Below are 56,828 nucleotides of genomic sequence, written 5' to 3' on the forward strand. Positions count from 1 at the left end.
TGCATCGGCGCGCGGGGGCGAAGGGGTCGATGCGGAGCATCGTTCCCTTTGCACCCGTGCGGCGAGGTGCCGTGCCGAGTGCCGCGCAGTAGGCGCGGAGCCGTCAGACACCCCCTAGGCGCCCGCAGGATGCTTGCTACCGGCCGAGCGGGCGCCGTATGCGTGCCCTGCGACGGAAATCCGCACGACATCCGGCGCAGGGCACTGAACGCCCGTGGCTCAATCGGACAGAGCACCGGCCTACGAAGCCGGGGGTGCAGGTTCGAATCCTGCCGGGCGTGCTGTGTCCGAGGCAGAAGCGGGCGATGCACCGGGACGTGGCCCCGGAGGAAGCGGGTTCGAGCCCCGCCGGACACCCTCAGTACGCCGGCCTCACGCACAGTCGCCGGACGCAACACCACGCAGTACCGAGATCGCCGACCTGGGACCGCCGGGTCGGGCACACTGGAAGGGAGGAGGTCCCAGATGAGCGGTGTGATCGTCCTGAACGCCTCGTACGAGCAGCTGCACGTCGTGTCGATCCCGCACGCCATCCGGATGCTCGTCCGCGAGGTCGCCGTCGTCGAGGAAGCCCACGACGGCGCCAGCATCGGACCGTTCCCCCTCCCCCGCGTACTACGTCTCGTCCGGTACGTCGTGATGAACTGGCGGTATGCGTCCGGCCGGCTGCAGTACACGCGCGCAGGCGTGCTGAAACGCGACAAGTACCTCTGCGCGTACTGCGGCAAGCCCGGCGCGAGCACTATGGATCACGTGATCCCACGATCACGTGGCGGTCGCGGCGAGTGGCTGAACGCCGTCGCCGCGCACTCCGGGTGCAACGAGAAGAAGGGCTCGCGAACACCGGAAGAGGCCGGCATGCCACTGCTGTGGCAGCCGTGGATCCCTTCCCGTGCCGAGTTAGCGCTCTGACGCGACACCCACCCGGTGTCGCGGCGGAGCGCGATGCCAGGTGGGCGCCGGCGACCCACCCTCGGTTCTGACCCGAGGCCCCGCAGGTTCGACTCCTGCCCTGGCAGCTGCACGTACACGACAAAGGGGAGGGAACAGTGGAGCTTCCGATCGAGCTGAGTGGGGCGAAGAGCTCCACACTGATGTGGGCTCAGGAGTACGACGTCGACGCGAAGGCACTGCAGCAGCTGCGCAACATCGCGGCGCTGCCGTGGGTTCACGGCGTTCGCGTGATGCCGGACGTGCACCTCGGCAAGGGCGCGACCGTCGGGTCCGTGATCGCGATGTACCAGGCCGTCTCGCCGGCTGCCGTCGGCGTCGACATCGGGTGTGGGATGGAAGGTGTCCTGACCTCGCTGACGGCTGCGGATCTGCCGGACGACCTGTCGCGCATCCGTTCGCGGATCGAGGCCGCCGTACCGGTCGGATTCCGTTCGCACGGGGACCCGGTCGGCGTAGGTCGGCTCGGGCTGGACCCGCGGCCGTGGGATCGGCTGTGGGGTGGGTTCACGAGTCTGCACGACGGGGTGCAGGACCGCGAGCGCAAGGCCAAGCAGCAGATGGGATCGCTTGGCGGCGGCAACCACTTCATCGAGGTGTGCCTCGACGACGAGGACCGCGTGTGGCTGATGCTGCACTCCGGCAGCCGGAACATCGGCAAGGAGCTGGCGGAGCGGCACATGCGGATCGCCCGGGAGCTGCCGCACAACGCGGACCTTCCGGACCGTGACCTTGCGGTGTTCCTGTCCGGTACGCCGGAGATGGACGCGTACCGCCGGGACCTCACCTGGGCGCAGGAGTACGCCGCGCGGAACCGTGCGGTCATGCTCGCACTGGTGATGCAGGCGGTCCGGGAGTCGTTCGAGGTCGAGGTGCGGTTCGAACAGCCGATCTCGTGCCACCACAACTACGTGGCCGAGGAGCACCTCGACGGGCTCGATCTGCTCGTCACCCGCAAGGGCGCGATCCGGGCGGGGTTCGGGGACCTCGGGCTGATCCCGGGATCGATGGGCACCGGTTCGTACGTCGTTCGCGGTCTCGGCTCGCAGCGCTCGTTCTACTCGGCCTCACACGGGGCAGGCCGCCGGATGAGCCGTAACGAGGCGAAGCGCCGCTACACGGTCGACGACCTGGTCGCGCAGACCGCGGGCGTCGAGTCCCGCAAGGACGCCGGGGTGATCGACGAGATCCCTGCCGCCTACAAGGACATCGACTCCGTCATTGCCGCCCAGTCCGACCTGGTCGAGGTCGTCGCCCACCTCAAGCAGGTCATCTGCGTCAAGGGCTGAAACGGGTTCCTGCCGTCCGAGGGTGGACGGCAGGAACCTCAGGTGAGATCCGCCTGTGGGTAGGGGCAGCGGTTTGCTGAACCGTCGGTCGGCTGGCATGTCGGCTCGTGAGTTCGAATCTCACTCTCACCGCTGGGCGGCCGGGAACGACCGGCCGCCCTGCCAAAACCAGCAACTAACAAGAAGTGAGAGGAGGACCGGCTATGGCCGACCTCAGGAAGAAGCGGGTGCCCGGCGGTAGGACCGGTGCTCCGGTGAAGCAGGGTCATGCGTTGCGGCGGGTGCAGCTCGCCTGCGGGCATGTGCAGCGGGACCGGATCGCCCACGCGGGCGATCACGTGTGGTGTGAGGCCGACTGCTCCGACTGGATCCGGGTCATCTCGGTCGAAGAGTAAGCGTCGAAGAGTAAGCAGCCGAAGAGTAGTCACCCGGTTACGCCGCCCGCCGTCGTCAGGGGAGACGGCGGGCGGCTCGCCGAGGTCGCCAGAAACTCATAGGAGCTAATCGCAACTTTCTCCACCAACTCACCATCGTGCGGTTGTACAGGTTGTCACCGCCGGCCGGGGGGCCGCGCGCGAGTGGGTGGGGAAACGCATGATGAGATGGTTACTGGTGCTCGGGCTCGTTACCGCGGGGCTCGCAGGCACCACCGGTGTCGCGACGGCTCAGACCGGGCCGGGGATCGCGATCGCCGCGGATCTTCCCGAGCCTGAGGCAGCGCAGTTCGTGCCAGGGGCAACGAACGTGGTCCCTGCGACCGCTGTGGCTGCGAAGAGCGCCCAAGCGATCACCACGGCAACAGGTGGCACCTACACCTGCCCAGGTTTCAGCACGGTCGACGACGCCACACCGCTCTCGTCCGTGATGCAGGACACCTACACGTGGGGCGGGTTCAAGCCGTACAAGGTTGGTGACGGCAAGGGAAACATCAACTGGAAGCTGAACCCGTACAGCAATCCCAGCTGGTACATGTGGTTCCACTCACTCCGTTGGATCGGCCAAGGAATCACTGCCGCGAGCCAGGGCGACACCGCGGCGCTCGAGCACGTGACGGCGATCGTTCACGACTGGGTCCGCGACAATCCGTACTCCTGGAAGGGTGACGTCGGCGCCTGGGAGTCGACGATGCACCGCACCAACGTGATCATTTGCACCCGGCAAGCAGTCCTCGCCGGATTGAACGTCAACACCCTGCCGACGCAGTACGCCTGGCTCGACGCGGCACTGCGGGACCACGCCACGTTCCTGGTCAACAACTGGAGCGGCGCCTGGAACCACGGCACCGACGAGAGCATCGCGCTGTTCGGCGTCGGCTGCACGCTCGACCGCACCGACTACATGACGCTCGCGCAGCAGCGTCTCAACGCCGGCATCACGACCTCGATCGATGCCCAGGGCTCGACCAACGAACAGTCGACGGCGTACGCGCAGTTCAACTACTCCCTCTGGGGCCGTGCCGTCGACGTACTGCGGGCGTGCGGCGCCGACCCCGGTACGACGATCACCGCGCGCCGGGCGCTGCTGGCCAACTGGCTCGCGCTGGCAACGAACTCGCTCGGCAACCTGCACCAGATCGGCGACTCCGAGGTCGTCCGTACGGCGCCCGTCCCCGGCACCCCGCTCGAGTACGCCGGAACGCAGGGCGCGACCGGTGTCGCCCCGACGGACCGTGTCGGCATGTTCTCCGCGGGCTACGTCTTCGGCCGCTCCGGATGGAGCAACTTCGCGGGCCAGTCGTCGTACAGCATCAGGTACGGGCCAACGCGGCAACTGCACGGGCACAGTGACCACACGTCGCTGACCTACACCGCCCGCGGCCGGGACATCCTGATCGACGGTGGGCATGCCGGCTACCAGAACGACGTCTGGCGGACCTGGGCGAAGAGCCCGTTCGCCAGCAGCGCGATGACGACGCCGCTCTCGGCCGACGCGTTGCCCGCGACCAAGCTGACCCGGTCCCAGGTGAAGCCGGGCGCCGACTTCTTCGAGTTCTCCGACGTACCGGGGGCCGGCATCAGCCGTGTCCGCGCAGTACTCGTGCTGAACAACCCCGACCTGATCGTCACGCTCGACCGCGCGTCGTCGAAGACCGCGCAGCAGTTCCAGACGCTGTGGCATCTGCCCGCGGACCAGAAGGCGACCGTGTACTCACGGACCACCGCCCTGGCGTCGAAGGCGGGCGAGAACACCCGGACGATCCTGTTCCAGGTCCCGTACCGGCAGGCGCTGCCGCCCGGCGCGATCCTCCTCAAGCAGGCACAGACGAACCCGATCCAGGGCTGGACCTACCCGAACATCAACACCCGACTCTCGGCGCCGACACTGATGTTCGCGCGCTCCGGCACCACGGCGTCGATCCTGTCGTTCATCGCTCCCGTCAAGGCCACCGGCGCCGTCACTTACGCGACCCGCTGGTCGGGTACGACGTTCGTGGTCGACCTGAGCGTTGCCGGCGTACGCACGTCGATCGGCATCACCGCGGGCGGCTCCCTGGTCCGGCTGACCTGACGCCGTGCGGTTCAGAAGGCTTGAAGGACCTTCCCCGGGTTGAGGAGGTTGTCGGGGTCGAAGGCTTGTTTGATGCGGCGGTGGAGCTCGAGGCCGACCGGACCGAGTTCGGTCTCGAGCCAGCCGGCCTTGAGCGTGCCGATGCCGTGTTCACCGGTGATCGTTCCGCCGAGGCGGAGGCCCAGTTCCATCACCGCGCCGAACGCCTCCAGGCCTCGCTCCTCGGCCGCCGGGTCGTTGCGGTCAAAGACCACTGTCGGGTGCATATTGCCGTCGCCTACGTGCCCCGGGCAACAGATCAGCACCTGGTACTTCGCACCGATCTCGGCGATCCCGCGCAGCAACGCGACGAGCTGCGAACGCGGTACCGACACGTCGTCGATCAGCGTGGTCCCGAGCGGCTCCAGCGCGGAGTTCACCAGGCGGCGCGCCTCGAGCAGCATCCGGGATTCCTCAACGTCCGAGGCCTCCGCGACCTCGATCGCGCCGTGCTCTGTGCAGATCGCCGCGATGCGTGCCACGTCCTCGGCCGCGCGAGGCCCGCGATCGGACTGCGCGAGCAGCATCGAGCCGACGTCGCCCGGCAGACCCATATCGCGGTAGTCCTGGATCGCCCGCAGCGTCGGTTGGTCGAGGAACTCCAGCAAGGACGGCCGCAGCCCCGAGGCCATCACCGCCGCCGCGGCTGCGATCCCGTCCTCGATCGAGCGGAACGTCGCCGCCGCGGTCAGCGCGGCCTCTGGCGCCGGACGCAACGCGAGCGTCGCCTCGGTGACCACACCCAACGTGCCTTCGGATCCCACGATCAATCGGGTCAGGTCGTAGCCGGCAACGCCCTTCGCCGCACGCCGCCCGGTACGGACGATCTCACCCGACGCCAGCACCACCTCGACGGCGCGCACGAAGTCCGACGTCACGCCGTACTTCACGCAACACAACCCGCCGGCGTTGGTCGCGATGTTGCCGCCGATCGTCGACATCTCCCACGACGACGGGTCGGGCGGATAGAAGAGATCCTTCTCCAGCACTGCCCGCGAGAGGTCCGCGTTCACGACGCCCGGCTGGACCACGGCCACCTGGTCCTCGACCGAGATCTCGAGGATGCGGTTCATCCGCGCGGTCGACAGCAACAAGCAGCCGTCGATGGCGTTCGCCGCGCCTGACAGCCCGGTCCGCGCCCCTTGAGTTACCACCGGTACGCCGAAACTCCCGGCGGCCCGCAGGACCTCGGCGACCTCGGAGGTCGAGGTCGGTCGCGCCAGCACCCGCGGCACGCCGGCCGGCGAGAACGTCGCGTGGTCGTGCCGGTGGCTGTCCAGCACATCGGGATCGTCGACAACCGCCGCGTCCCCCAACGCGGACCGGAGCCGGGCTACGAGCGCATCAGTCATGCCTCATCCTGTTCGGCCAGCAGCCGTAGGATCAACTCCGCCCGTCGGACACGCTCCCGTCCGAGGGCTTCCGCAGTACTAGCGAGGTGTGCTCCGACCGGGTAGATGTTCGGGGCGTTGCGCAGACCCATCTTCAGGTAGACAGGTGCCGCGACGCGGACGATCTCCGGTACGTCGTAGAAGCGGACGTGCCCGCCCTGGTCGTCGGGGACCTCGATGTACATGTCGATCGGCACCGTCGTCACCGAGCGGATCTCCGCGAGCACCGGCACCGGCAGGTCCGTCGATACGTTCAGGCTGGTCGCACCCAGACGTTCGTACAGCTGGGCGGTCGGCGCGTTCGGCAACGGCATCAGCACCGAGGTCTTCAGCACCAGATCCGCAGGCAGCTCGCCCTCGACCTTCAGCCGGCCCATGATCTCCAGCACGCCGATGTCCCCGACCAGCAAGCTCCTGACGCCGAGCTCCACCGCACGGAACGCGTCGCACAGCGAAGCCGCGACCTGATCATTGCCCCGAGCAACACCACCGACAGCGGCCGAAACCTTCGCCTGACCGCCGATGTCCCACGAACCGCGGGGCCCCAGGAACAGGCAGACTTCGACACCGGAGGAAGCGCCCAGCGAGAGCATCTCCTCGATCTCGCCGTCGGTCAGCATCATCACGCCGCTGCCCTGCGACACCCGGTCGATCGTGATCCCGCGCGACTTGGCCTCCTCGAGCACCGCGGTCATCACCCGCGGCCCCTCACACGAAGGGATCTCGACCTTGTACGGCGACCCGTCCGGGAACGTCCGGGTCGAGGTGTCCCCCGGCGCGAAACCGCGGTCGGCGAGCAGGGCACGTGCTTCGCGAAGGTTCATCACTCGCTCCAGGATCCGAGGCTCCCGCCCGACGTCAGGTCGCGCGCCGTACCGGTGATCTCCAGGTCGAAACGCTCAGCCGCCTCGTCGAGCAATGCCGGCGTCACCATCAACTCGTGCGGGGACAGCGTGTCCCTGATCCGGGCCAGCCGCAGCTCGGACCAATGCCGTCGCCCGCACATCGTCACAGCCGCGAGTACGGCGGCCTCGTCGTCCTCCATCACCATCGGCAACCGGGAGCGCCGCGCACCGCCGGCGCCCGAGGTCAACGCGTTCACGTAACTCGCCCGCAGGTCGATCTGCTCCAGCAACCGCGCCGGGATGACATCGGCGAGCCCGAGGCCAGACGCGTTCCCATGCGATGCGGGCGTCAACGAGTGCACGCTGATCGCCGCAATCGACGGCGATTCGAACTCTGGGATCCCGTGCACCCAGCAACGACCGATGACGTTGGTGTCCATCCCGGCGCCGGACTTGTCCTTGCCTAGCTCATCGATCACCAGGACGTCGAGCTCGTCGAACGGCAACCGGCCGAGCATGCTGGAAGCCCTTTGCAGCAAGGCGTTCTCGGCAGCTCCGGCGATTCCGTCGGCCTCGACGAATTCGACCGACGCGGTCTGGTCGAGCGAGTTCTCCAGGATCGCGAGACCGCCGAGGATCTTGCCCTGCGCAACGACCATCCGGGCCGCCGCCTCGATGTTGCCGCCGAGCGACGGGATGCCGCCGGCGTGCAGCGACGCGGCGCCGCGATGGTTGCCGAGGCCGATCGCGAGGATCTTCGCGATCCCGCTCTCGATCTGTCCGTGGAAGTCGGTGTGCGGTTTGACCCGGTTCACCAGGAGTACGCCGTCGGCCTTGGCGGCGATCGCGTCGTGGTGGATCTCGGTGCCGTCGTCCAGCGTGCCGACGACCACGGTCTCCATCGTCGCCTCGATCGGGCAGCCGACGGACTCCGGCGTGATGCCGAGCCCTTCGAGCATCTCCCGCTGCCCGTCCGCGGTGGCGCCGCCGTGCGACCCCATCGCCGGGATCACGAACGGTGCCGCGCCGACGTCCTTCAGCCAGTCGACAGCGGCCTTGACCACCGGCACGAGGTCGCGGATCCCACGGCTGCCGGCGGTGACCGCGATCCGGGCGTCGGGCAGGATCCGTTCGCGAAGCGGTTCGAGCGCAGCGCGCGCGTCGGCGTACGGATCGGCAGAGGTCTGCACGTCCGTCAGGATCCGCCTGATCGGCGTCACCTGTGGGAGCGTGCCGGACGGCCGGAGTCCTCGAACCGCCTCGAAGGGTCCCCAGCTCATCAGTGACTCTGTCGCGCGACGGCCGAGCCGGTCCGGCCGACCAGGAAGTCCAGGTCGCAGCCCTGGTTGGCTTGGGTTACGTGGTCGACGTACAGGCGCGCCCAGCCGCGGTCTGTCTGCGGGGCAGGTGGCTGCCAGTCGGCGCGGCGCTTCTCGAGCTCCTCGTCCGACACGTCAAGGTGCAACCGCCGGGCCGCGACGTCGAGCTCGATCCAGTCGCCCGTCCGTACGAGCGCCAGCGGTCCACCGACGGCCGCCTCAGGGGTGACATGCAGTACGACGGTGCCGTACGCCGTACCGCTCATCCGCGCGTCCGAGATGCGCACCATGTCGTCGACGCCGATCTCCGCGAGCTTGCGCGGGATCGTCATGTTGCCGACCTCGGGCATCCCGGGATACCCGCGCGGACCCGAGTTCTGCAGGACCAGCACGGTGTCCTCGTCGACGTCGAGATCGGGATCCTCGACCGCCTTGTCGTACTCCTCGATGCTGCTGAACACGAGCGCCTTGCCGCGGTGCTGCATGAACCGCTCGGAGGCCGCGGACTGCTTGATCACCGCGCCATCGGGCGCCAGGTTCCCCTTCAGTACGGCGGTCCCCGCGCCGCTGCCGAGCGGATCGCCAACCGGACGGATGACGGCAGCAGCCGGCGCGCCCTCCTGCCCGCTCCAGTCGGTCCGCTGGGCCTGCGCGACGTTCTCGCCCATGGTCTTGCCGGTCACGGTGATCGCGTCGGCCTTGAGCAGCGGCAGGATCTCCTTCATCACCGCGGGCAGACCGCCGGCGTAGTAGAAGTCCTCCATGAGGTACTTGCCCGACGGCTGCAGGTCGACCAGCCACGGTACGCCGCGCGCCCACTCGTCCATGTCGTCGAGTGTCAGCTCGACACCGACCCGGCCCGCGATCGCGAGCAGGTGGATGACAGCGTTGGTCGAACCACCGATCGCCGCGTTCGCCCGGACCGCGTTCGCGAACGCGTCGCGGGTCAGGATGTCGCTCGGCTTGAGGTCTTCCTCGACCATCTTGACGATCCGCTGACCGGCCTGCTGCGCGATCGAGTACCGCCGCGAGTCGACCGCCGGGATGGCTGCCGACCCGGTCAGCTGCAGACCGAGCGCCTCTGCCATGCAGGCCATGGTCGACGCCGTACCCATCGTCATGCAGTGCCCGTTGCTGCGGGACATGCCGGACTCGGCCGCCGCGTAGTCCTCCTCGGACATCCGGCCGGCGTTGCGGTCCTGCGTGAACCGCCACACCGCCGTACCCGAGCCGATGTCGCAGCCGCGGAACTTGCCGTTCAGCATCGGACCGCCGGTCACCACGACCGTCGGCAGGTCGACGCTCGCGGCGCCCATGATCGATCCCGGCGTGGTCTTGTCGCAGCCGGTCAGCAGCACGGCGCCGTCGATCGGGTTGCCGCGCAGCGACTCCTCGACGTCCATGCTGAGTAGGTTCCGAAACAACATCGCGGTCGGGCGGAGCATCGTCTCGCCGAGTGACATCACCGGGAACTCGAGCGGGAACCCGCCGGCCTGCCAGACCCCGCGCTTGACCGACTCGGCCAGCCGGCGCAGGTGCGCGTTGCACGGCGTGAGCTCGGACCAGGTGTTGCAGATGCCGATCACCGGGCGGCCGTCGAACACCTCGTCGGTGAAGCCCTGGGCTCGCATCCACGACCGGTGGATGAACCCGTTGCGGTCCTTCTCCCCGAACCAGTGGTCGAAACTCCGGCGCCCGATCGGCGCATCCGGGCGTCCCGGTTCGCCGAGCGTGCCGGTCTTCTCCGGGGTGGGTTCGTCAGTCATCGCGACACCTCGTCTGTGGTCACGGTTCCGTTCACCCGGCGGCTGATGCCGGCCGGGTTCGAGTCCTTGAGTACGTCGGGAAGCACCGCGTCGGGAGCGTCCTGGTATGCGACCGGGCGCTGGAACCGGCGGGCCGCCGTCACGCCGACGCTGGTGTGGATCGAGCCGACGGTGGACGGGAAGGGGCCGCCGTGGTGCTGCGCCCAGCTCACCGCGACGCCGGTCGGCCAGCCGTTCCACAAGACGCGACCTGCCCGGGCCGTCAGCAGCGGGAGGAGCTCTCGTGCTTGGTCGGCGTCCGACTCCTCCGCGTGAAGAGTCGCGGTCAGATTCCCTTCGAATGCCTCGATGGCTGCCTTCAGCTGGTCGGCCCCGTCGTACTCGACGACGATGGAGACCGGACCGAAGCACTCCTCGAGGATCTCGTCGCGGCGGGCGAGTAGCTCGGTGACCGTGGTCTGCAGAAGGGTCGCGGCGCCGCTCGACCAGACGCGGAGGCCGTCGACCTTTTCGAGGCGGTCGAGACCGGAGCTGAAGCCGTCCCTGATCCGGTCGTTGAGCATCGGCGCCTCGGCGACTCCGCCGACTGCCTCGACGAGTTGCTCTTGCAGGCCGTGGCCGGTCGGCAGGAAGAGCAGTCCGGGCTTGGTGCAGAACTGTCCGACACCGAGGGTGAACGAGCCGATGTACCCGGCGGCAATGTCCTTGCCCCGAGCATCGATCGCAGCCTGCGTGACGAAGACCGGGTTGAGGCTGCCGAGCTCGCCGTAGAACGGGATCGGCTCCGGCCGGGTGACGGCAATCTCGTGCAGCGCCTTGCCGGCCGGGACCGAGCCGGTGAAGCCGGCCGCGGTGATGCGCGGGTCCTTCAGTGCGGTGACACCGACGTCGAAGCCCGCGATGAGGCCGAACGTTCCGTCCGGTACTCCGGCAGTCTTCAGCGCCTCGATCATCACCTCGGCGGTCCGCGCGGACAGCTCCGGGTGTCCGGGATGTGCCTTGACGATCACCGGGCAACCGGCCGCGAGCGCGGAGGCGGTGTCGCCGCCGCAGACGCTGAACGCGAACGGGAAGTTGCTGGCGGCAAACACCAGGACCGGCCCGAGCGGCACGAGGACGCGACGGAGATCCGGCCGCGGTACCGGCTTGGCCTGCGCATCGGCGGTGTCGATGATGACTTCCAGTAGCGAACCTTCTTCGAGCACGTCCGCGAACATCCGCAGCTGGCCGGTACTCCGGGCGACCTCGCCGGCCAGCCGGGCCTGAGGCAACGAAGTCTCGCGCATCGCGATCGGCACCAACTCGTCGGACGCCGTATCCAGCGCGTCCGCGACGGCGCGGATCCACCCGGCCCGCACGCCCGGCTCGGACACACCGAACGCGGGCGCAGCAGCTGCCGCGGCGGCGAGCGCCTGCTCGAGCTCAGCCGGCGTGGTGTCGTGCGTCATCGGATTCCCTCCAGGTTGTCGGTCGCGAGGAACGTGAACGGTTCCCTGCCTACCGCCACGGTATTCGTGAGGGTGCCGACCTCGTCGATCGTGATCGTGATGACGTCACCCTCGGCGAGCGCGAAGTCCAGCTCGGGAACGATCCCGGTGCCGGTCGCGAGGATCACACCGTCGGGGAAGTCGTTCGGCAGGAACAGTACGTCGATCAGGTCCTGCAACTCCCGCACCAGCTTCGCCGTCGAGGTGGTGTCCGAGAACACCTCCGCGCCGTCCCGTTCGATCACCAGCCGGATGGCGAGGTTCTTCGGATCGGAGACCTCCCACGCCGGACGGATTCCTGACGCCAGCGCGCAGCCGCCCGCGAACAGCTTCGCCTGCGGCACGTACAGCGGATTGACGCCCTCGATCGAGCGCGAGCTCATGTCGTTGCAGACCGTGAACCCGACGATCTGACCGTGGCTGTTGGCAACTACCGCGAGCTCCGGCTCGGGGACGTCGTGACCGGAGTCGGTCCGGATGCCAACCGGCTCGCCGTCCACGACGACGCGCCAGGCCGGCGCCTTCTGGAACAGCTCGGGCCGGTCGGCGCTGTAGACCTTGTCGTACACCGACTGCTCGGTGCTCTCCTCCATCCGGGCCCCGCGCGACCGCTCGTAGGTCACGCCCGCACACCACACCTCACCCCGCCCGTCGAGCGGGGGCAGGAACTTCAGCCCTTCCACTGGCTCGCCCTCCCCGAGCTTGCCGACCGCGGCTTGCAGATCCTCGAGCGAGAGTTGCAGCAACTCCGCGAAGGTGTTGATGCCGGGAAGCGACGCCACGGTGTCACCGGTGCGCACACCGGGGATCGGGCGACCGTCCACCGGGGACAGATATCGGACCAAGTGCATTGACAGGCCTTTCACATCGAGGTGCCGAGCAGACCACGGGTGATCTGGAAACCGACATTGCCGGAGGCAACAGCTTTGGGAACGAGCCGGCGGCTCGCGACGGCGGCGATGGTGTCGAGCCCGATCCGCGCCTGCTCGGCCGCGTCACCGGTGGCGACCGCGTCCAGGTCGTCGCCGTACGTCGCGACCGTCTCCGGATCGTTGCTGAACTCAACGACCGGCACGAACCGCTGCGCCGACAAGGTGCCGCCGGCAACGTGCGCGAGGATCTGCTGGACGCCTGTCGCACCGAACCCGGTCGCGGTCTCCATCCAGTCCGTCCCCGGCATTCGCATCACGTGCCACCCCGGCGCGGCGAACCGCTGCCCGTGCGCGACGGTCGGCCCGACCGGCTCCGCGGACCCGAACGCCGCAGTACGGAACCCGTCATGTGCCAACAGTGCGCCACGCGATGACAGTACGACGGAGCCACCCGAGCCCACGATCTCGCGGCCGATCAGCGCGAGCGCCTCGGCCGTCGCGTCCGAGAACGGACCTCGTGCTTCGAGCCCGACGGTGAGCGCGCCGAGGTCTCCGCGTTCATCGACCGGCGCGGCCAGCTGGAAGCTGCTGAACCAGTCCTTGACCTTGCCACCGACCGCGTCGAGACCGCCGTCGGCCTGGATGCTCGCCCAGCCGAAGCGGGACGGATCCGCGCCGGCCTCGACGAGACGCGAGCGGAAGTAGTCGTTGTGGGTCTTCTCGCAGCCGTGCTCGAGCAGCAGCGCCATTCGGGTGTTCGGGTGCAACAGGTACCCGAGCATGATCCGCGCGAACGTCTCCTCGGACGCGCCACCACTGCTGCCACAGCCCTCGGTGTGCGGCAGCGCGACCATGCGCGTGACCGCGTCACCGGCCCATTTATCCAACTCCGCCTGGGCCGCGATGCGTAGCGCGATCTGACCGGAGCACAGGCTCGTCGGCAGGATCAGGCCGACCGCCTCGGGCACCAACCGGTCGTCGACCCGCAGAAGCGCCGTGGGTGTCCGGCTGTCCGAGGTGAGGCCGTGGTGCGGCAGGCCGTCGAGCGGAGCGTCCCGGTCCTCGGCCGGGAGGTCGGTGAGCTTGCGGCTCATCCGGCCGTCGGTGGTGATCGAGATTCCCTCGACCGGGCCGACCTGCTTCCAGTTCCGCCAGATCGACACCTGGCTGTGGCCGGCGCGTTCGCCCGCGCTCTTCTCTCCCGACGCGACCCGGATCGTGAGGTCGAACGTCTCCGCGGTCAGGTCCGCCATCGGCGTACCGGTCAGATATTTGCCCGCGTCAACGTCCATCTCGGCGTGCAGGCGCTCGTACCGGGCGGTGGTCGTGACGAATTTGAGCGTGGGCACGAACGGGAAGTTGGTGATCGAGCCGTTGCCGGTGGTGAAGAAGATCAGGTTGCAGCCGCTGCCGATCTGGCCGGCGACCGATTCCAGGTCGTTGCCCGGGCTGTCCATGAAGATGTAGCCGCTGCCCGGCAGCGGTTCGCCGTACTCGATGACGTGGTCGAGCCGGACCTCGCGCGGAAGCTTGCGCGCGGCACCGATCGACTTCAGCACGATGTTGTACAGCCCGCGGTACACGTTGCCGCCGGACGGGTTGCCCTCGGCGGTGTGGCCGTGCCAGCCGACACGTTCCTTGAACGACTTGATCGTGGCGAGGAACTTCTTCGCGGTCGCGAGATCGCGGACATTGTTAAGCACGTACGGCTCGGCGCCGATCAGCTCGTCGGTCTCCGCGAGCACCGCCGTACCGCCGTGCCGGATCAGCTCGGCGCTGACCTGACCTGCCAGTGGGTTCGCCGAGATGCCGGAGAACGCGTCGGACCCGCCGCACTGCAGCGCGATCTTGAGATCCGCCAGCGGGACCTCCTGGCGCTGCTGCGCGTCGACGATCGGCAGCCACGGCTCGATCAGCGCACCCGCGACCGTCAGGTCGTGCTCGAAGCCGGCCTTCCGGGTGAAGTACGCGTGCGGCACCTTGATCGACGGGTAGCCGTTCTCGGCCATGAAGTTCTTGATCGCCTCACCCGAGACGACGTCACCCTCGGTGTCGACGATCAGCACTGCGCCGACGTTCGGATTCAGCGTGAAGCCGGCCAGCGTGGCGAGCAGGAAATGCAGGTTGTTCGGTACTTCGTCCTCGCCGCCCTCGGTGTGTGCCACCGGTACCACGCCATCGCCGGCCGCCGCGCCGTCGAAGCGCCGCGCGAGCTCCGTGACGAACCCGCTACTGCGCGAACTGGTTGCCATCAGCACGACGTGGTTGCGCGTGCCGGCCGGGCCCTGCTCACGCGGGTATCCGAGGAACGTGCCCGGCTGCTCGACGCTCGTCACCTGGGTGCCGAAGTTCAGCGCGGACTCGTCCAGCTCGTACGGGTCGAGCGGCTCGTTGGTCGCACTCGGCACCTCAGGCAGGCCCTCGACGCCGCGGGCGCTCACAGCGGCGAGGCTGGTCGGCGTACACACGTAGTCACCGGGGACGAGGTCGCGAGACGCCCGGGCGAAGGCGGTGTTCCACGAGGTCAGCGCATCGCCGGTGCTCGTCGGGGCGACCACGAAGCGGTGCCCTTCGAGCACGGTGTGCGGCAGCGTGACCGTCGTACCGTCCAACTCGACCTCGGTGCCGGCCTCCAGCCGCCGGGAGGCGATCGCGACGTTGTCCCCGGGCTCGGGCAGAACGCCGATCTCTTCGAACCTCACCATCGTTCGCGCCTTCCCATAGCTTGCTCCGGGCGGAATCGTGCATGATGCATGATTACCAGTGTTACCCTGCCGAAACCTGCCCGGTGGGGTCAAGGGCGCGACCAGATTCCGGAGACAGCTGATGGCGGAGGCGTTGGGGCCGATGGAGCCGGTATCGCCGGTGGACCGGCGAGTGCTGCGGCGGCAGATGCTCGCCGACGACGTGTACGAAGCCATCAAGACGATGCTGATGGACCACGTCATCCGGCCCGGAGCCCGGATCTCGATCGACGGCCTGGCGCGGGAGTTCCAGGTGTCGTCGACGCCCGTCCGGGAGGCGCTGGCGCGGCTGGAGTCGGAGGGGCTGGCGGTCAAGGAGCCGCTCAAGGGCTATCGCGCCACGCCGCTGTTGACGCTGGAGGGGTTCGACGATCTGTACCGCTTCAGGCTGCTGCTCGAGCCGTGGGCGGCGCGGCGGGCCGCCGAGCTGATCTCTTCCTCGGGGCGCGAGCTGTTGCGGGCCGAGTTGGCGAACGCGGTCGAGCCGACGTCGGTCGACTACGCCGGGTACAAGTCGCTCACCGCGCACGACAACCGGTTCCACTCGCTGATCGCGTCGCTGTCGGGGAGCGAGCAGGTCCGCCTGGCCTTCGAACGCACCCACTGCCACCTGCACATCTTCCGGCTCCACTACGACCGCGACATCGGCCCGGAGGTGCTGACCGAACATCGCATGCTGGTCGAGGCGATCACGTCCGGCAACCCGGCGGCCGCGGAAGCCGCGATGACCCAACACATCGAAAACTCAATGACGCTACGCCTCCGCCGCATCTACGAATGACCCGACGCCCGTTCCCACTGGCGGTGCCGCCGGAGCTCGCGGCGTACATCCTGGATTTCCACTGGGACCTCAAGCTGCTGCACGCCCTCGACCTGCCGGTGGTGGAGTTCTCCGTCGCCGCCTTGGCACATCACCTCGAGCTGCCGTTCTGGGCGTACGGCGGACGTCCGTTTCAAGTGACGCCTCGGGAGGTGGCGGCGGATCCGGTGACGTATCGGGACCAGTACGAACGCACCCTGGCGGACGATCTGCGTCATCCGCTGGACGTCGTACGACGCCCCGACGAGCGGATCACGATCCTGGACGGTGTGCACCGTTTGCTGCGAGCCGAGCTCGAGGGGCGAGCTGTTGTTGAGGTGCGCATATTGCCCTGGCCGGACCTTGATCGGATCGCGGTGCGGGGGCGGACCACCCCCGCACGCGACACACCTACTTCGTGATGACCAGCGCGTCGCCGACCGGGCGTTCGCCGGCCGCATCCGACGGCGTGTTCAACACCTTGCCATCGGCAACCATCGTCGTGGACCCACCACCGTCGAGGTTGATCGCTTCGGTCAGGTGGAACGACTTGGCGACCGCGGCGGCTTCGGAGATCGACAGGCCGAGGCTGTTGACGTTGCGACCGTCGGCGGTGATCAGCACCGTGCGGCCGCGGTCGTCCACGCCGGCGATCGTGCGCGGGTTCCGCTTGTGGACCCAGCCGTAGTAGAAGCTCGCCGTGTCCTGCACCATCCCGTCCGCGGCCGCGGTCGCATGGATCTGCCCGTCGCGGACCAGCTCCGGTCCGCCGTTGACGATCGTCGTACGGCGGGACAGCGGGACCGGCCGACCGTGCTGGTCGAGCAAGGTCGAGCGGACCGTCAAAGGCTTGCCAACTCGAGCGGCAGCCAGCAGCGGCGCCAGGAGATTGCCGATCGCCTGTACGGTTCGCCCACCCTCAGGGATCGCCCCGCCGCGCGTCGTCGGACGGACCGCGGTCACGATCCCGCGCCGGTCGAGCACCACCTCGGCGCCGGGTCCGCTGGGCGTGGCGACGCCGTACGACTCGTCGAAGGCGATCAGTTCATCCGCGTCGGTGCAGGTCGTGTCGTGCATCGGCTTCGCGGTCGGCAGGTCATCCGCAGTACCGCCGCAGTTGCGGATCAGCCCGGGCACGCGATTCAGGCCGTCGAGCGGAAGCGGCTTGCCGACGCCGCGGACCTCCCCACGCCAGGTGAAGCGTTCGACGGAGGTGCCGTGCGGGCCGAGCACGAGGGCCGGGCGGCCGTTGGTCGGCTCGCTGACCAGGCGTCCGTCGTATACACCGACGCCGGCCGGATCGCCGGGCGCTCCGGACTTCGGATCGAGGACGAAGAAGCCGGCGTTGATCGCGGCCGTCGCACCGGTCAGGGTCGCGAGCGTGCTGGTCGTCTCGCGCTGCTCGATGTCCGGGCCGTACGTCGCGTCGAACTTGCCGTGGAACGTCTTCGGGTCGATCGTCAGGACCTGGACGTGCCAGGGACCGGTCGAGCCGGCGATGTCGTCGGGCTCGCCGTCCCAGCCGGTGTAGATGCTCGATCCGCTGAGCCCGGCTGCGATCACCTTGGTCCGCAGGGCGTCGGCGTCGGCCTTGTTCGCGAACAGTCCGAGTCGGACGCGGTATCCGAGGCTGCCCCCGCCCGCGTCGGCGAGTCGCGGCGTCGGCACATCCTCGACGCGTGGCTCGAGGCCCGCGGCGCGGAGCTTGTCAGCGGCCTTGTTCGCGGCGGCCTGGTCGGAGATCGCGGCCGCGGGCGCGTCCGGGTCGGGCGAGGAGGAGGGGATCGCGATCTCGACGGTCCAGCCGGCGTTGGTGTCGGTCTTGCCGCGGACGATAGTCGTCAGCGTGACGCCCGGCTGGAGCGTGCGGGTGTCGCGGGTCTCGGTCAGGTTGTCCGGTCCGAGCGGCAGATGCTGCGTCGGCGGGGTGGCAACAGCGGTCGCGCCACCGAGGGTCAGGGAAAGGCAAAGGGCGGACAGGCCCAGACGTCGCAGGGTCATAGGACGTTCCTACGTTCCCCCCTCCCCTGTCGCAACCTGACCCGAGCGTCGCGTTCCTGAACAACAAACATCACCCCAGCGGGCCACCGCAGTACGAGAACCCTGTCGACAGCTAGCCTCAGCTAGATGCGTGTCGATCGGCTGGATCACCTTGTTCTGACAGTTGCGGATGTCGACGTGACCGTCGACTTCTACCAACGGGTGTTGGGGATGGAGCCGGTGAGCTTCAAGGGCGGCCGACGCGCGCTCGCCTTTGGGAGCAGCAAGATCAACCTGCATCAGGCACGGCACGAGTTTGAGCCGAAAGCCGAGCACCCCGGCCCCGGCACCGCCGACCTGTGCTTCATCGTCGACGAGCCGATCGCGCAGATCCAAGCCGAGCTGGCTGCGCAAGGCGTCGAGATCGAGGAAGGCCCGGTCGAGCGTACTGGCGCGACCGGGCCGATCCTCAGCGTGTACTTGCGCGACCCCGATCGAAACCTGATCGAGCTCAGCAACTACCTCTAGGCAGGTGCGTCGCCGTGGTCCGGGATTTCCAGTTGTACGCCGCCCTGGAGCGCGGATTGGTGGGCGACGATGCCGGGGAGGGTGTAGCGGGCGGAGACCCAGGCGTTGATCGGCGGGAGCGTCTTGTCGGCGACCGCGCGGACGAAGTCGTCGGCGAGGAAGTGGTGCGAACCTTCGTGGCCGTTGTGCAGGCCGTCGAACTCCTTCGGCAGGCGGGAGCGGTCGTGCACCGGGGAGAGACCGGAGCGGAACGCGTCGCGCAGCGCGGGGTCTACGTTCGCCAGGTCGGCGTCGTCGCCGGTCGGCTTCGTCTCCATCAGGTGGCTGACGTCCTCGACGCCTTGCTTGTTCTGCCACAGCGTCGTGGTGGCGAGCTGCTCGAAGCTGCCCTCGGTGCCGAACACGCGCAGTCGCGACTCGCGGATGTGCGACGGGTACCCGACGCGGCGCATCTCGTTGGTCCGCATGATGCCGCCGTCGGCGAGCTTGAAGAGCGCGGTCGCGTTCGAGAAGTCGTTGTTGAACTGGCTGACGTCCTTGTCGAAGACACCGTCGCCGCGGTCGTCCTTGACGCCGATCGCCGACACGTGCGTGGCGTGCTGACCGGTCACCGAGAGAACGTTGCCGACGGCATGCGTCGGGTAGAGCAGCGGCGGGAACGACGCGGTCTTCTTCCAGTCGTCGCCGCCGGAGTACTGGTACGCCGCGTAGAACCCGAGGTCCATGTCGTGGACGTAGTCACCCTCGGAGTAGAACACCCGCCCGAAGGCACCCTCGGCGAGCTTCTGCCGGCAGTACACCGAGGACGGGTAGTAGAAGCTGGTCTCGCCCATCACGTACGTCAGGCCGGTCTCCTTGACCAGCTCGATGATGCGCGCGATCTGGTCCGCCTCGATCGCCATCGGGACCGTCGAGTACACGTGCTTGCCGGCCTCGAGCGCCTTGATCGCCATCTCCCCGTGCAGCCAGCGCTGCGTGAAGATCGCGACCGCGTCCAGGTCCGACTCGAGCATCTCCTCGAACGACGCGTGCGTGACTGCGATGCCCTGCTGGGCGGCCATCTCCGCGGTCCGCTCCGGGATCACGTCGGTCAGCCGCACCTCGGACACATCCGGGTGCGCGGACCACAGCCGCAAGAACGAAGGAGCAAACTGTCCGGCGCCAACCACACCGATGCTGATTCCCATGCACGCTAGGCAATCACACATTTATGTTCTACGGAAGAACAAATTCACACGTTGGAACGTGTGCCCCAGCCCACACCCCTCCGGCGGCGCGCTGTGCGCGCGGTGATGGCCCCTGGTCCCCCGCGGGCCGATCCGACTTTGGGCGCCCACCAACCATCTTCGTCGCGGCGGAACGGTTGACGGGTGCTCAAGGTGCTGCTCGGACGCGCGAGGTGTGGGCGGTCAGCGGGTGTGGGGTGGGGTGAGTAGGTGGGGGTTGTCTGTGGTGATGCCGTCGACGCCGAGCGCTACGGCTGTGGCGAGGGTTTCGGGGTCGGGGACCGGCCACGCGGTGGCGGACAGGCCGGCGGCGTGGAGTTCGCTGACGCCGGAGGGGGTGAGGCCGGTGATGCCGCAGAGGGACCAGGTGGCGTGGGCAGCTCGGGTGCGGGTGATTACGTCGGGGATGTCCGGAGTACGGCCGAAGATGTGACCGGTGGTCACGTCCGGGAAGGCCTCCCGGATCGCCAGCAGGATCTCGGGATGGAACGACGTGACCAGCGTCCGGGCGGCGAGTGCTGGGTCCGACTTCAGACATTGGGCGAGCAGCGGTACGGCGGCCTCGGCCTTGATCTCCGCCTGGATCCGGACGTCGACGGCAGCGACCGTCTCGGCCCAGGTCGGGACCAGCTCGCCGAGGCCGGCATCCAGTGACCGGAGCTGCGCAAGCGTCAACGAGGCGACCTCGCCCGACCCGGAGGTGGTCCGCTCGACGGTGGCGTCGTGCATGATCACGAGCTCCCCGTCGGCACTCACCCGCAGGTCGAGCTCGATCTCGTCGCAGCCGTCCGCGACCGCCCGGCGGAACGAACGCAGCGTGTTCTCCGGCTCCGTCCCCAGCGCACCGCGATGCCCGGTGATGATCACGACAGCAGCTCCTCGTCCGACCCGGGGATGATCACAGCACCTTCTCCTCGTAGAGCCGTTTGACCTCGGTGCCGATCGCGTCGAGCCGCTTCGCGACCGAGCCGAACACCTTCTTCGGTTGGGCGTTGTCCGCATAGATCTGCTGCAGGCCGGTGTAGATCTGCACATTCGCGTTCCGCCCGTACAGCCGGATCGCGTCCTGCTGCCGCGCGTTCTCCAGCTGCGCGATCGCCACCCCGTAGTTCGGCTGCTCGGCGATCAGCTTCTTCAGCTCGGCATCGTCACGCGCCTTGTTCACCACCGGCAGGTAGCCGGTCTGCGTCGTCCACCACGCCGAGTTCTCCGGATGCGCCAGGAACTGCAGGAACGTCGCCGCGGCCTGCTTGCGCTCGTCCGAGATGTTCCGCAACATCCCGATCCCGCCGCCGCCGGTCGCGAGCCCGGTCGCGACCTCGGACGGGATGAACCCGGCCCCGACCTTGAACTTCGCCTTGCTGCTGATGGTCTTCATGCCACCGGTCGATTCCTGGATCACCGCGACCAGCCCGTTGGCGAAGTCCGTACTCGGGCTGCTCGCCATGTACGCCGCCCCGAGATCGTGCACCATCGACCGCTGCCACTCACCGGCCGCGACCGCGCCGGCCTCGTCGATCGTCACGTCCAGCCCGCGCGAGTACGCGCCGCCGAACTGCCACACGTTCCCCTGGAACTGCCAGTCCCCGTCGATCTTCGCGAACGCGATCGTCCGCAGCGACCGCCCGCCGGACTGCACCTTCGCCAGCGACGGCACCCACGACCGCAGCTCGCTCCACGTCCGCGGCGCCCGATCCGGCAGCCCGGCCTTCTCGAACGCGTCGCGGTTGTAGTACAGGATCGGCGTACTCCGGGCGAACGGAACCGCCCAGCTCTGCCCCTTCACGACGTACTCCCCGAACAGCTTCTCCTGGTAGATCCCGGGCCCGAAGCCGTCGTTGAAGTAGCCGTTCAGCGGCTCGAGCGCCTCGTTCAGGAAGAACCGTTCCCAGGTGACGTCGGACAGTACGGCGAGATCCGGCGCCTGCTTCGCGACCAGCGCGGCGGCGACCTTCTGCGCAACGTCGTCGTAGCTGCCCTGGAACTGCGTCTCGACGTACACGTCGTCCTGCGAATCGTTGAACTTGGCAACGAGCTTGTCGACTGCCTTGCCGTTGACCCCGCCGTACGGCGACCAGAAGACCACCCGCGTGCGATTCGCGTATTGCTTCGGGACCGCCCCAGCCGGCTGCGAGTAGACCGCATCCACCGACCGGTACCCACAGCCCGCCAGCGTCGCGCCGGCCGCGAGCCCGAGGAACGTCCTGCGCTTGAGCATCGTCATCCCTTCAGAGCTCCCTGCGTGATACCGCCGACGATGTAGCGCTGGGCGATCAGGAAGATCAGCAGCATCGGCGCGAGCACCAGCAGCGTGCCGGCCATGATCGTCCCCCAGGCCGCGAGACCCTCCTCGTCCTTGAGGATCAGCAGGCCGACCGGCAGCGTCCGCATCGAGGCGGTGTTGGTGACGATCAACGGCCAGACGAAGTTGTTCCACTCCTCGACCGCGGTGATCACCACGACCGTGACCAGCATCGGCTGCGACATCGGCAGTACGACGCGCCACAGTGTGCGCAGGTGTCCCGCGCCGTCGACCGCGGCCGCGTCGGTCACCTCGGTCGGCAGCGTGAGGAAGTGCTGGCGCATCAGGAACGTCGCGAAGGCGGATCCGATACCGGGGATGATCAGCCCGGCGTACGTGTTGATCCAGCCGAGTGTTGCCACGGTCAAGTAGTTCGGCAGCAGCGTCACGTGGCCCGGCACCATCATTGCCCCGAGCACCAAGAAGAACAGCACCTTCTTGAACGGGAATCGCAGGTACGCGAAGGCGTACGCCGTCAGTACGGCGTTGATCACCTTCAGCGCCGTACCGCCGACCGTGATGATCGTGGAGTTCAGGAAGAACCGGTCGAACGGCGCGGCCTTCCAGGCCAGGCTGAGGTTCTCCCAGGTCAGATGCGGCCACCACGCCGGCGGCCACTGGTAGATCTCACTCGGCTGCTTGAACGCCGTGGACAGCAACCAGTACAGCGGTCCGAGGAACACGGCCGCCACACCGATCAGTACGACGTACTGGATCGCGCGGATCTTCATCGGTAATGCACCCGCCTCTCCATCACCTTGGCCTGCACCGTGGTGACGACCAGCAGGATGACGAACATGATGATCGACAGCGTCGCCGCGCGGCCCGCGTTGAACGCCTGGAAACCCTCGTTGTAGATCGACCAGCTCAGCGTGGTGGTGGCATCACCAGGGCCACCACCGGTCATCACCGCGATCACGTCGAAGGCCTGGAACGTCCCGATCACCGTGGTGATCAGCAGGAAGAAGGTGATCGGGGCAAGCAACGGCAACTTGATCGCCCGGAACCGGGTCCAGGTCGACGCGCCGTCGATCGCGGCCGCCTCGTCGAGCTCCTTGGGCAGGCCTTGCAGGCCGGCCAGGTAGATCAGCGCGGCGAAGCCGACGTTCTTCCACAGGTAGACGATGACGAGCCCGGGCAGCGCCCAGTCGGAGTTGTTCATCCAGTCCGGCGGCTCCGCGCCGAACGGCTCGATCAGCGCCCGCATCAGGCCGTAGCCGGGGTCGAAGATGAACGCCCAGATCGTGGCGACCGCCGCACCGGACAGGATGTGCGGCGCGAACGCGATCGTCCGGACCGCGCCCCGGCCCTTGAGCGGCAGGTTGAACAGGAACGCCAGCGCCAGCCCGATGATCAGGCTGCCGACCACGATCAGGCCCGTGAACACGACCGTGATCCACAGCGTCTTGTGGAACGCCGGGTCGGTCAGCGTACGGCCGTAGTTGGCGAGGCCGATGAACTTCGGCCGGGCGGCGATCATGTTCCAGTCGGTCAAGCTGAGGAACGCGTTGTAGACGATCGGCCAGTACGCGAAGACCGCGATCACCAGCAGGTTCGGCGCGACGAGCAGGGCGAACAGCCCGTACTCGCGACGGCGCCGGCGTTTCAGCTGATCGTTGCCGGTGGCAAGTGTTCGTTCGTCCGGATGTGTCCGCGCCGGCAGCTCTACTACCGTCACACCGACCTCCTAGGGGTGAGGATGTCGAGAAGTCCGGCCGCGAGGGAGGGCGCGGCCGCCAGGATGCCTTGCGGGAAAGCCGTTCCGGGTCCCCGGACCACGGTGGCGCCGGCCTCGCGCGCGATCAGCGCGCCGGCGGCAACGTCCCAGGGCTGGATGAGGTGCTCGTAGTACGCGTCCGACGTACCGTCCGCGATCGAGCACAGGTCGAGGGCGGCGGATCCGCCACGGCGGATGTCGCGTACGGCGGGGAGGAGTTGGCGGAGGTGCTGAGCCTGCTCGGCGCGGCGGTCGGGGAGGTAGGAGAAGCCTGTGCCCACCAAGGCCGTCTCCAGGCCGACCTCCCGCAGCGGCCCCAACCGCCGACCGCCATACCAAACCGTTTGGTATGGAGCATCGTCGCGGGCATACCAAACGGTTTGGTATGGCGGGGTGTCGCGGCGATGAGCGCCGCCATTGCGGGTGGCGGACCAGGTGCTGCCGGTGCGGGGTTGGTGGACTGCGCCGGCGACGCTGCCCTGTTCATCTTCGACGGCGATCGAGACGCACCAGTCGGGACGGCCGTACAGGTAGTTGACCGTGCCGTCGAGAGGATCGATCACCCAGGTCAGGCCGGTGGTCGACGGGCGGTACGCGCCTTCCTCACCGAGCAGCCCGTCGCCGGGCCGGGCGGAGGTCAGACCGTCGGTGATGAGCTTCTCGGAGGCGCGGTCGGCCGCGCTGACCGGGTCACTGACCGAGGTTTTGGTTTCGACAGCGGCGGCGTCGATCGAGAGACTCTGCTGACGGACCAGCAGTTCCTCGCCTGCTGCCACGGCCAACCGAACGGCCAGTTCACACAGGTCAACAGGTGTCGAGGAGGCGGGCATGCCGGTGAAATTATCACCGCTTGGTGGTTACGTATAGAGAATCACTGTGATTTTCTCGCGAAAATCACATCCAGGAGCAGGATCACCGCGATCCCGCCGACGAGTAGGCCGAGGCGGTGCAGGCCGGCGTCGGTGGCCGGGCCGGCGAAGACGAGGGCGATCGCGGCGGCCGCGAGGTTCGCGCCGACGTACTGCGAGGTGCGGAAAAGGCCGGCCGCGGCACCGGCGACCTCGGGCGGGGCGGCGCGGTAGACGGCCAACTGGTTGCCGAGCCCGTTGAACCCGTTCGGTACGCCGAGGACCGCGCTGATCACGACGAGCACGGCGATCGGCGTACCCGTGTGAACTCCGAAGGCGAGCGCGGCGCCCCCGACCAGGAGGCCGGCCGAACCGATCAGGAGCAGCAGCCGGTCGCCGTGGCGGCGAGCGAGTCTGGTCGCGATCGCGACGGTGATCGCGCCGAGGGTCGCGATCGGCAGGACGACCAGTCCGACCTGCGTCGGGTCGAGCCCACGGCCTTGCTCGAGCCAACCGGGCAGACCGTAGAAGATCGCGTAGAAGGCGACATACGTGAGCATCGTGCGGAGGTAGCCGAGGGACAGCGGCGCGCTGCGGGCAAGCAGGCGTACGTCGACGAACGGGGTCGTGGAGCGACGTTCCCAGAGGATGAAGAGCGCAACGAGCGGGACCGCTGCGCCGAGCAACCACCAGTTCGGGTTGGTCGTCAGCGAGAGCAGGACCAGCATCAGCGCGGTCATCGCGAGCGTGAACAGGACCAGCCCGGCGAGGTCGATCTCCCGCCAGAGCTTCCGGTCGTCGTCCGCCGGCCGGGGCGGATCCTTGGGCACAAGCCGGAGTACGGCGATGCCCGCGACGGCGGCGACCGGGAGGTTGACGAGGAAGATCGCCTGCCAATCGAACGTGCCGACGAGGAGACCGCCGACGCTCGGGCCCAACGCCGCGGACGTTTGCGCGAAGACGGACAACAGGCCGAGCGCACCGACGGCTGAAGCCTTCCGGCGGTCGGCGATCCGGCGGATCATCGCGACGCCCGAGGGGAACTGCGCGCCGGTCCCGATTCCGAGCAGGACCCGCGCGACGATCAACCACCCGAGGCTCGGGGAGAGCGGAGCCAACGCCGACACGACCGCCACGAGCGCAAGTCCGGCGAGGAACACTCGACGGGCACCGACGAGATCAGCCAGCCGCCCGGCCGTCGGCGCCGAGACCGCGGTCGCGAGGTACAGCCCCGAGACCAGCCACTGCGTCTCGGTGCCCGCGTGGAAGTCCGCGCCGATCGCAACCAGCGCGACCGCGATCATCGAGGAGTTCAGCGGCTGCAACAACGTGCCGAGACCGACCGAGGCGGCATACCGCGCCGGCAGCTCCCCTGTCCGAACCGCCTCCCGTTCCTCCACGGCCTTGGTCACTCCACGACCTCCGAGAGCTGGTCCATGAGGCGGGCGGCCAGGTGGAGAAGTTCTTGTTCAGTGGGGGTGAGGGTTGCGTCCATGGCCTTCGCCAGGAAGGTGTCCCGGCGACGGCGGTCCTCGCGAACGAGCGTGGCTCCGGTGGGCGTGATCTCCAGAAGGACCTGACGCCGGTCGGCCGGATTATCAGCACGGCTGATGAACCCGCTCGCCACCAGGTCGGTCGTGGCACGCATCATCGTCTGCGGGGTGACCCGCTCGGCGGCGGCCAGGTCGGCGTTCGTCATCGCGCCTTCGCGTTCCAGCCAACCCAGCACGTTGAATTGCGAATAGCTGAGCTCACCCTCGGGACGCTCCTGCCGCAGCCGGCGCACCAGCCGGAACAGGCTGGTCCGGATCTCGTGGGCAGCGACATCCGTTGAACTCATACCATCAGCATAGCTGATGGTCTCAATCGTCGTCGTCCTCCCGCAGTCGCACCCCGGTGACCCCGTCGAGGTCGTCCAGTGCGAGCACCAGGTGCTGCAACGGCGCCCGCCCGTTGAACCGCATCGACGCCAGTACCTGCGGCCGCGACCCGTCCCGACGGTGCACCTCGGTCCCGAGCACAGACGCCTCGAACCCCATCGAGGTGGCAGTCGAGAGGATCGACCGCAGTACGCCGGAACCGTCGTCGTACCGCACCGTGACGATGCGGCGACGGTCCGGCGAGGGCAGGACCCGGGCCAACCGGGCGAACGGTCCGACCGCAACCAGATGCAGCACGGTCGCGGCGACCGCGAGCACCGGCATCCCGGCGCCGCAGGCCATCCCGATCGCCGCCGTCATCCAGATCGTGGCCGCGGTCGTGAGCCCGCGAACCACGTCGCGGCGCATGAAGATCACCCCGGCGCCGAGGAAGCCGACGCCGGACACGACCTGGGCCGCGATCCGGGACGGGTCCAGGTTGACCTCGGTCCCGAGAACCGCGCTGAAGCCGAAGCCGGAGACCAGGGTGAACAGCGCCGCGCCGGTGCCGACCAGCGTGTGCGTCCGCATGCCCGCGCTCTTCTGCCGGATCTGCCGTTCGATGCCGATGATCATCGACAGCACGAACGCGATCAGCAGCAGAAGGAGTTCGATCCCGGTACTCGATGTTGCCAGTTTCATGGTCTGTACCCTGTGCCCCGACTACGCGGACACCAGTCCTACCGGATCCTTTCCGGACAGGAAGGCTGCCACCGCCTCCGCGGCGATCGAGCCCGCCCGGTGGGCGGTCTGCCGGGTCGCGCCGGCCAGGTGGGGGGTCATCACGATGTTCGGCGCCGTCAGCAGCCGCGACCCGGCGGGCACGGGCTCGGCCGGAAACACGTCGAACGCCGCCGCCCCGAGCTGGCCCGACTCCAGCGCGTCCACCGTTGCGTCGTAGTCGAGCAGACCACCGCGCGCAGTGTTGACCAGTACGGCGCCGCGCGGCATCGAGGCGAGCTGCTCCGCACCGATCATCCCGCGGGTCTGATCGGTCAACCGGGCATGCAGACTCACCACGTCGGACCGCCGCAGCAGCGCGTCGAGCTCCACCAGCTCGATGCCCTCCGGCGCCTGCTCGACGTACGGATCGGCGACCAGGACATGGGCGCCGAAGGCAAGCATCACCCGGGCGACCCGTTGCCCGATCGCGCCGTACCCGACCAGCCCGACGGTGGATCCGTCGAGCTCGACGCCGCACTCGTCGTACGCGTAGAGGTCGGAGCGCCACTCGCCCAGCTCCAGCGTCCGCTGCAGTCGCGGAAGGTTGCGCAGGGCACTCATCATCAACGCGACCGCGTGCTCCGCGGCCGCCACCGCATTGCGCCCAGGCGTCGACGCCACCGCGATCCCTCGCTTCGCCGCCGCGGCAACGTTCACATTTACCGGGCCACCGCGGCAGACGACCAGGTATCGCAGGTCGGATGCAGCTTCCAGCACTCGCTCCGTGAACGGCCCCATCTGCGTGACCGCGAGCTCGACGCCGGCCAGCGCCTCGATCAGCTGGTCCTCGACATCACTGGCTTCGTCCACCTCGGCGACCCGCCCGTACGGCGTCAACGGCCAGGGCAACGTGACCTCACGAAACTCGAACGCGACGTCCGGGATCGTGCTGAGCGCAGCGGCGAGCAGGTCGTTGCGCACGAAGTGGTCGCCGGCGAGCAGCGTCCTGACGGTTCTCATCGATCTCCTGTGAACGTGGGTGCTGGGTCGGACCAGCGCGGGCGGGCCGCCTCGATCCGACGCAGATAGTGGGCGTATCCCTCGGCGTAGAACTCGGCGCGGGCCGGATCCGGGTCGACCTGGCGCGTCTCGGCGATCCACTCCGCGCCGGCACTGCCGGGGTCGACGGCGCGTCGCGCGCAGATCACCGCACCGCGCGCGGCGACCTGTTCGGCCTCGGCGGTGTGCAGCGGCGCATTCAGTACATCAGCGAGGATCTGGGTCCACTCGCTGCTCCGGGCGCCACCGCCGCAGACCGTCACGCGACCGGTCCACCCGGCCGCGTCGAGACAGTGGCGAGCGGCGTACGCGATTCCTTCGCAGGTGGCGCGGACCAGGTCGGCCGTCGTCGTGGCAAGCGAGATGCCGTCGATCGTGCCGCGGGCGCGGGTGTCGACGAACGGCGCACGTTCACCAGCCTCGGACAGGTACGGCAGGACGGTGACGCCGGACGCGCCGGGTGGGCTTTCGGCGAGCAGACCGGGCAGTTGAGCAGTACCGACGCCGACCAGAGCGAGCACACGGTCGAGGGCCGCCGTACCGACCATGGCCGGCATCGCACGCAGCCAGACGCCGGGGGTCCAGGTGCCGAGGAACAGGCCGGCGGGCTCGCCGTCGACGGGCAGTTCACGGGTGACGACCTGGCACGCCAGCGTCGTACCGACAGTGAGGAGCGCGTCTCCCGGATCAGTCACTCCCGCACCGGCCGCAGCCGCGGGAAGGTCGTACGGACCAGCCGACACCCTGGTCCCGGCAGCCATGCCGGTCGAGTCGTCACGCAACTCGCCAACGGGCCCGCCCACTACAACCGCTGCCAACAGGTGACGCACCTCGGACAGCCCGGTCGCCGCCAGCGCCTCCGCGTCGTACTCCCCGGTCCTGGGATCAAGAAACGGCGCCGACGCGTCCGACACATCGGTCGCCCGTACTCCGGTCAACGCCTGCATCACGACGTCCTTGCAGTACGCCGCCGTACCGGCCCGATCGATCACCTCAGGCTCTTCCGCCCGTACTGCGGCCAGCAGCGGCCCGGACGCGCCGGGAAACATCCGGTTGCCCGAACGCCGGAACACCTGCTCCGCGACACCGTCCGTCGTCCATCGCTCGAGGATCGGACTCGACCGCGCGTCCAGCCACGAGATCGCCGGGCGGACCGGCGTACCCTCGTCGTCCACCAGCCAGAGGCCGTCACCTTGCGCGGTGATGGCCAGCACACCCGGCCGGTTCCCGACCGCGCCGGCCAACTCCTGCACTACCTCGTTGACCGAGGCAACGATCTCTTCGGTCTCGTGCTCAAAGCGCCCGGTACTGCGATGAACCAGGCGCGTCGGCCGGGAAGCCTCGGCCAGTGGCCGGCCGTCGGCGTCGAAGGCGACCGCCTTGGTCACGGTGGTGCCGACGTCTACTCCGACGTCCATGAGCCCCCTCCTCAACGTTCATAGTTTGGCTACCTCCACGGTGGCGCCGTGGTCGCGCAACGGTTCGATCAGGTCCTGCGGGGTCTTCTCGTCGACGATGACGACGTCGAAATCGGTGAGCGGCGCGAGCCGGTGCAGAGCGGTGCGCTGCAGCTTGGCGTGGTCGACCAGCAGCACCTTGGTCCTTGCCGAGCGCAACATCGCCCGCTTCACCAGGACGATCTCCTCCTCCTGATGGAACGCGTGCGTCGACGACACCGCGGACACCGAGCAGAACAGCAGGTCGGTGTGCAGCGCCTCGACGGCCTCGGCGCACGGCATCCCGCCGAACGAGTCGTGGGTCGCGGAATAGATCCCGCCGAGTGCGAGCAGGGTGATGTCGCGGAGCTGGGACAGCCGGGTAATCGCGGGCAGGAAGTTCGTTGCCACGGTCAACGGTGTGATGTCCTCGATCAGGTCGATCAGGGCCAGCGCGCTGGTCGAGTCGTCGAGCATCACCGACATCCCCGGCTCGATCATCGTCCGCGCGTGCCGGGCGATCGCGGCCTTCTCCGCGTGCGCGGTGTTCAGCCGGTACGCGACGTTGCTCTCGAACACGCTGGTCGGCTGCGCGCTGACGCCGCCGCGGTACTTGCGGACCACGCCCTGCCGCTCGAGCTCGTCCAGGTCGCGGTGCACCGTCATCACGCTCACCCCGAACGCCTCGACCAGGTCGTTGGCCGAGACCGAGCCGTGCTTCACGACGTACGCCGCGATCTCGGCCTGCCGGCGCGCGGGCCGGCTCAGTTCGGTGGTGTCACCATCGACTTCCGATGTCATTGCTGGATCTCCATTCGCACAGGATCGGGCACAGGCGGAACGTTGTACGCCTCGAGACCCACTGTGCCGTCCTGCCACCGGAAACGCACCAGTGCCGCGGGACCGAGCGCAGGTAGCAGTCTGCGGTAGTCGTTCAGTCGCAGTCCGAGCATCCTGCACACGAGCAGCCGGATGAGCGTGTTGTGCGCGACGACGAGGACCCGCTGACCCTCGTGCCGCTCGGCGATCTCCCCGAAGACCTCGTGCACCCGGTCGGCCGCATCGGCGGGATGCTCACCGCCCGGGAAGTGATCGAGCACCGGATCCAGCACGAACGCCTTCGCCACCGCCGGGGGTAGTTCGCTGATCATCTTGCCCTCGGCCGAACCGAAGTCGACCTCCCGCAGCCGCGCATCCAGAGTCGGCTCCAGATCCAGGGCCTCGGCGATCGGCCCGATCGTCTGCCGGGCTCGCAGCATCGGCGAACACCACAGCGCGTCCGGCGCGTAGTCCAGCGCCCAGTCCTTCAACTGTTCAGCCTGCCGTACGCCGACCTCGTCGATCGGGAGGTCCGTCGAACCGGTGTAGCGGTTGCCGTGATGCCATTCGGTCCGGCCATGGCGGGCCAGGACGATCGTCGTTCTCATCCGCGATACCCCCGACGGTCGAGTTCCGCGACAAATGCGCCGTACAGGTCGTCAAGTCGTTGGCTGCCCGGTTCGAGCACGCGATCCACCCGGACCATGCGGCGCGCCGTGCCGGTGAGGTCGGTCCCGCCGGACGCAGCCAGGACAGCCATGCCGTACGCCGGATCCGGTACGGCCGGAAGCTCCACCGGTACGCCGAGAACGTCGGCGCGGAGCTGGTTCCAGTACCCGCTCCGCGTCGCTCCCCCGGTCAGTGAGACCGAGCGGACCGGGTCGGCGCCAAGCGTCTCGAGGTGCTCGAAGGCCAGCCGCTCGATGAACGCGACGCCTTGCAGTACGGCGGCGTACGTGTGCAGGTCGTCGGCGGTGCTACCGAGGGTGAAGCGCTCGGCCTGCGGCGCGACGAAGGGGAACCGTTCGCCGGTCTTGGTGAGTGGATACGTGACGGCATCGACCGGGCCCCGGGCGCGGGCCGCGCGGTCGAGGGCGTCGAGGTCGGCCCCGGGAAGCAGCTCGGTGAGTACGCCGGCGCCGGTGCTGGAGGCGCCGCCGGGGAGCCACCCGCCGTCGGGATGACGATGGCTGTAGACGGCGCCGGTGGGGTCCGTCAGGAGATCGGTGCTGACGCCTTTGAGGACGAGCGTCGTACCGAGGACGGAGTTCCAGGCGCCGGGGCTGAGCGCACCGGCGGCGATCTGGGCGGCGCAACCGTCGGTCATGCCCGCATGGACGGGAACGCCGGCGGGTGTGCGGCCGAGCTCGACGCCGGGACGGACAACCTCGGGAAACGCGGACAGCGGGAGGCCGAGCTTTTCGAAAGCCGCGATCGGCCAGGCCTCGGCAACCAGGTCATATCCGGTCTTGAGCGCATGGCTGGTGTCAGTGGCGACGGGATGGCCGACGAGATGAGCGGCGACGAAATCGGCGCTGTGGACGACGCGGCGATCGGCGAGGTCGTGACCGTCCGCGACGAGATCGAGGATCTTCGGCAGGGCCCAGGTGGGTTGCATGCTTGTGGCCCAGCGGTCCGGGTCGGCGTCCACGATGCGGTCGCGACGGGACGCCGCGCGCGCGTCGTCGTACATCAGGGCCGGGGTGACCGGTCGACCGGAGCGATCCGTCAGCAGGAAGGTGCCGGACGTCGAGCAGATCGCGATGCCGTCGAGCTCGGTCGTTCCGACCTCGGCCAGGACCGCGTCGACCGCGTCGAGCCAACCCTGGGGATCCTGCTCGTGGCGGACACCGTCACGGTGGCTGGTGAGCGGACGGGTTGCACGGGCCAGCACGTGGCCCTTGGCATCGGCCATCACGGCGCGCACACTTTGCGTGCCGAGGTCGAGACCGATCCAGCCCACGAAGCCTCCCGGTGAGTGTTATCTAGATTGATAACATAACACCAGAAGGCGATAAGAACGTGCCAGTCTCGTGGCCGAACGCGGACACACCGCGGCCCCCGCAGCCGGTCGGCATGCGAGGGCCGGATCGACGATCAGGAGTGCATCAGCACCAAGGCCGGGTCGACCGTCGCCAGCTCGATGCGACCGGCGTCGACCGCGCCGTACGCGCCGATCGGGCCGCTGCTGCGGCGGCCGTTGCGATTGGTCCAGAAGCCCCAGCCGGCCGGTGCGTCAGGCCAGGCCGGGTCAGGCTCCCAGCCCATCGGCGGACGCCAGCTGTCACTCGGTGGTTCAGGCCAGTCGGGTGGAGCGTTGAACTTGTGCACGAGCGTCCCTCCGGATTCCCCAGCGATCCGCTGATTCGCGAACTGCCTGATAGATCAACGAGCTGGCGCGCCGAATGTCACGGCTAAATCTTCGTAAAGTTTCATCCGGCACACGGCCACCTATCTCACCACCACAACCCCACCCCGGCAACCGTTCTCTCACCAGCCGGACTGCACGTGCAGCCTCACCAGCATTAGCTGCCCCCTCCACAACCAACCCCAGGTTGTCCACAGCAACCGTCCACCTATCCACAACCAAACGCTGTTATCCACAGCCGTTTCTGTGGACACAGCGCGGCCTTCGCAGGCGACTCCAGGCCGGTGGTGGATTGAACGTTGCCATGGTGAGTTCCCCCTCGGGGTTACATCCGGTCACCGTGACGTTGCGTTACAGCTCGAAGAGAATGAGCTCGAGCGAGGTCCGGCGGATCAAGCGGCGATGGTCTCGCTGAGCCGGGACGGAAGCGTGCCGGCGGCAACCGCCTGGTCGAACGCGGCGAGCTGGGTACACGCGAGCGCGACCGCTTCGGCCTGGGTACGGCAACCGTCGGCGTACCAGTAGGGATCGTCCGGCTGACGATCATCCGCGTCGTCGATGTCGGCGTACCAGCAGTCGTGCCGGTACTGCACGACCCGCACCTTGAGCTTCATGTGCGGTGAGACGCCATACCTCATCCAGAGGTTCCTTTCGACCCAGATCGAAAGGGTGCTGTGCCAGGAACCGGAGGTTCTACGGTCGGCGTCGGAACCTCCGACAGCACGACAACTCACGAAAGGCTTTCAGCTATGGGCAGCTGGGGACAGAACCGCAAGCAACGGCGTCTGGAGCAAGAGGTCAACACGGCGGTCGAGCGCGTCGAGCAGGCCAAGGAGGGCCAGCGGGACGCTCAGCGGCTGCGCGGCATGCCTGGATCGAAGCAGGCCGTCAAGACCGCGGCGAGCAACATCCACTCAGCTCAGAAGGCCGCCAAGAAGGCGCAGCGCAAGCTCGACAAGCACGAGCGGGGCTGAACGAGGGCGGGCCCGTTCGATCCTCGTTTCAAGGGTTTACAACGATGGCAAACAGCCAGTAGAACCGAGGTTGAGACTGGTCCGCCCCCAGGTTTCGAGAGGTGCCCCATGAGCTTCTTCCGCCCCGTCCTCGCCACCCTGCTCGCCGTGCTCCTGACCGGCTCGGTCGGAGCGAACGCTCCCGCCGTCGAGAGGAACACGGTGTCGTCGCAGACCTTCCGGAATCCGGTGAATCCGTCCGCGGATCCGTCGATGATGTTCTACAACGGCAAGTACTACGTCGCGACCACACGCGGCGACCGGATCGGGATCTGGGCGTCGGCCAGTCTTGCCACGCTGCTCGTGCAGCCGGAGCAGGTGGTGTGGCGGGACTCGGACACCTCGCGCAACACGCAGATGTGGGCGCCGGCGTTCCGTCACGTCGGCGGGCGTTGGTACATCTACTACACGGCCTCGGACGGCGTCGACGCGAACCACCGGATGTATGTCCTCGAGTCGGCCGGCGACGATCCGCTCGGCCCGTACTCCTTCAAGGCGAAGATCGCGGACTTCGGTGAGTACGCGATCGACGGCGAGCCGATCACGGTCAACGGTCAGCAGTACTTCGTCTGGACCGGCCCCGGCCGCGGTCAGGGCGGACCGGCGCAGCTGTACATCGTCCGGATGAGCAATCCCTGGACCGCCACCGGCGGCCGCGTCGCGATCCCCGCGGACGGCGGTTGCTCGGAGGTCCGCGAAGGACCCACACCGCTGTACGGCGCGACCCGTACGTTCCTGACCTACTCGACGTGCGACACCGGCAAGCCGGACTACCAGCTGTGGATGAAGAGCATCGCGAACGGCGCCGACCCGATGGTCGCGTCGAACTGGGTCCAGCACGCCGGCCCGATCTTCTCCCGCAACGATGAGACCGGCGTCTGGGGTCCGGGCCACCACTCGTTCTTCAAGTCGCCCGACGGCACCGAGGACTGGATCGCGTACCACGGCAAGAACACCAGCACGTACACGTATTCATTCCGTACGACGCGGGTCCAGAAGATCACCTGGAACGCCGACGGCACCCCGAACCTCGGCCGACCGCTCGCCGCCGGCGCGACGCAGAACCTGCCGTCGGGCGACCCCGGCTCGTCGAACTACTGGATCAACGACACCGACAGCACAGTGGTGTACGCCGGGAACTGGAGCTCAGGATCCGGCTGCGGCAACCAGTGCTTCTGGGGCAACGACCACTGGAGCGGCGAGACCAACGCGACCGCCACGATCCACTTCACCGGCACGCGGGCTGCACTGCTCAGCGTCGCCGACACCCGCAACGGGATCGCCGCGATCTCCGTCGACGGCGGCCCCGAGCAGCGCATCGACTACTACAGCTCAATCCGCGTCGGCGAGCAGCTGATGTACATCAGCCCGGCACTCGCCGCCGGTGCCCACACCTTGAAGGTGCGAGTCACCGGCGACAAGAACCCGGCGTCCACCAGCACGGTCATCAGCCTGGACCGCATCGAGGTCTACTAGACGGATCAGGTACGGCGTACCGCGAGCCCGTCGACCTGGTAGATCTGGCCGGACGTCCGCGTGGTCAGCAGGACGGACCCGGTCAGGAAGGTCGCCGGCACCGGCAGCGGGATGATCGCCTGGTACTCGGTGGTGGCCTTGTACAGGTTCACCGCGCCGACGTACTTGCCGTTGTAGTAGACGTTGAGTCCGCCGCAGGTGACGCACTTCGTCGCGATGAGGAACAGTCGCTTGGCCTGGACGCTGCGCGAGACGGAGATGCCCTTCGCGGTGGTCGCGGTCGCGGTGCCCAGGTAGTACGCGCGGTTGGAGGCACGGACCCAGCCCTTGGCGGCGCCCATCAGGCGATCGTCCGAGGGCCGCGAGAAGCACTTGTCGGCGGTCCAGCCCGAGAGGTTGCCGGCGACGTCGCGTGCCCGGACGGAGACGCAGTACTCGTAGCCCGCCGCAAGACCGATCGCCACCGACGCGGCCGTCGTACCGGACTTGACCGTGGCGTAGGCGCCGAAGTTCCCCGCTGTCGGCGCAATCCGCCACCTGACGTCGTACGACGCGACGCCGTTGGCATCCGAGCTGGCATAGGTCACATTCGCCGTCGCGGCCTTGGTGACGTCGAACGTCGGCCCAGTCACCTTGACGGTTGGCGCGGTGGTGTCGACCGTCAGCCAGCGAACGGCCTCGGTTCCGCGTCCGCCGTCCTCGACACCCTGGATGCGCAGTACGTGCTGGCCCGCTGCGACGCCGGTCCGCTGGAAGGGCGATGCCGGGCACGGCGCGGTCTTCACACCGTCGAATTCGCAGGTCACGTAAGGATTGACCAGTCCGGTCGTGTCGAAGGGCAGCGACAGGTTCGGCCCCACAACAGCTGGGGTCGGCTTGATCGTGAGCCGCGGACCTTGCCAGACGGCCGATTCGACCGTCTCCCCGGCCGGCGGCACGAACAGCTCCCCGTTCACGTACGGCCGTCCGTCATTGACCGGTATCTGCTGGAGCGTGCTGCTCCCGGTGTCGGTCCGGCGGGCGACGAGCAGGAGGTTGAACTTGGCCCAGCTGATCGAGTCTCCGCTCGTGCCGTACGAGGGCGCCGGTACGGGAGAGCCGCCGGCCACCGGAAGCACGTTCACCGAGGTGTTCTTGAAGTAGGCGATCCACAGACCGTCCGGTGACGCAACCGGGTGCTGGGCCAACTCGGTGCCGGTGTAAGTGGTCAGGACCGCACCGCCCACCGTTGCCCGGACTCGTTGCAGCCTTCCCGTCACCTGATCCTTGACGATCAGGGTCTGGTTGTCGGGCAGCCATGACGGCGCGGCGAGGTTGCAGCCGACCCGGACCGGCGTACCGCCGGTCGCGCCGATGATCTCGACACAGGACGTTCCGCTCTGTTCGCGTTCGAAGGCGATCTTGGTGCCGTCCGGTGACCAGGACTTCGCCGTGATCCCGCTCGAACCGTCCAGGATCTTCACCGGCTGGGCGTGCGGGACGACCGCGGAGACCGTCCACAGGCTCGCCTGCCCCTGCGAGAAGACGACCTGCCGTCCGTCGGCCGACGCCGCGATGGCCTTGTCGACCTGCTGCGTCGGGCCGGAGGTGGCGAGCGGAATCACCTGGGTCGCGCCCTGGACGGCGATCTGGCCGAGGAACGTGCGGCTGACACCGTCGGTCGTCACGGTGTGCGCGACGGTGATGGCATCGGTCGGCGCGGCGGACGGTGTGCCTGGCACGGTGTCGGCCGGGCCCGGGGTGCTGGCCGGTCCCTCGCCGTCGGCGTCCACCGCGGCCACGGAGTACGTCGCACCCGGGATCCGCTCGGTGTCTTGCCAGTTCAGCTTGGTCGGCGGCACCGGGTACGTGGACTCGGTCCCGTTCACGTTGCGGTGGACGACGAAGCCGGTGAGGCCGGTTCCGACGTCGGCCGGCAGGCTCCAGGCCAGGTCGATACCGGTGAACGTGCCCTTCACCCGCACACCGGCCGGCACCGAGGGAACGGCCGCAGCCTGCTCACCCGATGCCATCGCCGGTGCTGCCACGGTCAGAATCAGCGCCGACAGCGCCATCGGCACGGCCGAACGCAGAAGAACGTTACGCAAAGGAACCCCCAGAGTCAGAAACGGGCGAACCAATGCGCACCCGCTGATCTATCGAGCCAGACGCCCCCGCGTTACAGGAGGTCAACCCTTCAGGCCGGAGGCGAAGCCGCGGATTACGTAGCGCTGGAGGATCAGGAACAGGAGCAGGATGGGGAGGGCGGCGAGGATCAAGCCGGCGGCGACCAGGCCGTAGTTCGACGTGTATTGGTTGACGAAAGCGAACACCCGCACCGGGACGGTCTCGTGGCCGGAGCCGCCCAGGTAGAGCAACGGCGTGAAGAAGTCGTTCCAGATCTGTACAGCGTTCAGGATCAGGACTGTTCCGGTGATCGGCCGGAGCAGCGGGAAGATCACGTGCGCGAAGGCTTGCAGATGCGACGCCCCGTCGATCAGCGCGGCGTTCGTGTAGTCCGCCGGGAGCGACCGGATGAAGCCCGTGTAGAGGAAGACCGTGAACGGCAGCTGGATCCCTGTGTAGAAGATGATCATGCCCTGGTACGTCCCGAGCAGGCCGAGATTGTCGACGAGTTGGTACAGCGGGATCATCCCCAGCTGGAACGGCAGGATGATGCCGACCAGGAACAGGATGTAGAGGCTGTAACTCAGGCGCGTCGCCGTACGAGCCAGGAAGTACGCCGCCAGCGAGCCGAACGCTATCAGCAGCACGACACTGACCACGGTGATCACCGTGCTGTTCAGCAACGCCGAGCTCAGGTCGGCCGACCGCCACGCCTCGCCGAAGCTCCCCACGCTCGGAGGGGACGGCAGCGACAACGGCCGGTTCGCGATCTGCTGGGGATCCTTGAACGCCAGCGTCACCAGCACGTACACCGGGAACAGGAATCCGATCGCGACCGCGATCATCACCAGCTCCAGCAGGAACGTGCGAGGGCGATACTTCATGCCGCCGTCTCCCTCGACCTCAAGTACCCGATCTGCAGGAACGACACGGCCGCGACGAAGATCGCCAGTACCAGCGCGACCGCGGTGCTGTAGCCGAACTTCCCGAACACGAATGCCTGCTTGTACAACACCGTCGACAGCGTGTCCGTCGCGTACCCGGGCCCGCCGTTCGTCATCGCGATGATCTGCGTGAACAGCGTCAGCCCGCCCACCGTCGACAGCATCACGTTGATCGTCACGGCCGGCGCGAGCAGCGGCCAGGTGATGTGCCGGAAGCGGGCCACCGTGCCGGCGCCGTCGACCATCGCGGACTCGTGCAGCTCGGCCGGCACGCCTTCGAGCCCGGCCAGGAAGATCACCATCGAGTACCCGGCACACTGCCAGATCACCGTGAACGCGACCGACCACAACGCCAGCGACGGGTTCCCCAGCCAGTCCTGCCGCAATCCACCGAGCCCGACCGCTCCCAGCGCCGCGTTCAGCCCCGCGTCCGGCGCCGGGTTGTAGACGAACTTCCACAGGAACGACACCATCACCGGACTCACCACGACCGGCGCGAAGAACACCAGCCGCAACGCCATCCGGCTCTTGATCCCGGTGTGTACGCCGAGTGCCAGCAACAGCCCGATCCCGTTCTGCACAACGACGATCGCGACCGTCAGCAGCAACGTGTTACGCAACGCCCCCAGCGCCTGGCTGTCGTGCGCCAACTGTTTGAAGTTGTCGATCCCGACGAACGTCTTGGCATTCCCAATCCCGGACCAGTCCGTGAACGCCGACCCCGCCCCCGCGATGCTCGGATACAGCACCACCACGGCGTACACCACAATCGCCGGGATCGCGAACCACCAAGGCGGGGCAATACGTACCCTCATGCTTTCTTCCGGTAGGCCTCGTCCATTTTTTTCAGGGCGGCGTCGACGGTTGTCTTGCCGCCGAGGAGTTCCTGGACGACGGCGAAGTGGGTCGGTTGTACTTCGGCGTTCGGCCAGCGCTGGTCCATGAACGGGACCGCCTTGTTCGCCTTCAGCGCGGGCAGGAACAGCGTCAGCGCCGGGTCCACCTTCGCATCGCCGTACAGCGGGACGCAGGAGACGGCCTCGGCCCAGGTGTTCAGGTTCTCCTGCTGGCCGCAGTAGTCGAGGAACGACTTGGCCTGATCCGACTTCTTGCTCTTCGCGCTGACCGCGATACCGACTACGACGCCGGCGGGAATCCAGTTGTCAGCGGCAACATCCGTGGCCGGGAACGGGAACATCGACAGGTCGTCCGGCGTCTGCGACGCGGCCCGGAACGCCGACAGCACCGCGGAGACCTGGACCGCCATCGCAGCCTTGCCGGTGGCAACCATCGAGGTCGCCTGCTCGTACGTCGTACCGTTCGGGTTGTCGTTGAAGAAACCCTTCTTCTGCAGCTCGAGGTACTTGTTCATCGCGTCGACCCAGCCGGAGTCCGCGAACGAGGCCTGCCCGGCGAGCATCTTGTCGTCGAAGTCGGGCGTCTTGGCGTAGACCGTGCCCGGGACCAGCGCGTACGGGATCAGCTGGGTGATCCACGGCGTCTGCGCGCCCAGCGCGATCGGGACGATGCCCTTCGCCTTGAGCTTCTCGCAGACCGAGAGCAGCTCCGACCAGGTGGTCGGCGGCTCGACGCCCGCGGTCGCGAACGCCTTCTTGTTGTAGATCGCGCCGAGCATGCTCGAGCCGGGCGAGAAGATGTACGTCTTGCCGTCGCTCTGGAACGCGCCCTTGAAGCCGTCAGGGATCTTCTGCGTCCAGGACTGGCTGCTGAGGTCGGCGAGCAGTCCGGCCTTGGCCAGCTGGGCCATCGACATCGCGCTGCCGTTACCGGGGTACACGACGTGTACGTCGGGTGCATTGCCGCCGCCGAGCTGAGTCCGCAGCGCGGTTTGCACCTGGTCGGCCGGCGCGAACGAGAGGTTGAAGTCGAAGCCGGAGTGCGACGACTTGTACGCGTCGAGCACCTTCCGCAGACCGGCTTCCTGGTCGCCGACGCCGATCACCTTGAGCGTGCCGCCGGACGAGGACGAGCCGCTGCCGCCTCCGCCGCAGGCCGCCAGGGTGCCGACCGCGGCGGCGGCGACGGAGGCACCGCCGATCAGCTGCAGGAGCCGCCGTCGGCTGACGGACTGGTCGAGTGCCATGGGTCCTCCTGAGCGCCGGAGATACCGGCGAAGAGTGTGAAGTAACCGCAGGATCGTGTTACTTTCGTCACCGGGACGCTACGTACGGCCCGGGAGGGTGTCAAGTCCTCGTTGAAAGGATTCAGTCAGGAGCGGTCCGAAAAGGTCTCCACCGCGGTTTTGGGCTCGTGCCCGCCTCTCCTGAGAAGATGGCGCCGTGCCCGTGACCGCCTCCCCGCATCCGGCCGGTACGCCGTACGTCGTACTGCTGCCCGGCGGTCCCGCCATGTCCACGCGCTCGACCCGCGGACCGGTGCAAGCGTGAGACGAGTCCTCCTGGCCGGCCTTCTGCTGCTGGCTCTGGCGCTCGGCGTCGGCGGTGGCTACTACACCGGCGACCGCCTGGACACCCCACAACCGACCGCTTCCGGCACAGCCGGACCCCTGGGCACCGTGTCGGAATCCCCGGCACCGACTCCCACTGAGCCTTCCCTGCCGGTCAAGACCCCGATCCCGAGCAACCTCGAGCCACTCCAGCCAGGCCTCGACTACACCCGCCGTTCCTTCACCGTCACTCCACAGGACGAGCCGTCCGTACAGCTCTCGATCGAGATCCCTCAGGGCTGGAAGCAGACACGCGACCCGAAGCGGCCGCAAGAGGTGAAGTACCTGGACGACCAGAAGGAGCGAGGGGTCCGGATCGAGGCGGTCGAGCCCGTCGACACGACTCCCGCGGCAGCGATGGCCCAGCTCATCGTCGACCTCAAGAAGAGCCAGGCGCCGGAGAACGACGTACGGATCGTCAGCGACACCACCGGCAAGATCAACGGCGAGGACGGCGATCCCCGCCCGGTCGCGACGCTGATCTACACCTATATCCCGGGCCAGACGCTCCGCTACGTGATCGTGCGCTGGATCGCGATCGACGGCCAACTGACGAACGTCGAGATGAGCATCACCGGCATCCCTGAGGACGCCGCCGCCCTGGACGAGGTTCTGCAGCGGACCTCGGCGTCGGTTCATCAGGTCGGCTGAGCGCTTTCACAGAATTGTTACCTCGAGGCATGCAACCTGAGACTGTACTCAGGTGTCTTCTGTTGAGTAGGGAACTGGGGAAGGTGGGGGCGTGAAGAGGACGATGTCGCGGCGCGCGCTGCTCGGCGCCGGTCTGCTCACGCTGGCCGGGGTCGGTGGCGCGGGCGGGTACGGCGTCGGTCTGTTCCTCACCGAAGAGCCAAGCCTGGCCGGTACTGCGGCGCCGCTGCCGATGGCAGCCACCTCGGAGCCAGGTACGACGCCGACCACACCGGCCCCGCCGCCGAAGCAGATCGTCCCCGACGACACGAAGGCGCTGGACAAGGACGACCTGGAGTACAGGATCCGTGAATTCACCGCGACCAGCGTCGTGCGGTCGGATGTCCGCCTGAAGGTGCCGAGGGACTGGAGTTTCACCCAGCCTGACCCGCCGAAGATCGGACGCTACACCGACCCGACCTCCAAGCGCTGGATCCGGATCGAGGCCGGGTTCACCATCCGCCGGCCACCCGCCGAGTCGATGGCCCAGAGGCTCACGGACCTCGCCACGGTGCCGGCCGCTCAGATGCTCTCGATCAAATCCAGCACCGTGGACCCGGAGACCAAGGAAGCCACGCTGGTCTACACCTACGTGCCGGAGAACTCGCTCCGCTACGTGATCATCCGGTGGGTCGCCAACCACGAGGGTTTGTGCACCTTCGAGATCGCGGTCACCGGCCTGCCCCAGGACCGGGAAGCCATGGAAGACATCCTGGACCACGCGGCCAACTCGGCGACCCGGGACGACTCGCCGCTACGCCCCTCCTAGCCTGCCAACAGTCCGGCGAGGGCTTTTTGGCCGGTGGGGGTCAGGTCGACGGCTCGTTGGTTCGGGCGGCGGTGGAGCCAGTTCCGGGTCAGGAGGCTGTCTACGACGGATGCGCCCAGTTGGCCGGACAGGTGATGGCGTTGTTCGCTCCAGTCGACGCAGAACCTCAGGAGTTGGCGGCGGGACGGCTGGTCGTCCAGGTCGACGCCCAGTTCGCCGAATACCTCGGTGGCGTTGGGGCCCAACGCATACGGCCCATCCGGGAGTTGTGCGGCCAGTGGGTCGTCCGGACGACGCTCAGCGCCGACGCCGCCGTCGGTGCGGGTCAGGGCCTCCCGGCGTACCAAACCGTCGAGCAGGGCGACGCCGAGGCGACCGGCCAGGTGGTCGTAGCAGGTGCGGGCTTCGCGGAGTGCTGCAGCGCGGGTGCTCTGACGGAGCGACTTGATCGGTTGGGGTTTCGCGATGCGGGCCAGGGCTTCTACGGCCGCGGCCACCTCCGGTCCGGAGAGCTTGTAGTACCTGTGTCTCCCGGACTGCTCGACCGCGACCAGACCGCCGTCCAGCAGTTTGCGCAGGTGACCGCTGACGGTCTGCGGAGACACACCGGCCTCTGAAGCCAGCAAGGAGGCAGGCAGCGCGCGGCCGTCCGCCAGCGCCATCAGGACCTTCGCCCGCGCAGGCTCGGCCATCAGGCCGGCGGCGCGAGCCACATCGGCATCTCCGCTCATGGCTTCCATGCTCACACCGTCATACTTCGGCGCAACCCGAAGTGTTTCGGTGGAAACGTGGGAACCATGCTTCTCGCGTTGCTCTGTGTCGGAATCTTCCTCGTCCAGCTCGACGTGACGGTGGTCAACGTCGCGCTGCCGACGATCCGGACCGGCCTCGACACCAGCGCAGCCGGGCAGCAGTGGGTAGTCAGCGGCTACATGATCGCGCTGGCCGGGCTACTGCTGGTCTGTGGAGCACTGGGCGACCGCATAGGCCACCGCCGTACTGTCCTTGCCGGCCTGACGGTCTTCGGCTGCGCGTCCCTGGTGTGCGGCATCGCGCCGAACATCGAGCTCCTGGTCGCAGCGCGCGCACTTCAGGGCATCGGTGCCGCTCTGCTCCTACCGGGCACGCTGGCCGTCATCACCGATCAGTACGTCGACAGCGCCGCGAGGGCCCGAGCAGTTGGGATCTGGGCCGGCGCGGGCGCACTCGCGTTGGTCGCCGGGCCAATCCTCGGCGGCGTACTGGTCAGCGGATTCGGCTGGCGGGCGGTGTTCCTGATCAATCTGCCGATCATCGCGTTGGTGCTGCCAATGGCTTGGCGGATGGTGCCGCGACGCCGTACCGCTCGACACGAGGCTAACGTCCGGCTGCGCATCGGTCCGGCGTTCGTCGGCGCCAACGTGGTCTCCGGCCTGATGAATCTGGTTGGCCTAGGCACGCTGCTCGCTCTGACCCTTTATCTACAAGAGCATCTGGACCAATCCGCACTTCGTTCCGGTCTGGAGTTGCTGCCCGTTCTGCTGCCGCTGGCAGTCCTCGGCCCGGTGGCAGGCCGCATCACCGCTCGGTACGGTTCTCGGCTCCCGATGTCGATCGGCCTTGCTCTCGGGGCGATCGGCTCGTTCTGCCTGCTCGTCGTACACCCGGACAGCCGTTACGGCGCAGTCATTCCCGTCGAGGTGTGCCTGGGCATAGGCATGGGTCTACTGACCGCCGCGGTAGTGCACGCGGCCATCGCAGCGCTGCCCGCGGATCGCGCGGGACTGGCCAGTGGCGTCAACAACACGGCACGGCAGGCCGTCGGCGCAGCGGGCGTAGCGCTCTACAGTGCGGTTCTGAGCCACTCCGCGACCTTCACCGCAGGTCTCCACACCCTTGCCTGGGTGGGCGGCATCCTGTGGGTGGTTGCGCTCGGCATCACCTGGCTCACAATCGATTAGTCGACCGGCCAGATGGTGCGGAAGATCGTGGAACGCAGCCGATAGAACGTACGACGGGCAGACTGCATCAGCGCCGGCGACGGCCGCAGCCGTTCGGACGGAAAACGCATGGGGGACTTCCTCAGCGCTAGTACTTCACCGAATCGGCGATCTCGGCAGCCCGGGCGGCATCTGGCGTGATCACCTGGACGAGCAGCGAGCCGCCGTCCCCGCGATCGACGACCCGTTCGAACAGGACCATATCCGCCCCGGCGCATCCACTGGAAATCCGGTCCGTGGTCGGCCGGTCATTGAACGTGCCCGGATAAGTCGGACCGGGTTTGCAGCCGAGCGCCTTGTTGTCCGGCAGGGCAAGCTTCGAGCCCGCGACGCCGATGAACACTCCCGGCGTCATCGCCGACCAGTCCGCGTCCCGGCTCACCCGGAACGCGGGCGTCCGGGCCTTGCTGCCCGGCGCAAGCCAGTCGGTCTGAGCCATCGACCTCGCCCAGGACCGCGGCACTGTCACCTGGAACGGTCCCTGCGAGACGACGATCGCCTTGCGACTGGACAGGTACCACTGTCCGGCGTACCCGGCGCCGCCACCGACCACCAGCGCGAGCAGAGCCGCGACGATCCACCGGCCGCGTTTCCGCTTCCGCCTGGGCTCCGGCTCGACCTTCTCTGTGACTTCTTCCGGTACGGCGGGTGCGTCAACCGCGACGGTCTCTGCGTCGACCGACGGCTCGGCGAGCTTCACGACCGTCGGCTGGTTCTCGTCGCTCAGCGCGGTCTTCGCACCCAGGTGATCCGTGTCTACGGCAACCACTTCGCGGATCGACAGCGGGAAGTCGTGCGTGGTCTCGTCGAGCCCGCCCACGAGTTCCCGCGTGAACGACTGAACGTCCGGCCAGCGCTTCTCCCGGTCCGGATCCAGCGCACGGACGATCGCGGCGTCGACCTGCTCCGGCAGTTCGAACCCGAGCGAGCTCGGCGGCGGCGCCACCTCGACCCGGCTCGCTGCGCCGAGCCCGTCGACCTGGTGCGGGGACCGCCCGGTCAGAGCGGCGTACGCGACGGCACCCAGCGAGTACTGGTCGGCGCGCTGGTCCAACCGCTCCCCCAGCGCCTGCTCAGGAGCGACGTACGACGGGGTGCCGCCGGGCATCGTGATCCTCGACACCTCGTCGAGCGACTTCCCCAGACCGAGGTCGGACAGGACCGCCCGCTCGCCGTCGTCCGTACTGCGGAACAGAACGTTGGCCGGTTTCACGTCGCGGTGCAGCAGACCGCGCCGGTGCAGGGCCTGCAGGCCGCGGCCGACCTGGACCACCACGTCCACGGCCTCGGCCAGCGGAAGGGGCTTCTCCTTCAACCGGTCGGCCAGCGTGCCCCGGTCGGCGTACGTCAGCACCAGAAAAGGGCGGCCGTCCTCCAGTTCGCCGACATCGTGCACCTGGACGACGTGCTCGGACTCGACCCGGCGCAGGAACCGGCCCTCCTCGAGGAACCGGTGCCGGACCGAATCGTCATGTCCCCAGTTGTCCGCGAGCACCTTGATCGCCACTTCGGCATCCAGTTGCTCATCGTGAGCAAGCCATACCGTAGCGAAACCGCCTGAGCCCAGGCGTCGGCGCACGACGTAACGCCCGAGTCTGGTTGGGACCCCCATACAGGGCATTATGGAGTACTGGAGTGTCCCGTGCCGGGGCCGATCGAGAGCAAAGGCGCAGATGAGCGAGAGCACCAGCCCGACCGACGACCTCGCAACCCTCGCGGAGCAGGCGCAGGCGGGTGACAAGAACGCGATGGACGACCTGTTGCGGCAGGTCTACCCCCGCGTCCTGCGGATCTGCCGCAGCGTCCTGCCGTACTCCGCCGACGCGGAGGACGCGGCCCAGGAAGCGCTGCTGAACATCGCCACCAAGATCAACACGTACTCCGGCCGCAGCAGCTTCTCCACCTGGGTCCACTCCGTCGCGGCCAACTCGGCCCGTTCGACGTACCGCAAGCTGAAGCGCAGCGCGCAGGCCGCGCACAACCCGGAGCAGATGGAGAAGCCGGACCCGCGGACCACCAGCGTGATCGCCGGCACCCGCCTGGACCTCCTGGAGGCACTCGAGACCCTGGAGCGCGACCGTCCCCAGATGGTCACGCCGCTGGTGCTCCGCGACGTCTACGGACTGTCCTACGAGGAGATCGCCGCCGAGGTCGGCGCACCGCTGGGCACGGTCAAGTCCCGCATCCACGACGCCCGTGAGGTCGTCCGCCCGCTGCTGCGTCCCAAGGACTGACCTAGCCCGGGCATACCCTCCGGGTTATGTCCGCCCGGGGGTTATTGCACAACGGTGACTATCTCAAGCTGCTGACCGGCCAGACGATCAGCTCCATCGGCTCCGCGATGAGCTCGTTCGTCTTCACCCTGCTCGGCTTCGCCATCACCGGCTCGCCGGTCCAGGCAGGCCTGATCGGTACGGCGTACGCGCTCGGAGCAACCCTGGCCGCGCTCCCCGCGGGCGCGCTGGCTGACCGCTGGAGCCGGCGCCGCATCTTGGTCGGCTACAGCTTCGTCGGCGCCGTCCTGTTCGGCTCGGTGGCGGTCGCCGGCTGGCTCGGCCACCTCACACTCCCGCACCTGATCGCGGTCAGCCTCCTGAACGGCGCCGGGTTCGCCATGTTCATGCCCGCCGAGTCCGGCGCGCTCCGCCAGATCGTCGCCCCGGAAGACATCAGCACCGCCCTCGCCGCCGCGCACGGCCGGCAGAACCTCGCCGGTCTGACCGGCGCACCGCTCGGCGGCCTGCTGTTCTCGATCGGCCGGGTCATCCCGGTCGCCGTCGACGCGATCTCGTACTTGGTGATGGCGATCCTGCTCGTGACGATCCGCCATCCGCTGCCGGCCGCGAAGCCGGACGGCGACGCACACGAGCCGATGCTCAAGGCGATCCGCTCCGGCCTGACGTGGCTGTTCCGGCAGGCCTCATTGCGGACGATCGCGGTGGTCGGCACGATCCTCAACTTCGCCGCGAACGGGACCATCCTGGTTCTCATCCTCAGCATGCAGCAGCGCGGCGTGCGGCCGTCGGTGATCGGGCTGCTGGAGACCGCGATGGGGATCGGCGGGCTGGCCGGCGCGATCGCGTCGCCGAAACTGCTGTCCAGATTCACCACCGGCCGGATCACGGTCGTCGCCTGCTGGATCATCACCGTCACGTTCACCGCGACCGCCGCCACCACGCGTCCCGCCGTACTGATCCTGCTGCCGGCGTTCGCGATCTTCCTGCTGCCGGCTTTGAACTCGGGCCTGTTCGGCTACCAGATGCTGATCACGCCCGACAACCTCCAGGGTCGGACACAGAGCGCGGTGATGTTCCTGTCGAACATCTCGATGCCGTTGGCTCCGTTCCTCGGTGGCCTGTTCCTGGAGACACTCGGCGCGAGGACGGCGCTGCTGGTCTTCGGCGGCCTGCTGGTAGCCGGCTCCGTATTGCTCACCGTCAGTCGATCGATCAGGTCGATTCCGTTGCTGTCCGAGGTCGAGGCCGTCTGATCGGGGGCTCCCGTTCTGGGCGGGCGTGTGCTCAGATGGGGACATGAAGAAGCTCATCAACGACCCAGGTGATGTTGTGAGTGAAGCGCTGCAGGGGATGGCGGCAGCGCATCCGGATCGGCTGCGGGTGGATCTGGAGAACCGGATCGTCTACCGCAAGGACGCGCCGAGGCCGGGCAAGGTGGGGCTCATCTCCGGCGGCGGGTCGGGGCACGAACCGATGCACGGCGGGTTCGTCGGGCTCGGGATGCTGGACGCCGCGTGTGCGGGTGAGGTGTTCACCTCCCCGGTGCCGGACCAGATGATGGCGGCGACGAAGGCGGTCGACGGGGGCGCCGGCGTACTGCACATCGTGAAGAACTACACCGGCGACGTGATGAACTTCGAGATGGCGGCCGAACTGGCCGCGGCCGACGCCGGCACCGAGGTGCAGTCGGTCGTGACCAACGACGACGTCGCCGTCCAGGACAGCCTCTATACGGCCGGTCGCCGCGGCGTCGGTGTGACCGTGCTGCTGGAGAAGATCGTCGGCGCGGCCGCCGAGGAGGGCCAGCCGCTGCCGCAGGTCGCGGATCTCGCCCGCCGGGTGAACGACAACGGCCGCAGCATGGGGATGGCACTCACGTCGTGCACGGTCCCGGCCGCGGGCAAGCCGACGTTCGACCTGGCCGACAACGAGATGGAGGTCGGCATCGGCATCCACGGCGAGCCCGGCCGCCAACGGTTGCCGTTGGCCCCGGCACGCGAGATCGCCGCGATGCTGGTCGATCCAGTCGTCAGCGATCTCCCTTACCAGCAAGGCGATTCGGTCATTGCCTTCGTCAACGGCATGGGCGGTACGCCGCTGATCGAGCTGTACCTCATGTACAACGAGGTGGCCCAACTCCTCGACCGCGCCGGCATCACCGTCGCCCGCTCCCTCGTCGGCAACTACATCACCTCACTGGAGATGGCCGGCTGCTCGGTCACCCTCCTCAAGGTGGACGACGAACTGGTACGCCTCTGGGACGCCCCGGTAAACACCCCAGGCCTACGCTGGGGCGCATGAGCATGGGAGTCGATGCCTTCGTCAACTGGTTGCGGGATGCTGCGGGTGTGCTGCATGAGAATGCGGCGTATCTGACCGAGTTGGACTCGGCGATCGGGGACGCAGATCATGGCGCGAATATGGATCGCGGGTTTCAGGCGATTGTCGGCGTGCTGGACGAGACGTCGTTCGAGAGCGCTGATGAGCTGTTGAAGAAGGCCGGGATGACGCTGGTCAGCAAGGTCGGCGGGGCGAGTGGGCCGTTGTACGGCACGTTCTTCCTGCGGTTCGGGACCGCGCTGGCCGGTGTCTCGCCGATCAATGCCGAGGCGGTCGGCAAGGCGCTGCACGCGGGCGTCGAGGGTGTGCTTGCCCGTGGCAAGGCCGAGCTCGGCGACAAGACGATGTACGACGCCTGGGCACCCGCGCTGGAGGCGTACGACGCTGCCGTGGCGGATGGATCGGAGGTCGGTCCGGCGCTGACCGCGGCGGCGGAGGCCGCGGCGAAAGGGCGGGATGCGACGGTGCCGTTGGTCGCGCGGAAGGGGCGGGCGAGCTACCTGGGCGAGCGGAGCGCGGGGCATCAGGATCCGGGGGCGACGAGTACGACGCTGATCCTCGAGTCCGCTGCGCGCACGTTGGCATGACGGTTCGGGTAACTGCATGATCGGCATCGTGGTGGTGTCGCACAGCCGCGCATTGGCTGAGGCAGCGGTCGGACTTGCGTCGGAGATGGTTGCCGAGGACAAGCGCCCCGTGATCGCGGTCGCCGCTGGGCTGGACGCGACGACGTTCGGCACCGACGCGATGGCGGTCTCGGAGGCGTTGACTGCTGCGGACAGCCCGGACGGCGTGCTGGTGCTGCTGGACCTCGGTAGCGCTGTGCTGAGCGCCGAGATGGCGCTCGAGTTCGTGGATCCGTCCGTTGGGGACCACGTCCGGCTGAGCAGTGCTCCGTTGGTCGAAGGGCTGGTCGCGGCGGTCGTGACTGCCTCCACCGGCGCATCGCTCGACGCTGTGGTTGCTGAGGCAGAACGCGGCTTGGTCGGTAAGCAGGACCACCTCGGCGACACTCCTGCCGCCGAGGCTGCCCCTGTCGTGGAGGCCGACCAGAGCGTCGAGGTTGTGCTGGGCAACGAGCATGGTCTACATGCACGACCGGCGGCCCGCCTGGTCGGGTTGGTCAACGGCTTCGACGCGACGATCACACTCACCGACTTGGACACGGGTCGCGGTCCGGTCGATGCCGGCAGCCTGAGCATGGTCGCAACCCTCAACGCCCAGCAAGGCCATCGGGTCCGTGTGAGTGCCAGCGGTCAGCAGGCATCCGAAGCGCTGGCCGCCATCGAAAAGCTCGCCGCCGAAGACTTCGGCGACGCGCCTGCAACAGGAGCCGCGCCCAGCGGCTCCACAGCTGGGTCGACATCTAGCCTGCCCGCCTCCCCCGGGGGAACGGCCGCAACCGACAGCGCCACAGCAGGTGGGTCTGGGTTGGATGTGGCCATCGGGCCTGCGGTGGTCCTGGGGTCCGAGGTTGACCTGAGTGGTTATGTTGCCGGAGACAACGAACTTGCGCGGCTCAACCACGCTGTCGAAACCGCGGGGCAGCAGCTCCGTGAGCTGCGGGATACCACCCCCGAGCACGGGGACATCTTCGTGGCTCACCTCGCCTTGCTGGGGGATCGGAAGGTCCTCGAGGCTGTCGAGCATGCGATCTCCGGAGGCTCGTCGGCTCCGACCGCCTGGCAGGACGTGTACGACGACCTGGCGTCCACCTTCGAAGGGCTCGACGATCCCTACCAGCGCGAGCGCGCGCAAGACGTCCGCGCAGTACGAGATCGCGTACTGCGGATCCTCGTCGGCGCGACCGAGGAAACACCGGCCGACGGCATCCTCGTCGTACCCGAGCTGGATGCGGCAACTGCGGCAACGCTCGATGCGAGCCGGATCGCGGGGATCGCCGTACGAGCCGCAGGGACGACCGGCCACGGCGTGATCGTCGCGCGTTCCCGCGGCATCCCGCTCATCACCGGGATCGGCGACGTCGACGTACAGCCCGGCGCAACGATCGCCTTCGACGCACGGACCGGGTCCTTCGAGGTCGCACCGGATGAAGACCGAATCCACGCGACGATCCGCGAACGGCAGAGCGAGCGCGAACAAGCAGTCACCGAGGCGAACGAGCCCGCCATTACCCGTGACGGCAAGACAATCGAGGTACTGGTCAACGTCGGCGTCGTGCAAGATGCCGTCGACGCACGCGGTGCGGACGGATCGGGCCTGGTACGGACCGAGGTGCTCTTCGGCGACCGTCGTACTGCGCCAACCGTCGACGAACAGGTCGAGACCTTCCGCGCGATCGCTCAAGCGCTGAAGAACAGGCCGATCACCATCCGCACCTGGGACATCGGTGGCGACAAGCCGCTCCCGTTCCTCCCGCAGGCCAAGGAGGCGAACCCGTTCCTCGGCGAGCGCGGGCTCCGCGTGTTCCGCCGTCGTCCCGAGCTCCTGCGCGACCAACTAGAAGCCATCCGTCGGGTAGCGACCGAAACGCCGGTCCACGTGATGTTCCCGATGGTCACGACCGCCGACGAGGTCGCCTGGGCACTGGACGAGCTCGGTCCACGGGACGGCCTCGAGGTCGGCATCATGGTCGAGGTGCCCGCCGCCGCGTTGCGCGTCGCCACCCTCGCCACGGATCTCGACTTCGTCAGCATCGGCACGAACGACCTCACGCAGTACACAACGGCCGCAGACCGCACCAACACCGCAGTCGCGTCGCTCGCCGACGGTCTGGACCCCGCAGTCCTCCAACTCATCGATCACGTCGTACACAACGCCGGCGTCCGCGTCGCAGTCTGCGGTGACCTCGCCAGCAACCCCCAAGCCGCAGTACTACTCGCAGCTCTCGGCGTCACCGAACTCAGCGCCGTCGGCCCACAGGTGCCCCTCGTCAAAGCACGATTGCGGCAGGCCGACCTCAGCCAGATCGACACTGCCGCAGTACTCAAAGCCAGGGACGCGGATCAGGTGCGGGGCCTGCTGTAGTAGCGCAGCTCGACCAGGTTGAAGCCGGAGGTGCGTGAGGGCTTGGCTGGGAGCGTGTAGGACTCGCCGGGCTCCAGGTACGTCACGTCCGGGTGCTCGAGGTCCAGGTCGACCACGAGGGCCGGGTAGGCGCCGGTGTGCCAGGTGTACGACTCGCCGGCCTCGGGTGTCACGTGCTGCACGCGTACGTCGTCCTCGTCGACGACCACCTTCACCGGGAGCTCGCCGGCCTGCTCGAAGCCGGACTCCGCCGGGACGCCCGCGACCACGAAGTACGGGTCGCCGCTAGCCTCCTCGCCCAGGTCGAGGACCTCGATCAGGCGGTTGAGGTACAGCTGGTCACCGTCGTTGGTGAGCATGTGCACCGGGGACACCGGGCGGTACACAGACCCGCCGACGGTCTCACTCAGTTGGCGCGCCGGACTGCCGTCCAGCCAGTCCATGTGGCACGGAGATGTCGACAGGCACAGCACGACGTACGGGTTGTGGTGCAGGTGCCAGCCCTGTGCCTCACCGGGCTGCAACGACACCTCCCACACGCGCACCCGCGAGTTCTTCAGCAGCACGCGGGTCCCGATCTCACCCAGTACGACCTCGCTGCCGTCCGGAGCGGTGACAGTGGTGCCTGCAGTCATGCGGTCTCCTCAATCGGTCGTTCCATCGCGACACCGGCGAGCACAGTGCTGTCGGGCATCGGCAGCTGAGCCGCCTCCACCTCGGTGAAGCCAGAAGCCTTGGAGAGCGGTACTCCGGGCCCGTCGTCGATCAGTGCGGTGTCCAGCGTGGTGATGTGCTCAGCCGCACTGACCGTTTGCACAGCGTCGCGGTACGCCGGGAACACCTCCAATACCGAGGCCCGGGCCAGCTCAGCCACCGCAGGTCCGTCCGCCCGCACCGCGAGCCGCAAAACAGCCTCCACGCGCACAGGCTAGTTCAGTCCGGAGTCGCTTCGTCTGGCGCCTCGCCTGGTGCTGGTGTGCGGCGTAGTGTCGGCGACAGGGCGCGGGGCGCTCGGTACCCCGCGGGGGAGGTAGTCATGACGACCATGCAGGGAGATCTCGCAGTTCTGCAAGATCCGGTCGCACAGCAATTGCTCGAATGCCGTCAGCCGGCCCGGTTCGCCTATCTGTGGACCGACGGCACACCGCGGGTTGTGCCGATCTGGTTCACCTGGACCGGCGAGGAGATCGTGTTCGGCACTCCGCCGAGGGCTCCGAAGCTGAAGGCATTGGCGGCGAACCATGACGTCGCGGTCACGATCGACGAGAGTGCGGCGTGGCCGTACAAGGTCCTGCTGGTTCGGGGCGACGCCACGGTCGAGCTGCAGGACGACGTCGTACCGGAGTACGCGCAGTCCGCCCACCGGTACATGGGACCCGAGCAGGGTGCCGCGTTCTTGTCCCAGATGCGGGGCATGCCGATGGCACGCGTGGCCGTCCGACCCACCTGGGCGGCCGTCCTCGACTTCGAGACCAGATTCCCCAGCGCCCTGCAGCTGTAAGGGGCCTGTTCGGCCTGCCGCACTTTGACAGCTCGGCCCCGTCATGCGAACAGGAGCTGCAGCAATCCGCCGGAGTAGGTCGGGCGCAGTACCGCCTCCAGCCGGACGTACTGCGCCCTCACCGGTGCGAACGCCGTGGTGTTGAGCCGGTCGACTGCAACCTCGTACGGCGTGGTGTTGTCGACCGCCCGCCAGGTGTCCCCGTCCAGCCACTGCACCCGCCAGGACTGCGGTACGCGGCACTGACCGGAGCCCGTGTCGTCGTACCAGTAGGCGGAGACCTCTGACAGCTCACGCGGCGAACGCAGGTCGTACGAGATCCACTCCGTCGTCCCGCGGCGGTCCCACCAGGTGAAGCGCGGAATCGACGTGTCTGCAGAGGACTCCGGCACCCGCCCTGAGTCAGGAGCTTCCAGCGAGTCCCCGTCGTTGACATGCGACGCAGTGATCCGCGTCCGGTAGCTCCACTCCTTGCCGCGCGGTGAGACCTGCGGGAACGACGTGACCCGCAGTCGAGCCGCACCCATCGGAATCAGCGTCACAGTCTCCACAGGTTCTTCCGACCGCGCCGGACCGGGCTGCAGCAGTCCGACCACGTCCTCGGTATCCGTCTCCCACTGCGGCAGCCGTCGCGCCTGAGTGGTCAGCGCGACCGGCACTCCCTCGGTAGTGAAGGGATTCGCGCCGGCATCCCGGCGTACGACGTCAAAGCGTGCGCCCGCGACCAGACCGTAGTTCCACGGGGACTCTGGATAGACGGAGAGCTCAGGCCACTTTTCGGTCCCACCAATGCGCTCGTACCGCTCGTCGATCTGCAGCGAATAGGTCAACGGACCACGCTCCACAGACACCGAACGCTGGTTGTCGTCCCAGACCCTCGTGCTCGTCCGCATCGGCAACACGAGCTCCACGCGATCTCCGGACCGCCAGGCGCGGTCCAGCTTGAGCCAGTCGCCGCTGACGTGAACGGGCTGACCGTTGACCTTCACCGACACCTCGTGGGCCCAGCCAGGACGCCTTAAATACAAGGGGAAACGCGCTGCCCCTTGCACAGTGAACGAGATGCGGTCAGAGAACGGGTAGTCCGTGTCCTGCACGATGCTCACCGTCTCACCGGCAGCTCCGACGCGAGCAGTCACCTTGCTGGCGGCGTACATCGACGCAGCCAGACCATTGTCCGTGGTCGCCAGCCAGAGCTCCTGCGCGTAGTACGGCCAGCCCATGCCGTAGTTGTGCGGACAGCACCGGTACTGATGGACGCCGTACTTGTACGCCAGCATCGGGAACGGGTTCTGGAACTGCCCGTGCTTCGGCTGGTCGTCCAGCTGCACGCTGTTCGCACAGGTGATGTAGTGCATCACCTGCTGCTGCGGGTCGTACGACGCCGGCAGCGAGTTGAACGCCAGCTCCTCACATCTGTCCGTCCACGCCCTGTCACCAGTGAAGCGCGTGAGCAGCTCGCAGCTGTGCATGAGCTCGACGATCCCGCACGTCTCGAATCCCTGCCGCGGGTCACCGAACCCGGGCCGCGAGTTCTCGTCACCGGCGAACCCACCGCCAGGGAACTGCCCGTAGAGCCCCATCACCGTCGCATAGTTCCGGTACGTCGCCGCGCGGTGCTTCTCGTCGCCGGACAGCAGCCAGTACTGCAGCGGCTCACGGAACCCCTGCGCCAGGTTGACGTTGTGCCACGTGGGAATCCCGTTGACGTAGTCCGCCGACCCACTGTGCATCTTGGTCACCAGGTCGAGCAGCCACTCGTCTCCGGTGCGGTTGTAGAGCCAGTACGCACTGTCGATGTTGTCGCCCCAGCGGAACGCACCCCACGACCGGTTGAACACCTCCGGCGGCTGCGTGTTCTGGAACCCCAGGTACTTCGACATGAACGGAATCACCCGCTCGTCACCGGAGTACTCGTACCAGGACCGGAACGCGGCCAGCAGCGGCATGCCCGGCCAGAAGTCCGGTCCGCTCTCCAGTGAGGTCCGCAGCCGCTCCGGACCGAACCATCCGTCGGCGGCCTGGGTCCCGAGGATGCCTTCCATCCATCGCTGCGTCCTGGTCAGTACTCCGGTGTTGCCGGTGACATACCCGAGGTCACCGAACCCGCGGAGCCAGTACGGCAGCTCCTCCCACGCTCCCTGCGCGGGGTCGACCCAGCCGTTCGTCTCGTAGACCAGGAAGTCCGAGATCTCGTCGTACCGGCCGCAGAGTCCGTCGACCTGCAGCTCGAGCTGTTGCGCGAGCCAACCGCGGGGCTCGATCGCGCCGGGTGGGAGTTTCTGGAACGGGACCGGCCGGAGCGGCGCGCGTTGCGGGACGTAGTGCCCGCCGCGGCCGGCAGGTGGTCCGGACGGTGGAGCGGCGTCGGCGTGCCCCGGGTCGAGGGCGGTCACAACGGCGGCCGCTGCGAGAGAGACACCAAGGAAGTCACGTCGGGGCATTCCTTCTGGGGTGGGTTCGGGCATGGCGCTACGCCTTTCGGGTGACGGGGCGGACATCACACCGACGGAAAGACCGCACACGTTTTCCGTCGTTGACAACGTAGGACTCTCGACGCACACGGTCAAGATCAAAGCGCAGGTCAGAATGGTCTTCGCGCATTGCTGCTAGGCTGCGGCGCGAGAGTGGGAGGAAACGTCATGAAGAGGCCAGGCGTGCGGATCACCGACGTTGCCGCGCTCGCCGGCGTATCCGCCGGGACCGCCTCGAAGGCGCTGAACAACACCGGCCAGCTCAGCCAGGAGACGCGAGCCCGGGTACGCCGGGCCGCCGCGCAGCTCGGGTTCACGCCGGACGCCCGCGGCCGGGCACTGTCGTCCGGCCGGACGTACACGGTCGCACTGCTGACGACCGACAGCTCGGGCCGCTTCAGCATCCCGATCATGCGCGGCGTGGAGGACGTACTCAGCGCGGGCGAGCTGGCAACGGTCCTCTGCGACACCCGCGACGACCCGCTGCGCGAACAGAGCTACCTGCGCGCACTGGTCGCCCGTGGCGTGGACGGCATCGTCGTGACCGGCCGGCGGACAGAGCCGCGCCGGCCGATCGACGTACCCCTGCCAGTCGTCTATGCGCTCGCTGCCTCGACCGATCCGGCGGACGCTTCGGTCATCGTCGACGACGCGGCCGGCGCCGCCGCCACGATCACCCACCTGCAGGGTCTTGGTCGCACCCGGATCGCCCACATCACCGGTCCGGCCCATCACCGCTCCGCAGTAGAACGCGCCGAAGCCGTCGCCGCTGCCCTCTGCACCGAACCGCTGTTCGGCGAGTGGACCGAACGCTGGGGCCGCCAAGCCACAGACCTGGTACTGCGCCAGCACCCGGACGCGATCACCTGTGGCAGCGACCAGATCGCCCGCGGCGTCTGTGACCGGCTCCGCGAGCTGGGCTGCTCAGTGCCGGACGAGATCGCCGTCACGGGCTACGACAACTGGCCG

Annotated in this window: 52 protein-coding genes, 3 tRNA genes and 1 pseudogene (1 of these 56 running past the window's edge); 23 read left to right on the forward strand and 33 right to left on the reverse strand. The window is 68.0% G+C overall.

Translation table 11 applies throughout. The annotated features are described in order from the left end of the window. Positions 1-208 precede the first annotated feature (208 nt). The 7 genes from AB0J62_RS25380 to AB0J62_RS25410 all read left to right on the forward strand — a co-directional run bounded on the left by AB0J62_RS25380 (position 209) and on the right by AB0J62_RS25410 (position 4,748). A tRNA-Arg gene (locus AB0J62_RS25380) sits at positions 209-281 on the forward strand. A gap of 184 nt (positions 282-465) precedes the next feature. After that, positions 466-912: an HNH endonuclease gene (locus tag AB0J62_RS25385; RefSeq protein ID WP_134110198.1), complete on the forward strand. Its 447-nt coding sequence runs from the start codon at positions 466-468 to the stop codon at positions 910-912. Between the two features lie 34 nt (positions 913-946). Next, positions 947-1,019, forward strand: a tRNA-Gln gene (locus AB0J62_RS25390). 75 nt (positions 1,020-1,094) lie between these two features. Continuing rightward, a complete protein-coding gene (locus AB0J62_RS25395; RefSeq protein WP_363877011.1) occupies positions 1,095-2,240 on the forward strand; it encodes an RtcB family protein in 1,146 nt (381 codons plus the stop codon). A 41-nt stretch (positions 2,241-2,281) separates the two neighbouring features. Continuing rightward, a tRNA-Ser gene (locus AB0J62_RS25400) sits at positions 2,282-2,372 on the forward strand. Positions 2,373-2,443: 71 nt separating this feature from the next. After that, the gene (locus tag AB0J62_RS25405) at positions 2,444-2,635 is read left to right on the forward strand and encodes a hypothetical protein (protein WP_134110201.1); all 192 of its coding nucleotides are present in this window, start codon (positions 2,444-2,446) and stop codon (positions 2,633-2,635) included. A 202-nt stretch (positions 2,636-2,837) separates the two neighbouring features. Continuing rightward, on the forward strand, positions 2,838-4,748 hold the full coding sequence (locus AB0J62_RS25410; RefSeq protein WP_363875920.1) for a heparinase II/III family protein: 1,911 nt from the start codon (positions 2,838-2,840) through the stop codon (positions 4,746-4,748). Positions 4,749-4,759: 11 nt separating this feature from the next. On the opposite strand, the gene AB0J62_RS25415 is transcribed toward AB0J62_RS25410, so the two are convergent. Genes AB0J62_RS25415 through AB0J62_RS25445 form a run of 7 tightly spaced genes read right to left on the reverse strand, consistent with a single transcriptional unit; the run spans position 4,760 to position 15,172 of the window. Continuing rightward, positions 4,760-6,139, reverse strand: a complete 1,380-nt coding sequence (locus tag AB0J62_RS25415) for an FAD-linked oxidase C-terminal domain-containing protein (RefSeq protein WP_363875923.1) — start codon at positions 6,137-6,139, stop codon at positions 4,760-4,762. Next, positions 6,136-7,002 carry a U32 family peptidase gene (locus AB0J62_RS25420; protein ID WP_363875926.1) on the reverse strand — a complete coding sequence of 289 codons (867 nt, stop codon included), beginning with the start codon at positions 7,000-7,002 and terminating at the stop codon, positions 6,136-6,138. Before AB0J62_RS25420 ends, AB0J62_RS25415 begins: the two co-directional genes overlap by 4 nt. Further along, positions 7,002-8,243: a DUF2088 domain-containing protein gene (locus tag AB0J62_RS25425; protein ID WP_363875929.1), complete on the reverse strand. Its 1,242-nt coding sequence runs from the start codon at positions 8,241-8,243 to the stop codon at positions 7,002-7,004. Before AB0J62_RS25425 ends, AB0J62_RS25420 begins: the two co-directional genes overlap by 1 nt. A 59-nt stretch (positions 8,244-8,302) precedes the next feature. Continuing rightward, on the reverse strand, positions 8,303-10,108 hold the full coding sequence (locus AB0J62_RS25430) for an IlvD/Edd family dehydratase (protein WP_363875932.1): 1,806 nt from the start codon (positions 10,106-10,108) through the stop codon (positions 8,303-8,305). Beyond that, positions 10,105-11,556, reverse strand: coding sequence for an aldehyde dehydrogenase (NADP(+)) (locus tag AB0J62_RS25435; RefSeq protein ID WP_363875935.1), 1,452 nt, complete (start codon positions 11,554-11,556; stop codon positions 10,105-10,107). Before AB0J62_RS25435 ends, AB0J62_RS25430 begins: the two co-directional genes overlap by 4 nt. Next, a complete protein-coding gene (locus AB0J62_RS25440) occupies positions 11,553-12,446 on the reverse strand; it encodes a fumarylacetoacetate hydrolase family protein (RefSeq protein ID WP_363875938.1) in 894 nt (297 codons plus the stop codon). Before AB0J62_RS25440 ends, AB0J62_RS25435 begins: the two co-directional genes overlap by 4 nt. 11 nt (positions 12,447-12,457) lie before the next feature. Further along, a complete protein-coding gene (locus AB0J62_RS25445; protein ID WP_363875941.1) occupies positions 12,458-15,172 on the reverse strand; it encodes a UxaA family hydrolase in 2,715 nt (904 codons plus the stop codon). Between the two features lie 121 nt (positions 15,173-15,293). Here AB0J62_RS25445 and AB0J62_RS25450 point away from each other — a divergent pair, with 121 nt between their 5' ends. Then, positions 15,294-15,992: a GntR family transcriptional regulator gene (locus tag AB0J62_RS25450; protein ID WP_363875944.1), complete on the forward strand. Its 699-nt coding sequence runs from the start codon at positions 15,294-15,296 to the stop codon at positions 15,990-15,992. Next, complete coding sequence (locus AB0J62_RS25455) at positions 15,989-16,432, forward strand: hypothetical protein (RefSeq protein ID WP_363875947.1); 444 nt, start codon at positions 15,989-15,991, stop codon at positions 16,430-16,432. The genes AB0J62_RS25450 and AB0J62_RS25455 overlap by 4 nt, the downstream gene beginning before the upstream one ends. Here the strand turns inward: AB0J62_RS25455 and AB0J62_RS25460 are convergent. Beyond that, entirely contained in the window at positions 16,422-18,011 is a 1,590-nt protein-coding gene (locus AB0J62_RS25460; RefSeq protein WP_363875950.1) for a phosphodiester glycosidase family protein, read from the reverse strand. The two genes, AB0J62_RS25455 and AB0J62_RS25460, sit on opposite strands and share 11 nt — an antisense overlap. A gap of 126 nt (positions 18,012-18,137) precedes the next feature. On the opposite strand from AB0J62_RS25460, the gene AB0J62_RS25465 reads away from it, so the two are divergent. Then, complete coding sequence (locus tag AB0J62_RS25465; RefSeq protein WP_363875953.1) at positions 18,138-18,518, forward strand: VOC family protein; 381 nt, start codon at positions 18,138-18,140, stop codon at positions 18,516-18,518. Here the strand turns inward: AB0J62_RS25465 and AB0J62_RS25470 are convergent. From AB0J62_RS25470 to AB0J62_RS25545, 16 genes are all read right to left on the reverse strand, one after another. Further along, positions 18,515-19,705, reverse strand: a complete 1,191-nt coding sequence (locus AB0J62_RS25470; protein WP_363875956.1) for a Gfo/Idh/MocA family oxidoreductase — start codon at positions 19,703-19,705, stop codon at positions 18,515-18,517. The genes AB0J62_RS25465 and AB0J62_RS25470 overlap by 4 nt on opposite strands. Before the next feature lie 222 nt (positions 19,706-19,927). Further along, positions 19,928-20,611: a glycerophosphodiester phosphodiesterase family protein gene (locus AB0J62_RS25475; RefSeq protein ID WP_363875959.1), complete on the reverse strand. Its 684-nt coding sequence runs from the start codon at positions 20,609-20,611 to the stop codon at positions 19,928-19,930. Positions 20,612-20,642: 31 nt separating this feature from the next. Continuing rightward, positions 20,643-21,968 carry an ABC transporter substrate-binding protein gene (locus AB0J62_RS25480; protein WP_363875962.1) on the reverse strand — a complete coding sequence of 442 codons (1,326 nt, stop codon included), beginning with the start codon at positions 21,966-21,968 and terminating at the stop codon, positions 20,643-20,645. Next, complete coding sequence (locus AB0J62_RS25485; RefSeq protein ID WP_363875965.1) at positions 21,965-22,777, reverse strand: carbohydrate ABC transporter permease; 813 nt, start codon at positions 22,775-22,777, stop codon at positions 21,965-21,967. The genes AB0J62_RS25480 and AB0J62_RS25485 overlap by 4 nt, the downstream gene beginning before the upstream one ends. Continuing rightward, the gene (locus tag AB0J62_RS25490; protein ID WP_363875968.1) at positions 22,774-23,724 is read right to left on the reverse strand and encodes a sugar ABC transporter permease; all 951 of its coding nucleotides are present in this window, start codon (positions 23,722-23,724) and stop codon (positions 22,774-22,776) included. The genes AB0J62_RS25485 and AB0J62_RS25490 overlap by 4 nt, the downstream gene beginning before the upstream one ends. After that, entirely contained in the window at positions 23,721-24,593 is an 873-nt protein-coding gene (locus AB0J62_RS25495; RefSeq protein WP_363875971.1) for an inositol monophosphatase family protein, read from the reverse strand. Before AB0J62_RS25495 ends, AB0J62_RS25490 begins: the two co-directional genes overlap by 4 nt. A 41-nt stretch (positions 24,594-24,634) precedes the next feature. Further along, positions 24,635-26,023, reverse strand: coding sequence for an MFS transporter (locus AB0J62_RS25500; protein ID WP_363875974.1), 1,389 nt, complete (start codon positions 26,021-26,023; stop codon positions 24,635-24,637). Beyond that, entirely contained in the window at positions 26,020-26,451 is a 432-nt protein-coding gene (locus tag AB0J62_RS25505; RefSeq protein ID WP_363875977.1) for a MarR family transcriptional regulator, read from the reverse strand. The genes AB0J62_RS25500 and AB0J62_RS25505 overlap by 4 nt, the downstream gene beginning before the upstream one ends. 22 nt (positions 26,452-26,473) lie before the next feature. Beyond that, positions 26,474-27,172, reverse strand: coding sequence for an MgtC/SapB family protein (locus AB0J62_RS25510; protein ID WP_363875980.1), 699 nt, complete (start codon positions 27,170-27,172; stop codon positions 26,474-26,476). Between the two features lie 21 nt (positions 27,173-27,193). Beyond that, positions 27,194-28,213: a 2-hydroxyacid dehydrogenase gene (locus tag AB0J62_RS25515; protein ID WP_363875983.1), complete on the reverse strand. Its 1,020-nt coding sequence runs from the start codon at positions 28,211-28,213 to the stop codon at positions 27,194-27,196. Further along, positions 28,210-29,670: an FGGY-family carbohydrate kinase gene (locus AB0J62_RS25520; RefSeq protein ID WP_363875986.1), complete on the reverse strand. Its 1,461-nt coding sequence runs from the start codon at positions 29,668-29,670 to the stop codon at positions 28,210-28,212. The genes AB0J62_RS25515 and AB0J62_RS25520 overlap by 4 nt, the downstream gene beginning before the upstream one ends. 18 nt (positions 29,671-29,688) lie before the next feature. Beyond that, on the reverse strand, positions 29,689-30,489 hold the full coding sequence (locus tag AB0J62_RS25525; RefSeq protein WP_363875989.1) for a DeoR/GlpR family DNA-binding transcription regulator: 801 nt from the start codon (positions 30,487-30,489) through the stop codon (positions 29,689-29,691). Next, positions 30,486-31,115 (reverse strand): histidine phosphatase family protein, encoded by a 630-nt coding sequence (locus AB0J62_RS25530; protein ID WP_363875992.1) that lies wholly within the window; start codon positions 31,113-31,115, stop codon positions 30,486-30,488. The genes AB0J62_RS25525 and AB0J62_RS25530 overlap by 4 nt, the downstream gene beginning before the upstream one ends. Beyond that, the gene (locus tag AB0J62_RS25535; RefSeq protein WP_363875995.1) at positions 31,112-32,470 is read right to left on the reverse strand and encodes an FGGY-family carbohydrate kinase; all 1,359 of its coding nucleotides are present in this window, start codon (positions 32,468-32,470) and stop codon (positions 31,112-31,114) included. The genes AB0J62_RS25530 and AB0J62_RS25535 overlap by 4 nt, the downstream gene beginning before the upstream one ends. Before the next feature lie 134 nt (positions 32,471-32,604). After that, positions 32,605-32,775 carry a hypothetical protein gene (locus tag AB0J62_RS25540; protein WP_363875998.1) on the reverse strand — a complete coding sequence of 57 codons (171 nt, stop codon included), beginning with the start codon at positions 32,773-32,775 and terminating at the stop codon, positions 32,605-32,607. A 492-nt stretch (positions 32,776-33,267) separates the two neighbouring features. Beyond that, positions 33,268-33,513 carry a hypothetical protein gene (locus AB0J62_RS25545; RefSeq protein WP_363876001.1) on the reverse strand — a complete coding sequence of 82 codons (246 nt, stop codon included), beginning with the start codon at positions 33,511-33,513 and terminating at the stop codon, positions 33,268-33,270. A 111-nt stretch (positions 33,514-33,624) separates the two neighbouring features. Between AB0J62_RS25545 and AB0J62_RS25550 the strand changes: the two genes are divergently transcribed. After that, entirely contained in the window at positions 33,625-33,849 is a 225-nt protein-coding gene (locus AB0J62_RS25550) for a hypothetical protein (RefSeq protein WP_363876004.1), read from the forward strand. 108 nt (positions 33,850-33,957) lie between these two features. Then, positions 33,958-35,364, forward strand: a complete 1,407-nt coding sequence (locus tag AB0J62_RS25555) for a glycoside hydrolase family 43 protein (protein WP_363876007.1) — start codon at positions 33,958-33,960, stop codon at positions 35,362-35,364. Between the two features lie 5 nt (positions 35,365-35,369). Here AB0J62_RS25555 and AB0J62_RS25560 read toward each other — a convergent pair whose 3' ends face one another. The 4 genes from AB0J62_RS25560 to AB0J62_RS25575 all read right to left on the reverse strand — a co-directional run bounded on the left by AB0J62_RS25560 (position 35,370) and on the right by AB0J62_RS25575 (position 40,518). Further along, the gene (locus AB0J62_RS25560; protein ID WP_363876010.1) at positions 35,370-37,451 is read right to left on the reverse strand and encodes a hypothetical protein; all 2,082 of its coding nucleotides are present in this window, start codon (positions 37,449-37,451) and stop codon (positions 35,370-35,372) included. An 81-nt stretch (positions 37,452-37,532) separates the two neighbouring features. After that, positions 37,533-38,354 carry a carbohydrate ABC transporter permease gene (locus AB0J62_RS25565; protein WP_363876013.1) on the reverse strand — a complete coding sequence of 274 codons (822 nt, stop codon included), beginning with the start codon at positions 38,352-38,354 and terminating at the stop codon, positions 37,533-37,535. Then, positions 38,351-39,229: a sugar ABC transporter permease gene (locus AB0J62_RS25570; RefSeq protein WP_363876016.1), complete on the reverse strand. Its 879-nt coding sequence runs from the start codon at positions 39,227-39,229 to the stop codon at positions 38,351-38,353. Before AB0J62_RS25570 ends, AB0J62_RS25565 begins: the two co-directional genes overlap by 4 nt. Next, a complete protein-coding gene (locus AB0J62_RS25575) occupies positions 39,226-40,518 on the reverse strand; it encodes an extracellular solute-binding protein (RefSeq protein WP_363876019.1) in 1,293 nt (430 codons plus the stop codon). Before AB0J62_RS25575 ends, AB0J62_RS25570 begins: the two co-directional genes overlap by 4 nt. Positions 40,519-40,818: 300 nt before the next feature. Between AB0J62_RS25575 and AB0J62_RS25580 the strand changes: the two genes are divergently transcribed. Together AB0J62_RS25580 and AB0J62_RS25585 are read left to right on the forward strand one after the other, a co-directional pair. Then, positions 40,819-41,532 carry a hypothetical protein gene (locus AB0J62_RS25580; protein WP_363876022.1) on the forward strand — a complete coding sequence of 238 codons (714 nt, stop codon included), beginning with the start codon at positions 40,819-40,821 and terminating at the stop codon, positions 41,530-41,532. A 91-nt stretch (positions 41,533-41,623) separates the two neighbouring features. Further along, positions 41,624-42,340 (forward strand): hypothetical protein, encoded by a 717-nt coding sequence (locus tag AB0J62_RS25585; RefSeq protein WP_363876025.1) that lies wholly within the window; start codon positions 41,624-41,626, stop codon positions 42,338-42,340. Here the strand turns inward: AB0J62_RS25585 and AB0J62_RS25590 are convergent. Beyond that, entirely contained in the window at positions 42,337-43,071 is a 735-nt protein-coding gene (locus tag AB0J62_RS25590) for a winged helix-turn-helix domain-containing protein (RefSeq protein WP_363876028.1), read from the reverse strand. The genes AB0J62_RS25585 and AB0J62_RS25590 overlap by 4 nt on opposite strands. Before the next feature lie 66 nt (positions 43,072-43,137). Between AB0J62_RS25590 and AB0J62_RS25595 the strand changes: the two genes are divergently transcribed. After that, positions 43,138-44,280 (forward strand): MFS transporter, encoded by a 1,143-nt coding sequence (locus tag AB0J62_RS25595; protein WP_363877013.1) that lies wholly within the window; start codon positions 43,138-43,140, stop codon positions 44,278-44,280. 127 nt (positions 44,281-44,407) lie between these two features. Here the strand turns inward: AB0J62_RS25595 and AB0J62_RS25600 are convergent, their stop codons facing one another. Beyond that, entirely contained in the window at positions 44,408-45,940 is a 1,533-nt protein-coding gene (locus AB0J62_RS25600) for a serine/threonine-protein kinase (RefSeq protein ID WP_363876032.1), read from the reverse strand. 52 nt (positions 45,941-45,992) lie between these two features. Here AB0J62_RS25600 and AB0J62_RS25605 point away from each other — a divergent pair, with 52 nt between their 5' ends. From AB0J62_RS25605 to ptsP, 6 genes and pseudogenes are all read left to right on the forward strand, one after another. Then, a complete protein-coding gene (locus AB0J62_RS25605; protein WP_134110310.1) occupies positions 45,993-46,553 on the forward strand; it encodes a sigma-70 family RNA polymerase sigma factor in 561 nt (186 codons plus the stop codon). Positions 46,554-46,579: 26 nt separating this feature from the next. Next, the gene (locus tag AB0J62_RS25610) at positions 46,580-47,809 is read left to right on the forward strand and encodes an MFS transporter (protein WP_363876037.1); all 1,230 of its coding nucleotides are present in this window, start codon (positions 46,580-46,582) and stop codon (positions 47,807-47,809) included. Positions 47,810-47,852: 43 nt separating this feature from the next. Then, positions 47,853-48,857 (forward strand): dihydroxyacetone kinase subunit DhaK, encoded by a 1,005-nt coding sequence (gene dhaK / locus AB0J62_RS25615; protein WP_363876040.1) that lies wholly within the window; start codon positions 47,853-47,855, stop codon positions 48,855-48,857. After that, positions 48,854-49,483 carry a dihydroxyacetone kinase subunit DhaL gene (gene dhaL / locus AB0J62_RS25620; RefSeq protein WP_363876043.1) on the forward strand — a complete coding sequence of 210 codons (630 nt, stop codon included), beginning with the start codon at positions 48,854-48,856 and terminating at the stop codon, positions 49,481-49,483. The genes dhaK and dhaL overlap by 4 nt, the downstream gene beginning before the upstream one ends. A gap of 16 nt (positions 49,484-49,499) precedes the next feature. Continuing rightward, positions 49,500-49,880, forward strand: a pseudogene (gene dhaM, locus AB0J62_RS25625) (dihydroxyacetone kinase phosphoryl donor subunit DhaM); the annotation flags it as partial. A gap of 81 nt (positions 49,881-49,961) precedes the next feature. Continuing rightward, a complete protein-coding gene (gene ptsP / locus AB0J62_RS25630) occupies positions 49,962-51,884 on the forward strand; it encodes a phosphoenolpyruvate--protein phosphotransferase (protein ID WP_363877016.1) in 1,923 nt (640 codons plus the stop codon). On the opposite strand, the gene AB0J62_RS25635 is transcribed toward ptsP, so the two are convergent. Both AB0J62_RS25635 and AB0J62_RS25640 read right to left on the reverse strand, forming a co-directional pair. After that, a complete protein-coding gene (locus tag AB0J62_RS25635) occupies positions 51,863-52,519 on the reverse strand; it encodes a hypothetical protein (RefSeq protein WP_363876046.1) in 657 nt (218 codons plus the stop codon). The genes ptsP and AB0J62_RS25635 overlap by 22 nt on opposite strands. Beyond that, positions 52,516-52,803 (reverse strand): hypothetical protein, encoded by a 288-nt coding sequence (locus AB0J62_RS25640; RefSeq protein WP_363876049.1) that lies wholly within the window; start codon positions 52,801-52,803, stop codon positions 52,516-52,518. The genes AB0J62_RS25635 and AB0J62_RS25640 overlap by 4 nt, the downstream gene beginning before the upstream one ends. A 117-nt stretch (positions 52,804-52,920) precedes the next feature. Between AB0J62_RS25640 and AB0J62_RS25645 the strand changes: the two genes are divergently transcribed. Then, the gene (locus AB0J62_RS25645; protein WP_134110316.1) at positions 52,921-53,385 is read left to right on the forward strand and encodes a pyridoxamine 5'-phosphate oxidase family protein; all 465 of its coding nucleotides are present in this window, start codon (positions 52,921-52,923) and stop codon (positions 53,383-53,385) included. A gap of 41 nt (positions 53,386-53,426) precedes the next feature. Here the strand turns inward: AB0J62_RS25645 and AB0J62_RS25650 are convergent, their stop codons facing one another. Continuing rightward, positions 53,427-55,829: a beta-L-arabinofuranosidase domain-containing protein gene (locus AB0J62_RS25650; protein ID WP_363876054.1), complete on the reverse strand. Its 2,403-nt coding sequence runs from the start codon at positions 55,827-55,829 to the stop codon at positions 53,427-53,429. Positions 55,830-56,027: 198 nt separating this feature from the next. Here AB0J62_RS25650 and AB0J62_RS25655 point away from each other — a divergent pair, with 198 nt between their 5' ends. Beyond that, positions 56,028-56,828, forward strand: partial view of a LacI family DNA-binding transcriptional regulator gene (locus tag AB0J62_RS25655; RefSeq protein WP_363876057.1) — the 5' portion only. 171 nt of this gene lie beyond the right edge of the window; the window shows 801 of its 972 coding nt (coding positions 1-801); it begins with the start codon at positions 56,028-56,030; its stop codon lies off the right edge, out of view.

This window comes from Kribbella sp. NPDC049584 (genome assembly GCF_040675555.1).
Classification (GTDB): Bacteria; Actinomycetota; Actinomycetes; order Propionibacteriales; family Kribbellaceae; genus Kribbella.

Coding starts and splice junctions, on each gene's coding strand:
- AB0J62_RS25385 (WP_134110198.1), top strand. CDS start 466: ATGAGCGGTGTGATCGTCCTGAACGCCTCGTACGAGCAGCTGCACGTC.
- AB0J62_RS25395 (WP_363877011.1), top strand. CDS start 1,095: ATGTGGGCTCAGGAGTACGACGTCGACGCGAAGGCACTGCAGCAGCTG.
- AB0J62_RS25405 (WP_134110201.1), top strand. CDS start 2,444: ATGGCCGACCTCAGGAAGAAGCGGGTGCCCGGCGGTAGGACCGGTGCT.
- AB0J62_RS25410 (WP_363875920.1), top strand. CDS start 2,838: ATGAGATGGTTACTGGTGCTCGGGCTCGTTACCGCGGGGCTCGCAGGC.
- AB0J62_RS25415 (WP_363875923.1), bottom strand. CDS start 6,139: ATGACTGATGCGCTCGTAGCCCGGCTCCGGTCCGCGTTGGGGGACGCG.
- AB0J62_RS25420 (WP_363875926.1), bottom strand. CDS start 7,002: ATGAACCTTCGCGAAGCACGTGCCCTGCTCGCCGACCGCGGTTTCGCG.
- AB0J62_RS25430 (WP_363875932.1), bottom strand. CDS start 10,108: ATGACTGACGAACCCACCCCGGAGAAGACCGGCACGCTCGGCGAACCG.
- AB0J62_RS25435 (WP_363875935.1), bottom strand. CDS start 11,556: ATGACGCACGACACCACGCCGGCTGAGCTCGAGCAGGCGCTCGCCGCC.
- AB0J62_RS25440 (WP_363875938.1), bottom strand. CDS start 12,446: ATGCACTTGGTCCGATATCTGTCCCCGGTGGACGGTCGCCCGATCCCC.
- AB0J62_RS25445 (WP_363875941.1), bottom strand. CDS start 15,172: ATGGTGAGGTTCGAAGAGATCGGCGTTCTGCCCGAGCCCGGGGACAAC.
- AB0J62_RS25450 (WP_363875944.1), top strand. CDS start 15,294: ATGGCGGAGGCGTTGGGGCCGATGGAGCCGGTATCGCCGGTGGACCGG.
- AB0J62_RS25455 (WP_363875947.1), top strand. CDS start 15,989: ATGACCCGACGCCCGTTCCCACTGGCGGTGCCGCCGGAGCTCGCGGCG.
- AB0J62_RS25460 (WP_363875950.1), bottom strand. CDS start 18,011: ATGACCCTGCGACGTCTGGGCCTGTCCGCCCTTTGCCTTTCCCTGACC.
- AB0J62_RS25465 (WP_363875953.1), top strand. CDS start 18,138: ATGCGTGTCGATCGGCTGGATCACCTTGTTCTGACAGTTGCGGATGTC.
- AB0J62_RS25470 (WP_363875956.1), bottom strand. CDS start 19,705: ATGGGAATCAGCATCGGTGTGGTTGGCGCCGGACAGTTTGCTCCTTCG.
- AB0J62_RS25480 (WP_363875962.1), bottom strand. CDS start 21,968: ATGACGATGCTCAAGCGCAGGACGTTCCTCGGGCTCGCGGCCGGCGCG.
- AB0J62_RS25485 (WP_363875965.1), bottom strand. CDS start 22,777: ATGAAGATCCGCGCGATCCAGTACGTCGTACTGATCGGTGTGGCGGCC.
- AB0J62_RS25495 (WP_363875971.1), bottom strand. CDS start 24,593: ATGCCCGCCTCCTCGACACCTGTTGACCTGTGTGAACTGGCCGTTCGG.
- AB0J62_RS25505 (WP_363875977.1), bottom strand. CDS start 26,451: ATGAGTTCAACGGATGTCGCTGCCCACGAGATCCGGACCAGCCTGTTC.
- AB0J62_RS25510 (WP_363875980.1), bottom strand. CDS start 27,172: ATGAAACTGGCAACATCGAGTACCGGGATCGAACTCCTTCTGCTGCTG.
- AB0J62_RS25515 (WP_363875983.1), bottom strand. CDS start 28,213: ATGAGAACCGTCAGGACGCTGCTCGCCGGCGACCACTTCGTGCGCAAC.
- AB0J62_RS25520 (WP_363875986.1), bottom strand. CDS start 29,670: ATGGACGTCGGAGTAGACGTCGGCACCACCGTGACCAAGGCGGTCGCC.
- AB0J62_RS25525 (WP_363875989.1), bottom strand. CDS start 30,489: ATGACATCGGAAGTCGATGGTGACACCACCGAACTGAGCCGGCCCGCG.
- AB0J62_RS25530 (WP_363875992.1), bottom strand. CDS start 31,115: ATGAGAACGACGATCGTCCTGGCCCGCCATGGCCGGACCGAATGGCAT.
- AB0J62_RS25540 (WP_363875998.1), bottom strand. CDS start 32,775: ATGGGCTGGGAGCCTGACCCGGCCTGGCCTGACGCACCGGCCGGCTGG.
- AB0J62_RS25545 (WP_363876001.1), bottom strand. CDS start 33,513: ATGAGGTATGGCGTCTCACCGCACATGAAGCTCAAGGTGCGGGTCGTG.
- AB0J62_RS25550 (WP_363876004.1), top strand. CDS start 33,625: ATGGGCAGCTGGGGACAGAACCGCAAGCAACGGCGTCTGGAGCAAGAG.
- AB0J62_RS25555 (WP_363876007.1), top strand. CDS start 33,958: ATGAGCTTCTTCCGCCCCGTCCTCGCCACCCTGCTCGCCGTGCTCCTG.
- AB0J62_RS25565 (WP_363876013.1), bottom strand. CDS start 38,354: ATGAAGTATCGCCCTCGCACGTTCCTGCTGGAGCTGGTGATGATCGCG.
- AB0J62_RS25570 (WP_363876016.1), bottom strand. CDS start 39,229: ATGAGGGTACGTATTGCCCCGCCTTGGTGGTTCGCGATCCCGGCGATT.
- AB0J62_RS25575 (WP_363876019.1), bottom strand. CDS start 40,518: ATGGCACTCGACCAGTCCGTCAGCCGACGGCGGCTCCTGCAGCTGATC.
- AB0J62_RS25590 (WP_363876028.1), bottom strand. CDS start 43,071: ATGAGCGGAGATGCCGATGTGGCTCGCGCCGCCGGCCTGATGGCCGAG.
- AB0J62_RS25595 (WP_363877013.1), top strand. CDS start 43,138: ATGCTTCTCGCGTTGCTCTGTGTCGGAATCTTCCTCGTCCAGCTCGAC.
- AB0J62_RS25600 (WP_363876032.1), bottom strand. CDS start 45,940: ATGCCCTGTATGGGGGTCCCAACCAGACTCGGGCGTTACGTCGTGCGC.
- AB0J62_RS25605 (WP_134110310.1), top strand. CDS start 45,993: ATGAGCGAGAGCACCAGCCCGACCGACGACCTCGCAACCCTCGCGGAG.
- AB0J62_RS25610 (WP_363876037.1), top strand. CDS start 46,580: ATGTCCGCCCGGGGGTTATTGCACAACGGTGACTATCTCAAGCTGCTG.
- dhaK (WP_363876040.1), top strand. CDS start 47,853: ATGAAGAAGCTCATCAACGACCCAGGTGATGTTGTGAGTGAAGCGCTG.
- dhaL (WP_363876043.1), top strand. CDS start 48,854: ATGAGCATGGGAGTCGATGCCTTCGTCAACTGGTTGCGGGATGCTGCG.
- AB0J62_RS25635 (WP_363876046.1), bottom strand. CDS start 52,519: ATGACTGCAGGCACCACTGTCACCGCTCCGGACGGCAGCGAGGTCGTA.
- AB0J62_RS25645 (WP_134110316.1), top strand. CDS start 52,921: ATGACGACCATGCAGGGAGATCTCGCAGTTCTGCAAGATCCGGTCGCA.
- AB0J62_RS25650 (WP_363876054.1), bottom strand. CDS start 55,829: ATGCCCCGACGTGACTTCCTTGGTGTCTCTCTCGCAGCGGCCGCCGTT.